A 56,526-nucleotide genomic window follows, 5' to 3' on the forward strand; every position below is an offset into this window, starting at 1 on the left:
GTCCCCAGAAGTTCATCAATAAAGAAATTGTGATGAAAGGATTTGCTTATAATTATGATAAGTATCGAAATTGTCCGAATCAGCCTATGATTGCAACTGCTGAAGCGATCGCTAAATGGGAAAAAATAGGAGTATGGAAAGGTGATCACCAAAAACCTTGGGAATACCGGAAAGCTAAACGGAAACAACGCGATTGAGGAGCGGGACCTTTATGGTCCCCGACGAATGAGCAAATTGATCAATTTCAACGACAATGATCCGAGCGATAGCGAGCAGTCCGGGTGGGTGGGTGGGCGTGAGCGAAGCGAACAAATCGACTAACTATGATGCAAACAAATCAACCCATTGATCTTAAAACCATGATAATTAAACACAATAAAAAAGACTGAGATTAAGACTGAAGACACTGTTAACACGATCTTAAAATTTGATATCAACCACGATTAATAAAGCCAGAGTCCATTTTAAAAAATCTTTATTAAAACCTAAAACCACGCTAATTAACCATAATAAAAAAAGACTGAGAGTAAAACTGATTAAACTGTTAATACACTAATAAAAAATAACAATACTCACTGAGAAATTTTAAAAACAACCTTTATTAAAATATAAAACAATATTAAACAAATAAATTATTAAAAATAGAAAATTGAGGGTAAGGGGAAATGGGGACTAGGGGACGGTGGAACTGGGGGATGGTGGGTGGGACGTTATATAAAATTAAATCCATAAAAAAAGGATACCTTCAACGATATCCTTAATTATTAGGGGAAAATAAGAGAGCGATCTTTATTGGCTAACCCTCCAATTTAATAATTCTCCGTAGGGGGGGTAGATTGAAAAAATCCTTATGGCTGGGGAAAAGCCCCTTTCCAAATATTTCATCTTAAGATCAAAAGGAATTCTATCGAAGCTGATAACTGTCAAATTATCTTCGTAGTTTCCTTGGTATTTTCTCCAAGGGCGAACGGAGTTGACCATATTTCTCATTGTTTATGTCCTGTTTTTCTAGTGGGAAATGAAGCGGGGAGCGATAGCGAATCGCTGCTGCAAGCAGGTCGCCTAAATGACGATCACTATAAAACTAATTAATTTTCTCCACTAACGTCTAATCCCCAACCATCTGTAATCATTCTCCCAAATCGATCATACTCAGGTTCTCCTTTTTTCCAAAGCTGGGGATCTGTATTAGCATCTTCAAGAATTTTATCAGCCCATTCTTCGACTTCAGACTGATTTAAATGCCCTTCTTGAGAGTATTTAACATCCTCAATGAAAAGCTCTGTGATTTTGGCATTTTCGCCATATTCTTCTTCTTGACGACCTTTAGCATTTGTATTTGAAGCTGAACAATCTAGTCCTTTCTTGTTGAAATTAAACATTTTATTCTCCTGCCTATGCAGCTAAGGCATTTAGTAAAAATATGCTGCATCCCTAATAGGGTTTATTCGTAAGGGAAAATAGGCGATCGCTCTATATCTGCAACTAAAGCGATCGCTCTATTTATCAATTAACTAGCCGTAATATTCACGGAAAACATAAACACCAGATGGGTGAGCTTTTACAGAATCATAGCCTTCTATAAATAATTCCCTAGCCACAGAATCCCAGTCAATATGTTGCGACCAGAATTTAAACTGTTTCTCAAATTCTGACCAGTTAAACATATTTTGCATTTCCTCAGACTTTAAAACAAAGTCTGTTTCTGATTCCCAATGTCCACAGTAATAACTACTAAATTCTTCTGCTAATTCTTCAATATCTGGATCATTGACTGGATCTTTTGCATAATTCAACCATGCAGCCATAGCAGCAGAATCACTAGCATTATCTAGAGCTTGGGCTAATTTGCTAACATAATCTAAGCTTTTATTTTCTCCTAATGAGAACTCGTGAAAATTTTCATAGTCATGAATTGCCCACTCTTCACAGGTTTCATCATCTGACATTGGGGACCAAGACAACATCCAGTTAATATCATCTTGTATGTCTTCTGGGTCTTGGGTAGCGTCAATCCATAGCCCGTGTAAATGTCCTGAGTTATAAGCAGATAAACAAGCTACATAGATTTTAGGGGTGTTTTCATCTGTGCATTCTCTTTCATGCTCAGGATATGGTAAACGACTTTTCAAGGGACTGGCTGAAGATTGACTAATTACCGGGCGCTCTACACCTGCTAAACTAATGGCTAAATTTAAGGCATTGTAATCAATGGTTTTGGATACCAATAAATTCTTTAATCGGCTAAATCCATACATTTGATTTTCAATGGCGATCGCATCTTGTTCAGAATCAAATATTAACCCGTACATACACACTGTTTTTAGTTCTTGAGGGAAATGAAGAGAAAAATTATTAAGGGGCAATAGCTATTACTTTTGTTCTGTGCCAACTTTGGGTTTACCCTTCCCTGCCGGGTTTTCCTGCTTCGTAGCTTGTGGCGGCCTTCGCACTTTCAGGTAATAGCAATTGCTTGAGGAGCGATCGCTATAGTTGCAATCGCGGGGGAATTAATTAAAAGGGAACTGCACAGCGATTAAAGAAAACTTGCAAGTCAGATGGATTTAACAAAACTTCCTTACCATCTGTTGTTAAACAACTAATTCTGAGATATTGTTTACCATCAATAACTTCCATCTTTGCGCCATTTACTTCTACGTAGTCATTGATTCCAGGGATAGGAATAAAAATTGATACAGGTGTAATTTGATCCTTCATTTGAGTAAATACCTTGGTCGGGTTTTGTTTACTCCTTTATTATAATAGGTATACTAATTATATGCAAGATATTTTTAACATTTCTTTACAATTTATTATAGGAATACTAATTATAATAAAATCGAAGTACAGAGTAGAAAGGTACGTAAAATGCCTAGACCTGGTGGAAATCCTGATCTATATAAATCTGGCTTTCAAGCAGCCGGAGACGAGCCGATTATTCATACCTTTAACGTGAAACTTGCTGAATCCATGAAGACTAAACTGGATTCAATGGGAAAACGTAAAAGTGAATTTGTCAGAAGAGCGATCGCCAAAGCTTTGGATGAATTGGATAAAAAAAGTGGGGAAACCCCCACAGACAACTAGAACAGAGCCAACTGAACAGGGGAGGCAAAAGCGGGAACAGGAGCGGGAACGCACAACCACCAACCAGCACCGGCACAGGACCAGGAGAAACTAGACCACGCAGGGGGGACAACACCAGAAGGCAACCACACAACCACACGACGACCCAAGCCAAGGGCAAGAGCGGCCGAACCCCACGAACCAGAGCCGCACCCACGAAACGAGCGACCAGGGCGGACACCAGCCGGACAACCGCCGGAGGGAACAACCACCAACAAACCACGGCGGCCAGGAGCAACAGACCGGACACAAGCAGCCGAACGTAACGCAAGCGCACCAACAGCACCGGCACGAGCAAACCGAGGAGCAGCCGCAGAAAAAACCAACAGGGAACGAGAACTACAAAAAACACCACGCACGGCCAAGTCAACACCACCAGCGCACCCCACAGAAACCCGACAACCAGAAGCAGGAACAACCGCACAAGCAGAGGCAAGCGCAGACAAAGCAGCAGGGGAAGGGGAACGAGAACCAGAAAAACCAACCGAACGCACCCCACGCAACAAACCAGCCAACGGAGAACGCAACGCAGAAACAGCAGCAGCAGCAGCAGCAGAAGAACCAGGAAACCGGACACGGAAACGGCCAACACGCACAAACCGAGGGCGCAACGCAACAACCAAAGACCGGGGGGGAAGGCAGGGAACGGAAACCCGGAAACGACGGCCAACACGCCGAACCACACAAAACGAACCAGAACCAAAGAAAGCCGCCGCCGCACGACTAGCAAAGGCACGAGCCACGGACAAAGAACCAAAGGAACAAACACAAACCCAGCCGGAAAAAGCACGAGAGGAGCGACGAACCGAACACACGCCCAAGCCAGGGAACGAGCCAGCAAGAGAAGCAACAACAGCAGAATGAGGAGCAGGAACAGAAGAGGAAACCACGGGAAAAAACCAACTCAGCTATATATATTATAGTAGGTATACCTATTATATGTCAAGGGGCAAAAACGACAAAATCCAATCACAGCAAGCAACACAGCCACTACTGCCATAATCACAAAAAAAGGTGGTCAACACCACCATTATTAATTAAATAATACATATATTACACAAACTACACTTTAACCTTTCTAATACTTAAACTCCATCTTTCATCTTTAACTTTACTAACTCCATGTGAAATTTTATTATTAAACTCAATAATCTCTCCATTACTTAAAATTTCACTTTTTCCCCCATACATAAATTCAACATTACCACCAAATAAATCATCTTTACTTACATTAATTACCACAACCTTGTTATCAAAAATTTCTCTATCTATATGACTTTTTAACTCACAATTAACACTATATTTATACAACAAAATACTATTCCAATCTTCTCCACTCCACAACTCATTACACTTATTTTTCAAACCATTATTAATTTCTAATCCTTCAAATATACTACAATTAAATCCTAGTTCTACCCCAACACCAAACCATAAACATTTTCTGCCACTAACATTTTCTTTTCTATTCCATCTTTCATTTTCTAACATTTTTTCATATTTTTTCACAAACTCCCAAATCTTTACTTGATCCACAAATCCTTTTCTAATTAACATCTTGATTTCTCTAACTCAACTATATATATTATAATAGGTATACCCATTATATGTCAATAGTTAAAAACAATAAAACTTAATCACAATCACATCAAGCCTCATATTTATTACTGTTAAAAAATGACTAATGACTGATGACTGATGACTAATGACTGATGGACATCCAAGATTTTTTATATTATTAGAAATTTCGGATTTATCCTTAATAATAGTAGATTTTTAAATATTTATAATCATAGTGCTTCACTATAATTTTTTCTATTTAAAAATTTACCAATGTTAAAGTTAAATCCGAAATTTAATAATATAAAAAATCTTGCCCCCAATAGTAACCGAGAAATTGGACTGCTGGGTTTTTGGTTTTTTCTATTCGTAAAATGTAACAACATTCTTTAAAAAATTGAAATTTTTATATCCTGCAAATTCTTGCACAAAAGATTGTTTTAAGCAGTGAAACTTAATCTTTAATATTTCATCTCGCCTTTTTATGGCTGCGATCGCTTGCTTCATTGCTTCCCCATCTTTTCCCCCAGGAATATGCAAGCATTTAACCATCCCATTTTTACCAGGAAGACCACCAATTTTAGAATACATTCTATAATATCTAATTCTGCCGGGAAAATTTGGATTATCGTTAGGATCTATTTTACCAATATATCTGGGTTTAAAATCATTGCAGTATCCTTTAATTACAGCTTCTTTGGGTGGTATCCATCCCTGTAATTTTATTTGTTCAATTTTAGTAATAACTTCTTTATAGGTCATGGGTGAATCATATTTATAACCATCTCTAGAAATCATGAATTTATCTTTATCTATTCTAACTAATTCATATCCTAAAGTAGACTCTATAAATCCTTTTAATTCTATATAATTAAAGCTTTTAGTATAAGTTTCCCATCTTGTTTTTTTATTTTTAGAATTAATCCCACCTTGAATATTGGTAGCGATCGCTAATATTTTATTAGTTAAATTCCATGCTTTTAATAATGCTTCTTTTCTTTGTTCAAAATCACTAATAACATTTAACACATAATTCATGGTGACAATATCAGCATTCTTAGGGGAAATTGGGAAGTAATGAGGATCATAGCCAGTGGAATTAAAGTCAAATTGAGATCGCAGTCTCTCCACATCTTGTCCGAACCCACAGCCGTAATCTAAATGACTATAATTTTTCTCTAAAATTCCTAAATTCAATAATTTTCTGATTAATGGTGACAACCGCTTTCTATTAGGTGCTGCTAAATATGATTTATCTATAGATATTTCTCTATGTATAAGTAGGTAAGCAAAAAAAATTAAAGGTGTGTAAAGATAAGTAAATACGGAAAAACATATATTAGGGTGATGTAAATATGGGGTCAAGGTTAAGGATATTCCTGACAAAAGAACAAGATAGAGAGTTGTTTGACCTGAGAACAGCAAAAGTACCACAGAAAGTAAAAGATAGAGCTGAAGTAATCAGATTAAATGCCGATGGTTGGTATGTGGAAAAAATAGCGGCTCACTTTGATTGGGGAGAACAAACAGTAAGACTCGTGTTGAATAAGTGGGAAAAAGAAGGAATAGAAGGACTCCATGAGTTACCAGGTCGAGGGAGAAAGCCAAAATTGATGGAAACTGACATTGAATATTTGGAAAAATGCTTGAAAGAAGAAGCAAGAACTTATAACAGTAAGCAATTAGCAGAAAAACTGGATAAAGAGCGTGGGATAAAAGTAAGTACCAACACAGTCAGACGGGGACTAAAAAAAAAGGGGTGAGATGGAAGCGAATAAGAATAAGTCATCAAGCAAAACAAGATCCAGTGAATCGTGCAAGTAAACAAGCCGATATGGATATGCTAGAACTGGCTGCGGCTAGTGGAGAAATAGACCTAAAGTATTTAGATGAATCAGGATTTTCAGCTTGGAGTGATTCAGGTTATACATACTATCAAAAAGGAGAACAAAAAAAGCTCGAACAAACAAAAAGACGTGGACGCAGAATCAGTATTATTGGGCTATTTCAGCCATTAATTAGCTTTATTTATGGTCTAGTAATTGGAGGAGTTAAGCGCAGTTCTTACATCAAAATGATGGAACAAGAGGCGCAAGAAGCATATGAGAATAAACGAATGAGAGTCATAGTTCAAGATAATGGACCAATACATCGTTGTCGAGAAGTTCAGGCATTATGGACAAAGTGGGAAAACATGGGTTTATATATGTTTTTCCTTCCTAAATATTGCTCGGAAATGAATCCAATTGAATTAGAATGGCAACATCTTAAACGAGATGAAATTGCCGGAAAAATGTTTGAGGATGAATTAGAACTAGCGTATGCAGTTATGGATGGTGTTGAAACCAGAGGTAAAAAAGGAAAACACCGGACAGAACGTACTAAATTTAACAAAGCTAATTAGGTTAACTTTTCTTTACATACCTTTAATTTTTTCTGCTCACCTACTTATCATCAATTTCATTATTAATTATTTCCCCTAAGAATCTTGACATATAATACGTATACCTATTATATTTAAGGAGTAAACAAACCCGACCAAGGTATTACAACAATGACAATATTATACACATCTGACGCTACGATGAAAGCGTTAGCGAAAAAAGTATTTGGCTATGCGGGTAGAACGTTCAAAGTAGTTGGCAGAACACATTACACATTAGCTAACTTTTGGAATGGTGGAAGCAAAGAATTTGCTGTAATGTTTTCTAGAGATGGTCAAAGATTTGATTTAAAGCCAGAAACAACAGATCCTTATCAAGTTGGATCAATTCAAACTTTTGAGATTCCTGTTAATCATTTCATAATTACTCATTCAATCATTCAAGGTCAAGACAAAGGTATTACTTTTTATGTTCATCCTGAAGAGTTACCTAATGATTTACCTGCTAGTGATGAGTTAACCATACAGGCTAAAATTGTTCTCTTCTGCTACAGATGCTATAAATCTAGCTACGCTGGCATCAAAGATTATCGCCAGCACGAAGCAACCCAAATTATCAAACCTTCTGAATACGAAATAGCAAAGCAAGAATTAATCACCAAAGGTTTAATTTCTGCTAGGAACAGCCTAACTACTGGAGGTAAAAACATTGCGGCTGGTTTACCTGACATTTACCAATTAACACAACAATATCAAGCTAAATAATAAAAAGAGCGTTCACGGAGCGATCGCTTTCTTCCCTTCATTTCCCTCAAGAAAAATTTTCACGACATCAAAGGCAATTATGAATTTACCAACTAACGCAGACTTTGCAATTTTGCGCTCGCTATCTATCAGAGAAAATGCTTTTTTTGTATTAATCAAACATGATGATGGTATTTCTTCAACTGGTGTACTAGTAGATATTCCTAAACAAGATGAACATGACGGGGGATGGCAACTATTTGGAGAAATTAAATACAAGTCGGAGCGGACTGCGATTATTGCATACAACAAAATGACCAAATCTACCCCAGTCAAGGTTTATTAACTAAATAAATAGATTAGATTAAAACAACATCTAATCTATTAGCTTTGTCTATCGTGGGGCAATTTAGCAGCGATAATTTAAATCCTACAACAGTTAGACAAGATGAAAAAGAAGAAACTGCGAAAACGCGGTTACTACTAAAACATCTAGCCTAACTGTTGGTCTTTAAATTAACACTACTAAATTGCCAAAATTTCCCCATTTAATAATAAATATTAATCATAAATTTATTGGATTAATTATTAATTATTTTCCCTCAATAATTTATAGTAAAATACTTGATATTAATGAGTATACCTATTATAATAGAAAGTAATAAAACCCGACCAAGGTATTACAACAATGGCTACTCAAAAATTTTCTGCTAAAGCACACACACGAGAAAATTATAATTACTCTAATTTTCACAAATCATTATTGCATGAAAATAATGCTGAAGATTACGCTTTGCGTCATATTTATAGCTTGGAAAATACTAAAGAATTACTGAAAAGATGGGGATGGGCTGAGGAGCAAATTAAAGTAGGTATTGACAATATTACCATTGATGTTTACGAGAGAGTTGTTTACATTCATATACCTGGATTTATTATTAAACGGGGTGAGAAAGTAAAAATTCGTGGTATTTCTCGATTTGTTTCTAAAGCTGATTATGTAGATGTTTTGGTAATGCGCTGCTGGTCAAAAGCTGATCCCTATAAATTAGAATTAGGTACAGAATGGGATGAATTTATTGTTAAGGGAAATACTGATGAATTTTATGAATTAAAGCTTTTACGCTACAATATAACCTGTACTTGTTACGCTTATCGAGGCATTGAAAAAGCATTTGATCAAGATTATAAAGCCAGTAAATATCTTTTAAACCATGCGATCGCCTGTGGACAAATCCCCGATAAACATATATTCGCAGTCTGGAAATATTTGCGAGCAGAAAATCAACATCAGTATGAATACTGTTTCTTAGAGCGCAGAGATAAAGCTATACGTAATCATGAATATGATTATGAAGACTTTGATAGCGAATCGCTGCTGCAAGCAGATCAGAATGCTAGTGAAGAATTCTTAGAAGACATAGCTTTTTACTAAAAATCATGGCCGCAGTCCACAGCCATTAATTGAGGGCAGGTAAACAAAATCCGACCAAGGTATTTAATCCACCTGCTTAACTAAAGGATAGCAAAAATTATGGAGTTTCATGAAATTCTAGCAGAGTTAAAAAAGCCATTCAAACCAACTCAACACCAGGAGCGGCCTTTACCCGGTGGTGGACGTTGGTTTTATATTACTTGGCAGGATATCAGAGAAAGACTTGATGAGGTTTACCCTGAATGGTCTTGCACCTGGACCGAGCCAGTTTTTATAGGTGATTACTGTTTTATTAGTTGCACCATTTCTATTGCTGGTGTATCCCGACAAGCTCCAGGTAATGCACCTATACAATTACTTTCTAGTAATGGCAAAGATATGAGCCGTGGTACACCAATCGAAAGAGCCACTGCTGATGCTTTCAAAAATGCTGCTGAAGCTTTTGGTGTGGCCAGATATCTTGATGATCAAAGATTAACAGCTTCTTTGATGCACAAACAGGGCGATTATCGAGCCTCTAAGTTTGCTAGGGAAAATGAAGAGATAGCATTAGGAGCTAGGGGATCACCAATTAAAAAATCAAAGTCTAAACCAATTAGTGATATTTTTTCACCTGAATCTCCCAGAGAACCCGACGTAATCACCCCAAATCAAGTAAATTTTTCATCTGAATCCCCTAAAGAACCTGATGTAATCACTCTAGATCAGGTAAAGCGATTATGGACAATCGCACGTAAGGAATATCAATTATCTGACGATGATGTGAGACAAGTTTTAGCAAAATTTCAATTAGAATCTACACGCGCTATACCATCTACTCTGTATGATGCTGTCATGCGTGAATTAGGTAACGTCTCACCAGTTAATTTCTAATCCCTTACGAATAATTATCATAATGCGATTGAGCTTTGCTCGCTGCCATCATGTATGCAAACTGCTTGCAGCAGCGCCGAGCTATCGCATATTTCCCCTAAGAATTTTTCAACCGTTGAACGATCGCAGCCAATATGACCCCCATCTCAGCTTTATCCATCAGTGAGATTTGATGAATATTGGCACTCAGGATATTAGCAGCATTTAATTGAGATGGTTTAGCTATAACTTGTAATTCTTCATTACCCAGTAAATACTTAACCAGTTTTGCTTTATCGTCAATTGATAGCTTTAGCACTGCATTCTGAATAAAATTAAATTTTTCAGCGTCTGGAATATTGTCAAACTCTATGCTGTTGTTGCGCTGATTAATAGATAAAAGTATAAGATGCAATGAAAGCTGGCAATTCATTTTCAGCATTGGCATAAGCGTAATTGGCAGATATATATAATTAATATCTTCCAATAGTCAAAAGCATTGAAGCGTAAAAATACTGATATAACACTGAATTAAGCACTGATTTTTTGCCGGGAATTTTGGAAAGCTTGGGAAATAGCAGAAAGTATTTCTACTGTTTCGCTATCCTCCAAAAAAGGAATTAACTTAGCAATATCCTTACCTCGCAACTGTTTAAGGTCAAATATACCTATTACACCAGAATTAGCGATCGCTGAAATTACCTCTTCTTTATCAGTTTCCCCTAAGAATGGGATTATCTCTGCAATATCCTTACCACTTAGGTATTTACTCATTTGCTGAGGTGCAACCTGACGCACACCTAAGCTAGTATAAGCATCATTTTTGATGTCCTCTGGTAAGCAATCCAGAATTTTAAAATAGAGTTCAGCTGCTAAATCTTTTTGCTGACCTTTCAATAATTTGCTAATTGCACTAGCTGGTACTCCACTTTCCGCAGCTATCCGTGATGCGGTTTTACCTTGAGCGATCGCTTTCTTAAGGGAATTTACCAAAATTTCTCTATGTTTCATATTACGTTATAGAAATTCATGCTACTATTTCTTTATAGCAATTTCTTGAGTTTCTGCCAACAGTACCACAGCAGTATTAACTTTTGTAAAAGTGGCGTGTAACTAAGAATTGCCAAAGCTACACACCAACATCTTCTTTTGTCATTATGACACAGATCACAAAAAATCTGTTCCCACTTTCGAGTTATTTTCAACAAGTTTTTTCTGACTCAGTATTTTTGCTAAGGTTCACCTCTTCAAGTCTTGACGTTCTTGCAACTTTTGAAGAGGTAGAGGTTTAATCATGATTCCTAAACCTAAAAAAAACCAACAGGGGAATGTTGTGGGAGACTTCTACCCGCTTCAAAGAGAAGAGTTAATTGCACTTCGTAAAGCAAAATTAATTAACAATACAGCTTTTGTTCATTTAGCTCTTAGATATGAAAATCCTTACTGTGACCGATCTATTTCATTGATTCCCAAAGAATTTGCTTTAAGGTGGCAGATTCCCGAAAGTAGCGTTTACGAAGCCATTGGAAAGCTTAAGTCATGCAATGCGATCACTATAAAGTCCGGTAAATTAACCATTGAGTGGGTTGATTCTCAACAAGACAATAATTCTGACAATCCAGAAAAAATTCTGGAATCCCAGAAAAAATTACAGAATCCCAGAAAAAAATCTGAGAGTTCAGAAAAAATTACGGAATCCCAGAAAAAATTACGGAATCCCAGAAAAAAATCTGAGAGTTCAGAAAATCAACCTCCAGAACCCTTACCAGACAAGACTTCTAAAGTCCCTCATACTATTCAGACTAATTCAGATATTTCAAACACTACAGATCAGGATTGTGGTGTTGAAAATTTTGATTTTCAAGAAGAGGAGCAACCGTCAGGCGTTAACGTTTTATTGGAGTTTGAAGAGCAACTAAAGATTTACCAGATTTACCTAAGCGTCTTTGATCAAGAATCTGGCCTCTTGATTCCTAACCCCAAGGTTGAAAGTATTTACCAAATTATTGAGGGAATGTCACCAGAAAAAGCCGAGTCATCTATTCGGGCTTTCTTGGCATGGCTTTCTACTGCAAAAAATGTCCGGTGCAAATATGCAGCTTTCGCTGCTTCACTTCGTAACCAGTGGGAGATAAACCAATGAGATATTTAACTTTACTTTTCCCAGAGGGATCAAAGCAGTGTCTCTTGTGGGGACGTTACCCGACGATTGAACGTGCTGAACAAAGCTGTAAAGGCTGGCTTGAGCTTGAGCCTAATGGCAGAACCATCACTTTACCTATTCAAGATAATTCGATTTTTGGAAGTTACAAGGGCATTGCTTCAAAAAATAGTGAATTTAATGGGGGGAAATAGATCATGGCTAAAAAACACGCTGCTGTTAAAACTTCTGAACCCGCACCCGCTTTATTTTCTGCTGAACAGTATTCTAGTGGGATAGGGGATATAGAGATTCAATCCTATGATCCTTACTGGGATGAGCTTTTATCCGAATCTAATCAGCAAACTGCTTCTTCTCTAGATAGATTAATTCCTGTTAACACAAAAATAGGTGTATTCATTGTTGAACAGTCTGATATTTGCTTTCACTTAGGAATTATCGTTGATACCAATGAATCAGGATTTTTTGTAGATTGGTTGAATTTTGGTGAATCTTCAGAAGACATCAATTTTCTTTGTGGTACTAATTGTTTTAACAACTGGGAACGTGATCCAGAAGCGATCGCTAAATTATCTATTGCTCCCGAATCCCTCATTAATACATTCCTAGCTGCAAATCCTGACTTTTCCCTTAAGAATGAAGACAGAAGCTTTCAGGTAGGTGATTTTAGTAATGAGATAATTTCCCTTAAGAATGAAGATAGAAGCTTTCAGGTAGGCGATAAGCTACGCTTCACCTATGGCGATCGCGAATCGCTGCTGCAAGCAGATCGCTTATATTCCCAACAATTACAACGTAGTGGAAAAGTTGTAAAAATTGGTAAATCTGGATTTTCTATTGAGTGGCAGGGATGGGTAAAAGTTCCTTACTCATTTTCCCAAATTGAAGAATTACAACTATCAAAAGTAGAGGAATCAATATCATGCTCAAACACGCTGCACTCTTCGCCGGAATCGGAGGGTTTGAACTCGGAATTAAAGCCGCAGGTGCAACAAACATCAGAACTGATATCTTCATTGAAAACAACCCAGAAGCTCAACGAGTCCTCAGTTACCGATTCCCTAAAATTAAACAACATTCAGATATTAGAGACTGGCAACCAGGACCAGGACAATTCAACTTGTTCACAATCGGATTCCCCTGTACAGGTACATCAATCGCTGGTGACGGATCAGGACTTGACCACCCAGAATCAAGTATGTGGTTCTATGCTTTGCGAGCGATCGCCCAAGGAAGACCTGATTTCATTATTGTTGAAAACCCCACAGGACTTATCAGCAAAGGACTTAGAGCAATTCTTGGGGGACTCCGAATGGTTGAATACAGTTACGAAGATCCGCAAATCATATCAGCAGCGGAACTCGGCGCACCCCATGAAAGAGAAAGGCTGTTCATCATTGCCTACACCAACAACATATCCCAAAGGTTCAGGGAAGTGCCGACCGGCTGGCACGAACAGATTAGAGCAGAAGTTGAGGCCGTTTATCAACAAGGGGGACAAGCTACACCCAATGGTGGCGGGGTGGATGATGGGATTCCCAATTGGTTGGGTAGAGTACCCATTGGCGGACACTGGAGAAATACTATCAGTGCAACTCCCGCTTATCCAGCCACAGGACACCACCTCAAAAACAGACGAGAGTGTATTGATTTGTACGGTAGAGCCGTCACTCCCCAACAGGCAGAAATTGTCCTCAAACGAGTTTGTTATCTTGCAGAACTCGCAGGAATTGTTAACACCGACAAACACCGACAATCAAACCACGACACAAGCGGTAACGGAGCAGGGGGAAGTTTCTACAATCTTGACAACCCCGACAATACAAGCAGAAAGGGGACAAGGTGTAAAGAACAGGGGGAAGAATATTTTTACCAATGCCCCATGCCCAATGCCCCATGCCCAATTACCTAATTTTAAAACTGGTGAATACATCCTTAATGGCAGAGTAGGGGAAATTATAGAAGATAGCCCCGGTGAATACTTTACTGTTAAATATAGTTTGACTGACCCCAATGATCTTAGATGCTATTTCTTTGGTCAAGATGACCAACTGATTGAGCAGTTAGTAATTGCACCCCCAGATTTAATAGAACAATTCTTAAGGGAAAATTTGGTCACTGAGCTTTGTCCAAGTGCTGAACTATTAATTGAACCTGAAGTTTCCCCCAAGAAAAAGATAGCATCAGGTAGTCTTGCACCTTATTTAGAAAATAAGAAGCTCAAGGATGGAAGAATAGTTACATATCCCAGAGTTGAAGGGGTAAGGGATAAATTTAACCATCTGCATTGGCGCTGGGGTTATTATTATGAAGTTAAGGTAGATGGTGAATGGAAGAATAGAAGCTTACCTACACCCGCTAAAATAGTTCCACAGGTGAAAATCATGATTGAAAATCATTGTTCTGTGGATGAAATAAAGAATTTTATTCTTCAGTGTAAAAATAAAAAGGCAGATGTTACCAATACTTAACTATAATCCATGCTCCATCACGGAGCTAATTATTTTCTTGGGGGAAATTTTGGAGGGTGATATCAATGCTATTGCTAAATGAGATCGCAACCTTACACCGCACCTTTGCAAATTTTCTTGGGGGAAACTTTAACGAGTAGGAATTGGAGAGCGATCGCCTTGAGGGGCGTAGCCAATCGCGTGACAGTGCTTTTTATGTAATATCGCATTACACCGCACCTTTATAAATTTTCTTAGGGGAAATTGTTATATAGGGCAACTGCTTGCAGCAGTGCTTGGCGATCGCTAGATAATTTAAGATGTTTGAATTTAACTTATAAAGTCTCAATAACAGAATAGATAACAATCAGGAGACCAAAAATGCCAAAAATTGTGATTCATGAGTATGAAAGAACAGCACAGTATTTTAGAGAAGATTTAGGTAATGATATTCAACTGGACATGATGTTAATCCCTGGTGGCACTTTTACGATGGGTTCACCAAAAGAAGAGAAAGATAGCCGTGATAATGAACGTCCACAACATCAAGTGACAATCAAACCATTCTACATGGGGTGTTATCAAATCACTCAAGCACAGTGGAAATTTGTAGCTAAACTCCCACAAGTCAATAAAGAACTAGACCCAGACCCATCTAGATTTAAAGGAGCAAACCGCCCTGTTGAAAGGGTATCTTGGTATGATGCAGTGGAGTTTTGTACAAGGTTGTCAAATCATACAAATAGGGAATACAGGTTGCCGAGTGAAGCAGAATGGGAATATGCCTGTCGAGCAGAAACTATTACACCATTCCACTTTGGAGAGACGATTACCACATATTTAGCTAACTATGATGGTAACTACACCTATGGTCAAGGACCCAAAGGAAAATATCGAGAAGAAACAAGAGAAGTAGGCAGCTTTGGAGTAGCGAATAACTTTGGATTATATGATATGCACGGGAATGTAGACGAATGGTGTTTAGATGATTGGCATGATAATTATACAGATGCACCAACAGATGGGAGTGCGTGGATTGACGGTAATGATAAACTAAGTGACAAGCCAGGACGCGCTGTACTGCGGGGTGGTTCTTGGGTCAACATTCCTAAATACTGCCGTTCCGCGTCTCGCGACTACAACAATAGGGACGAGCGCGACAACATCATCTACACTTTTGGTTTTCGTGTTGTTTGCGTTGTTGGGAGAAATTTCCGGTAGCTCTTTATACTTTTGCACTTTTGCACTTTACACTTGTTCTTTTTCTTAGCGTAGCAAAGCGGAGCGTTAAAATTTTTTTTGCAAAAATGGTCTATAGAAAGTGCAAACGAGTTCATCGGACGGAATAGTTTATTTGTACTATTAAATTCAGTTGTTGTTATACAACAGGTAATTCCCAATCCAAAATCCAAAATGGCATTAGGAGGGTTGAGCAAGTCTTCGGCTTTCACCTACCAAGCTACCCAACCCAGTTTTATTTTCGGATATCGTTACCGACATCACAGGTGTAGGCTGAACTCTTCGGTTGCACTCTTGACAGATTCCCACCTGCCAACTCTCGCGGTAAAGAGTTCTCCCAACAACGCAAACAACACGAAAACCAATATTGTTGTTGATGTTGTCGCGCTCGTCCCTATTGTTGTTGTTGCGAGACGCGGAACGGCAGTTTTTAGGATTGTTGTTCCAAGAACCACCCCGCAGTCGGGTTCGCCTACCCCTTCTCTACTCCCTCAACCAAGTAAGTGAAGTAAATATCTGTTGGCGCAGTTGCCAAGTATCCCCATGATCCAAGTGAGCGAACCAACTTTGTAGAGATTGATTCACCTTTTCCAATTCGATTTTACCTTGAAGATAGTCTGTTTGCAATCGCTTGAGTCTGCGTCTTGCTTGATGTAAATTGCTATTTCGTACCCGAATTGTATCTGCAAATATTCTAAACCCTAAAAAACTTGCACCAATTTTTGTAGCAAATAGTTGACTTTTAATTGGGTGAATTTTCAGCCTTAAGTTAGCTAAATATTCTTCTATAGCTAATCTGGCTTCTGCTAATAACTCTCTCTCATCACTAAATAAAGCAAAGTCATCAACATAGCGGACATATTTACATATTTTTAGCTTGTCTTTAATAAAATGGTCAAGACTATTTAAATAAATATTGGCAAAAAACTGGCTGGTTAAATTTCCAATTGGTAAACCTCGTCTGCGGGTTACAGGAGTCAGTAAATCATCTCCAGGAAAATAATCAATTACTGTTTCTTGTTCGTTACTGTTGTCAATAATAGTCTCAATTAGCCACAGAGTTTCAGCACATTTAATTTTCTGGCGGATTAATTCTTTTAAAATTATATGGTCAATACTGGGAAAATATTTTTTAATATCACATTGCAGGACATAATTGCTGCTTCTAGCAAAGGTAGTAAATTTTTTCAAAGCTCTATGTGTGCCAAAACCAAGTCTGTTAGCATAAGAATCAGCTATAAAAATTCTCTCGAAAATTGGTACTATTACATTGCAAAGAGCATGATGAACAACTCTATCGCGATAGGGTGCTGCTGAAATTAGGCGGCTTTTGGGATTTATTAAGTGAAAGGTGCGGTAAGCCCCTGGCTGATAAGTTTTATCGGTTAACTGTTTCTGTAATCTAATTAATTCTGTTTCTAAATGAAAATTAAAATCTAAAACATTGTCTCGAAATCGTTTCCCTTTTTGTGCCTGACGTGATGCTAAAAGTATGTTTTCAAAAGTAATAATTTGTGGGTAAAGATTACCGTAACGTTTCATTTGTGCCTATAATTCAGATGGGTTTGTTTGTACCTTTTATTTCTTCTGCCTCCTACCCGGTTGGTAAGTGAAGTTGAACCACTGCCTCCTGCCTTTATTATATTAACTTAATGTTCTCTATTTCTTTGTTTTTTAATCCATCCACCTAGTTCTGTACCAATTTCATCTATCAGCTTAATAGCATATTCATATCGTTCAACTGACATTCTGTTAAAGTCTAGCATCATTCGTGTCTGATATCGCAAAATATCTAGTTTTGTATTCAGAGATTCTAATTGAGGAAGTTTATTTTTTGCGTATTTGGCTTGAATTAAACCTTCTAATAAATCATACAGTTGATTAATAATTCTGTCTCCTAATGTGAACTTATGAATTTTTGGTAATCGCTCAATAATTGGCACATACCATTTAATACAGTCATAGGTCTTTTGGATAACTGATAATTCCTTCATTCTTTAACAAACCTTAACATTACATTTTGTCTAAAAAAATTTGAGTTGCCATGAGACGACAAAAAGAGCAATTTGGTGACTCTCCAAAACTAATTTTTTGAAAAAAAAATTTTAACGCTCCGCTTTGCTCCGCTAAGAAAAGTACAAAAGAACAAGTGCAAAGTGCAAAAGAGGAAGAGTATAAAGGGCTACTGAAGAATTCTCCCAACAACGCAAACAACACGAAAACCAAGACCGTTGAAGATGAGGTCGCGCACGTCCCTAAGGTTGTAGTTGCGAGACGCGGAACGGCAGTAGTAAGGAATGTCGTTCCAAGAACCACCCCGCAGTACAGCGCGTCCTGGCTTGTCACTTAGTTTCTCGCCGCTATTAAACCAAGCACTTTCATCTATGGGCGCATCTTTATAATTATCATGCCAGTCATCCAAACACCATTCCCAGACGTTGCCGTGCATATCGTATAAGCCAAAGTTGTTGGCTACTCCAAAACTACCTACTTCTGTTGTTTCCTCTCTATAAACTCCTTTGACCCCATCTCCATAGGTGTAGTTACCATCATAGTTAGCCAAATCCGTTGTAATTGTCTCGCCAAAGTGAAATGGTGTGGTTGTTCCGGCTCGACAAGCATATTCCCATTCTGCTTCACTAGGGAGGCGATAATTTTTACCTGTATATTCAGATAGGCGATCGCAAAACTCCACTGCATCATACCAAGACACCCTTTCAACAGGGCGGTTTGCTCCTTTAAAATTAGACGGATCTTGCTCTAACTCACGGTTCACTTGGGGTAACTGTGCCACAAATCGCCATTGTGCTTGAGTGACTGGATATTTACCCATCAAGAAGGGTTGCACGGTGACAGAATGCTGGGGACTTTCATCACTCTGACGTTCTAATTCCTTTGAAGGAGAACCCATCATAAAAGTGCCACCGGGAATTGTCACCATTTCTAAGGTGAGATTATCACCTAATTTTTCCAGGAAATAATCTGCTTGTTGTGGTTGACGTTTAATGTTTAATTGGGGCTTTCCTATATTAAGGCGTGGTTTTTTAAGTTCTATAGTGGCAACTTGAAAATCAAAGGTGTAGGTTTCTTTGATTTCGATGGTAGCTACTTTAAAGGTTTTAATAGAAGAATTAACTAAACTTTTTGGTATGGTTAAATTATCACCCGCTATCTGATACGAGCTTGTAATTTCTTCTTGCTTGACTGTTTCAGGTTTCCTTAGTAAGTCATTAACTACCTGAGCATATTTTAATAAATCTTGAAACTGCTCTGGTTTAGCTGTTTGTGATTTATTTATCTGTTGTTTAAAATCTTCAGCAATTTTGTATAAGCGGCTGATTTCTGCCTTATTTATTATAGATTCATTAATAGATTTAGCAATTTCTCTAACAGTTTGCTCTGTATCTAAATATAACATTGCTCCCCATTTCTGCGTTTGTATATCTTTATTTCCCAGAAATGGATTAGTTTTAGCTAAATGCTTAACATAATTCAATAATAAACGAGCAATTTCCTTAATTCTTTTCTCGCCAAATCTTTCATCTTGTTCCAACTGCTGTAATAAATAAACTCTGACTGATTCATCCATTACATAAAGTTCATAACCCACGGGACGACACAAATCAGATAACAATAAATCAGCTTCTGCAATCCAGGGTACTCCTTCGCTTTTGAGAAACTGGACTCTAAGATAGTTAACTAATTCTGGAGTTAATACTAAAGGTAAAGCTGCATGATAAGCTAACAAACGATAAGAAGACTCAAAACGACTGACAAATCGCTCTACTTTATTCTGGGCTATGATTTCATCTGTAATTTGAGTCATGTTAATTTTATTGTTACCTTTGTAATGTTGCGATCGCTTGTATTAACCCCTCATTATTCATGGGAAACATTGGTACTAAGTGGGAGATGATTTTAGCACTGGTACTATTCCAGCGTAATTGGGGAACAGGATTAAGCCATGCTATTAAATTAGTATGTTGTTGAATTTCCCAGATTACCTCTGTCGTTGCGGATATTCTTTCTCTACGTCGGTATCCTCTGGCTGCACCCCCATCACTAACAATTAATACTCTAGTTTCACTATCACATTGACTTAAAACTGTTTCTAAAGCAACTTTATTAGTTAAAAACCGATTTTGATAAATGTATTCTGCTGGAAGATTATGAAAATAAGCAACATCAACTTTTTCTATAGAACTTTCATATTGAGCCGTTTCTACTAAATCTTTACTAAAATGATGGAAAGGAGTCATTGAACCTTCCTGATCTACTAAAATCAGCAAGTGAGCATGATTTTTTTCTCGCCGACGATAAACAGGTTGTAAGAAAAACCCTTGTTTGGTGGCTTCTTCTACTGTCATCTTGATATCTAAAATATCCCTAACTCCATCAGCAATAGGACGGCGTAAATACCGCCAGCTATAAACCATAAAACGGCGTGAAATGGGATAATGAGTGTTAAACTCATCATCATTGTCATATTCCTGTATTGCTTGAGGAGTGGTAACAGCTAATGGTGATAAATCCTGAATCGCTGGTTTGCTTGTCACCATAGGAGAGGTTTCAATTGAGGTGCTAGAAGCAACTGTTAATGATGAATCTGAGTTAATTTTGTCATTTTTTACATCTTCTTGGCTTTTTCCAGATTTCTCTTTTGTTATTTCTACAGTTTCTTCAGATTCAACAACAATGGTATCAAATATCAGTTCTAGATGCTCTTGTTGTTCCGCCGATTTACACCATAGCAAGCGTAAAAGTTTTTTAAAGTCTTTTTTATTTTGAGTTCCCCAACCTTCAGCGATCGCATCTAAAGCAGAAAAATATTCCCTGACACTTAGATTAAAACCGTCTTCACGCAAACGGTAAAAAAGGGTTTTTAAGTAAGGTTCTGGTTGAAACATGAGTCACACAATTTTGGATTTTAGATTTTAGATTTTAGATTGACCATAGTAAGTATGTTAATTTTATGTGTTTTGAAGCAGTTTTCTGAAAAATTATTGATGCTACCGTTGGTAAATGTTCATTCTAGGCTGGATTGGGGAAAAGATGTATTTTTTTGCCAATCTTGACGAATTTTAAAAATTAACTCTCGATAAGGAATTAATTTACCTCCCTCTAACTCATCAGCAGGATAAGGGGGTTGAGGATTTTGTTTGCTTTGACAACGGTAAAGTGCATCTATCCAGTCTAAAAATTCACTTGTCCCAGGGATTTTAAATAATCCTTTATCTTCTCTAATTTTCAAAAAGAGTTTAGCTGCTGCTTGTACTAATTCATTAGGAGGATTGAGCTTTTTTTTAGTCTCTTGCTCTTGCTTGTATTTATAATGAAGATCAACAATTTTTTGAAGTTCACCAGGGTTATTTGGAAATTTGACGTAATAATAGATACAGCGCCGTAAAAAAGGAGCAGGTAAATTTCCTTTTTCTTTATTACTGGTAATAATTACAATGGGTTGACAATCAGGATTGGCTGTAATTGTTTCTCCTGTTTCTCTAATTTTAAACTCCCAAGGTTCATCTAAAACAGTTAGTAAATCATTGGGAAAATCAATATCTGCTTTATCAATTTCGTCAATTAATACCACCGCCGGTTTTTCTGAGCGAAAAGCTTTACCAATTGCACCAAAAGTTCGATAATCTTCAGGATTACTGGGATTCCTCTGATTATCTTCTTTAACTCGATTTTGATTGCTTGTGTCTAACTTTTGAGTTTGAACGTCATTCTGATTATCTTCTTTAACTTGATTTTGATTGCTTGTGTCTAACTTTTGAGTTTGAACGTCATGAAGTCTGAGAATGGCATCATATTCATATAAGCCTTCTTGTGCTTTAGTAGTTGAGCGAATATCCCAACGATAAAAGGGTAATCCTAATTCATAAGCAATTGCGATCGCTAATCGAGTTTTTCCACAACCGGCTTCTCCTTCTAATAGCAGGGGACGACGCAAGAAAATGGCTAAATTAACTGCATCAATCAATTCATCAGGTGCAATATAGGGTTCAACCTTTGTGGGTGAATCAGTATGAGGATTAGCAGGACGTTTTTGTGGGTTGTTTTCAAATTGATAAGTCATTTTGATTTTTGATTGAATAATTAACAGGAAGTAGGTGAATGGGTTAAATTATGCCATTGTTGTTCTAAAGCATAGCAAACATCTCTAGGTCTTCCGTCAGTTTCATTATAAATTTTGGTACTTATGCTTTCTCTCCGGCTATTTTTTAAATTGGTAGTTGGATAGGATTTTAGCCATTCATAAATGTCTTGTTTTTCCCAATTATCCAGCAATGGAATTTTTACTAACTTGTCCCGTGTAAAAAAAGCATCATCTTGATTCAAATGACAGGATAATCTTTGACTAATTTCTAAATTAGAAATAATAACAGCGAAAACTTTAATTCCACAGAAGTCTTGAGTTACTTCCTGAATTTTTTTTTGTAAAGGTTGCCAAAAATCTTGAATAAACCAAGGAATCAAAGGGTCAATCTCACTAGCTTCATTAATATCACACTTAATTTCTATAAAGAAAACTGAATTGTTCTGCAAAGAATTACCAAGATTTTCTATAACTAATTTGATATATTCATTTAACGGCATTTTTTGTGATTTAATGTTATTAAAATATTCGCCAATTTTCTCTACTACACCGTCGAAGTTGCCTGAAGTATATGTTGTATAGAATTCACGAAAATTTCCTCGACGGGGTTTTAATTCATTTCTTAGCCTTTTTAAATATAAATCCCCTTGTCTAATTAAATTCTTTTCCATCAAAAATAATACAGTATCTCCTTTGTCATTAAAATGAGATTTAATTTTTGTAAATTTTTTTTCTGCTTCTCGAAAATCTATATAATATATAGATTCATGAAAATCTAGGTATTCATTAAAATTTAATTGTTGCTGATTTTTTGGTGCAGGCTCTTCTAAAGGGGTACTGTTAACAATATTAAGTTTATTTACTACTGTATCAATCCGTGTCTTTAAATCATGAGAGACACGCTTCATTTCCTCCTGTTTGTTAAAAATTCCACTTAATAGCTGATAAGTAATTTCTTTGATTTTTAGGTTATCAGGATTTTTCTCATAAGCTCCCAAAATTAAATCTAATACTTTATCTTTCGTTTCAGCCCATTCAATTAAGTCTAAAATAACCGTTAGGATTTTAGAGTTTTCAGTAGTCACATTTGCTAAATTTTCATCTAGCTTAAATTTTACCATGAGTCGGATATCAGAATAGGTTGGATAGCCATCTAACAATGCATCAAATAATTTTTCTGATTCATCTTTCTTTAACTTCATTCTTTTTTAACTCAATTTACGTTGTTCTAAAGGAACGAGTGGAATAACGGCTGTATAGAGTATCATCAAAATTGAGCCATAAATAGGATAATACCCAGGAATAGATTTAAACGGTTCACCACCAATAGCTATAGCCCAAACTATAAATGCTCCTACAGAAATAATCGCTTGTTTGATGGTTGGCTTCTGTTTTGAATCAGATGGTAATAAGCGAATATAAGCAAAAGTTAAAAACAAACAAAATATAAATATTCCCCATAAAATCCTGCTTTGAGGAATATCATTATTTCCTTCTATCATTGTTTTGATGGTAATCCATACTCCCACGGTTTCTGAGGGAATATATTTCATTACTTTGTCTAAATAACCATCTACATCTGATTGTTGTCCAGATGCTTGTAATTCTGTTTCAATAATACGGCGACTCATATTTTCCCGTGATTAATTAATCAAGTTTAATTTGAATAGATTTTTGAAGTAAATTATCGTAAATGGCGTTTAATAAAATTCCTTCACGGATTGAACCGAAAGATTTAGAGCGTTGAGCATGATGTAACGCTACTAATTCACCATTTTCATTAAAGCATGGTGAACCACTAGAGCCTCCTGACGTTTTATTTATATACTGGACTAATCCACTGTTAGGATAAACTCCTGTAATACCATCACAAGTAATAGAAAGCTTCATTGACTCTCCATTGGGGTGTTGTAAAATATTAATTCCATCGCTTTCAGAAAGGGCAATATTGGAATATTGAGCAGGTTTAATCATTGCATCTTCTGAATTTAAAGCTTGATTAAAAGTGTCTTCAATTTGTAGTAAAACATAGTCTAATTTTTCTACTGGACTAAAAGCAATAATGGGTTTTTCAGCATTTAATCGAAACAATTTTGAGGGGGTTTCTTTTCCATCCTCTAAACTAAAACAACCAAAATGAAGCCTAATATTCTTAGCATTCGCTTCTAGATCATCATCATTGTTGCGTTTAACCACATGATAATTAGTTAAAATATATTTGCTAGTTACCAAAACTCCAGTTGCTGTAATATTTAAATTAGGTAAGTCAACGCGACATACTGATTTAGCTTGTTCAATTATTCTTTGTAAAAAGCCAACATCATACCAATCTGGTTGCTTTTTAAAGAAGTTTTGTAACTCAATTTCGTTTGTCTCTCCATGCCAATCAATATCGGGACCAAAATCTCTAGGATGAACAGCATTAGGGTCTAAGATTGCTTTTTGTTTAAAGCCTTTAAATACTGTTTCATAAAAATTTTTCAACTCTGGATTATGAGGATTTTTTTCATAAGCTCCTATAATTAGAAGTTCTAACTTACCCCTTGATTCAGATGATTCAATGAGATTAAAAACAACAGTTTCTAAATCGCCTCTTCCTGCAAATCTCTCTAAGTTTTCCCCTAGCGTTAATTTAACCATGATTTTGAGCTTGTCATAATCTCGATAAGCATCTAACAAAGCCTCAAAAAGTTTTTCAGTTTCTGAACCTGATAATTTCATTTTTAATTGATGTCACTCTTTTTTATTAATAGTTCCAACTCACTCATTTTTCTTTCTAACTCACCCACCCTTTGATTCAACGGCACATTGTCAGCACAACCAATATACTGAGCGATCGCACTGACAACCACATCAGTTTTCGACGTACCAGTTAGCTCAACATAGTTGTTGAGTTCTTGCAGCAGAGATGGAGGCATTCTGATAGCGATTTGTGGTTTGACCATAGCTGATATTCCGTAACTCTACGGCATACTACCAACTGTATAACAAAGTATTGCTAGTTCTAAACAATTCTTCACTCAAGTAGCGTCTTTCACATAAGCGATGGGTTATGGCTGACGCTAGTATCTTAGCTGAACTGCTTGCAGCAGCGCCGAGCGATTGGCTACACCAGCGCCGAAGGCGATACCTTCGGTAAGCTACTGCGATCGCCCTCCTACCTTTTTCTTGAGGGAAAACTGAAAGACTGGGGAAAAGGTCTTAGGGATAGGTGCAGAATTTTCTTGAGGGAAAACTGAAAGACTGGGGAAAAGGTCTTAGGGACAGGTGCAGAATTTTCTTGAGGGAAATTGTAAATTAGCATCAAAAAACCCCAGTTAAAACCGGGGCTGAAAGAATAGCGTTTGAGGTAACTTATTTTTTAATCAAGATTTGTCTAATCAGAATACTCATGAACTCCCCAGCATTACCTGTGGGTATAAGGTCGCTCCAGTCCCCAACCTCTGCATAGCCAAGCACTTGTAAATTAGGGATTGTACCAATTACTGCTGTGCGTGAGCCAATCAATAAATGTTTTAGGGGTTCTCTGCCAGCAGTGGGTTCTTTGAAGTAGCTGATTTGGTTGGTTTCTACACCTGATAAAAAACTTTGAACTTGTGTCATGATTTATTTACCTGTAAGGGTTAAGGCGAACTGCTTGCAGCAGCACACCCGCGATCGCAGATTCTTCCCGGAACTTGAGCGATCGCGAAGTGTAGCGAAGCTATCGCCTTATTTTTATCTTAACTGTTACCGTGCAATCTCGCAATCTCGCAAAAGCTCCAGTTTAACAACGGAGTGCGAGAATACGAGATATCGAGATAACGGTGTAATGATGGCTAAAAAGATTCCAGAGGGAAAAGCAGAGTTAAGCGTGTATGTAGATAAGGAATTAAAGCTGAGGTTTAAGGTGGCCTGTACTCAGCAGGATAGACCAATGGGTGATGTGGTATCAGAATTAATTGAGGATTGGTTATCAAGGGAGCAACAAAAATCTTGATTCCATTCTTAGAGGAAACCCCAGTGCAGCTTCCTATGGAAAATTCTTAGAGGAAAAGTTAATGTTGGGGTGTGGGCATCGTTCAATATGCAGCCCGGATCATGATTGTCCTTTTTTGGCAGGGATTCCCAGATAACAGTCGTAATATAATGAATGAAAATAGAATATTTAGTAGGGAAATAGTATGAATAGTGAAACTTTTAAAAATAAATTCTATTTTATTTATCAACAACCTTAATAAATCCCTAATGTCGGTAAATTCCTCACATCAAAACCGATAAAAATGTTATAGTGAATTGATAATAGTAAAATATTAAAATCCAGTTTCAACAGTTATTATGGGATACCCAAAACACTGGAAAGAATTAGCTAAATCCATCAAAGAAAACTCAGGTTGGCGTTGTCAAAAATGCGATCGCGTCTGCTTACGTCCTGGTGAAAAACCCAATACCACTAAACCCCGTGCATATAATCTACAAGTACACCATTGGAATCGCAACCCCGCCGACAACAGGCCAGAGAATCTAGTAGCTTTATGTCCAAAATGTCATCTCAGTTATCATCGCGGTGGTAAGGGTAATATTTCGGTGGGGCAGTTGAGCTTGTTTGATGTTTCCAGGTTTGAGAATTGTTAATTTTGGTCTAAGGTTTTCCATAAAAAGTAAAATAATATACTGATAGCCTTAGAAAATTATTCAGGTTTAACTATGCTGCACGGATATAAAATTATAGATGCTGATTCCCATGTGATTGAGCCTTCACAGGTATGGGCTAAGTACCTGCCTCCTGAATTTAAGCATTATGCACCCTCAGCAGACATGAAAATTCAAGGGGAAGACATTGCACAAAAGATATCTCCACAAATGCGAGACGCTGGCAATCAGCAGATGATGGAGGCTCACCGCAATGCTTATTTTCAACGTTATGATCCAGAATCTCATCTACAATCAATGGTGCAGATGGGAATAGATATCGCCTTTATTTATCCAACTAATGGTTTATGGCTTTTTGCTATTGATACCATGCCACCAGAAGTAGTGGGAGCGTTTACCCAGGCTTATAATACTTGGTTATATGAGGAATTTTGTAGTTATGCTCCAGACAAATTGAAAGGAGTAGGTGCAATTAATCTTCATGCACCAGAGCAAATGGTGTCAGAATTACATCGTATAGCTGATTTTGGCTGGAAAGCTGTGGTTTTACGTCCTAATCCTATTAAAAGACGAATTTTGAGCGATTTTGCTTATGAACCATTTTGGACAGCCTGTGAAGAGTTGGAGATAGCAGTAGCCATACATGAAGGAACACATAGCCGTTTGCCAACTACAGGTGCGGATAGATTTAATACTCATTTTGCCCTGCACGCTTGTTCGCATCCGATGGAACAAATGATGGCATTGTTAGCATTAATTGAAGGAGGAGTATTAGAACGTCATCCTCAATTGAAAGTAGGGTTTTTAGAGTCTGGTTGTGGTTGGCTACCTTATTGGTTGTGGCGCATGGATGAAGAATATAAAAACTTACATCGGGAGGTTAAAAACCATGTAAAAATGCCTCCATCAGAGTATTTTCGTCGTCAATGTTTTGTGTCAGTAGAACCTTCTGAACCTTATTTACCTCAAATAATTGACTATATCGGTTCTGATAACTTGATTTTTGGTTCTAATTACCCTCAGATGGGTCATAAACCAGACATCGTGAAAACGCTTTTAGAGCTTGAGGTACAGTTATCTCAAGAAACTGTACAAAAGATTGTGTGGGATAATCCCAGTCGTTTTTACGGTTTGGCTTAAATCAACTCCATAAACCTAAGTTGCTAGTACAGAGTTAGCAGCATTAAAACAATAAAATACTTGATATTAAATCTTCAGTAGTTCACACTGGGGATTTTTTGTGTGAAAGCAGTCATGACACCGCACTCTAGATTTTCTTGGGGGAAACTGCGACTAGGCGATCGCATGACAGTGCTGAATGCGATTGGGTGCAACAATAGGCGATACCTATGCCTTCGCTCCCGTGAGGGATACGCCGTAGGCATCGCTTTCCTACCCTTTTCTTAGAGGAAAACCAAGCAAACTCGGTAAACTCCACTAGCAGCCACACCCATTGTCAATATTATTTTTATATAGTACACTTGCACTATATTCACAGAAAATGGTAATCACAGTCCCCTGGTGTAAAACTATTGGGGATTTTTTGTGTAAAAGCAGTCATGACACCGCACTCTAGATTTTCTTAGGGGAAACTAGGAAAGCTGGGGAAAAAGATATTGGGGACACCGTGCAGAATTTTCTTGAGGGAAATTTTTATAGAAATTGACCAAAGCGATCGCCCTCTTTGATTTTTGTCAGGGAAACGCCGTAGGCATTGCCAAAAGATAAAAACTACAGGGGAAATACGGTATTGAGGAAAAGAGTGAAAAAAATTCTTAGGGGAAACTACAATATTACTTATGAGAATATAACTTGCGAGAAGCAACCTTCAGATAAGTAAATGAGTGAGTCTACCGATATAGGTGAAATAAGTGCAGCTTCCCTAGCGTTGACTGCTCCTATTCCTATCACTGAACACCCTGCCTCTGTTTATCTTTCCTCCCTTTCCCCCGGTTCACGTCCAGCAATGAAACAGGCTCTTGATGCGATCGCCAAAATCCTCACAGGTAACACTTGTGATGCCCTGACTCTTGATTGGGCTGCATTGCGTTATAAGCACACAGCAGTATTACGCAGTATACTAATGGAGAAGTACGCACCAGCGACAGCTAATAAAATGCTGAGTGCGTTAAGGAGGGTTTTGAAAGAAGCTTTACGTTTGGAATGGATGGACGCTAGGGACTTTGAGCGGGCGGTGGATATCGCTAATATCAAAGTTTCCAAGGAATTACAGGGGCGTTGTTTATCAGAGGCTGAAATTAATGCCCTGATGCAAGTATGTTTTGCAGATCCCACTCCCATTGGTTACAGGGATGCGGCATTAATAGCAATTTTGCGGGGTGCAGGTTTACGGCGGGGGGAATTGGTCAAGTTATTGCTGAGTGATTTTCATGCTGGGAGTGTTAAAATCCGCAGTGGTAAAGGTGGTAAAGATAGAACTGTTTACCTACCAGATGGGGCGCTGTCAATTATCGAAGATTGGTTAGAAATTAGAGGGCGGGAAGCTGGGGCTTTAATCTGTCATATTAATAAAGCCGGGGCGGTGACTTTGAGGCAATTAACACCCCAATCTGTGCTATTTATTTTGCAGAAAAGAGGAGCAGAAGCTGGTGTAGAAAATTTCTCTGCTCACGATTTTAGAAGAACTTTTATCTCTGAGTTATTAGATTCTACTGATATTGTCACTGTGCAGAAATTAGCCGGTCATGCTTCACCAGAACTCACTTCTAGATATGACCGTCGGGGTGAGGAAGTTAAGCGTCAAGCGGTGCAGTCTATTAGTGTTCCCAAGCGGAAGTGATAATATTTTATTAGTAGTTAGTTTTTAGAAGTAAAAAAAATGGCTAAAGGGTTTGGTGTAAAGCCAGAAAAACAATTAGGATACATCTTACAGTTAATGCCAGAAGTCAAAGCTTATGCTGTGAGATCCAATTATAATGACTTTCATGAAAAAACTGGAGAGGAATTTATTGGGGTAACAAGTATGCTAAAGGAGGCTCAAGTCTGGAAGAAAAAGGAGCAAGCTAAACAGTCAATTGAAAAATATTCTGACTTTCTACTGGAAAAGGTAGAAGCTGGTTCACAAGTGCGCGTAGATATTAAACAACTTAAACGTTCCAGTGACGGTAAACTCATTGATGAGTTAGTTGAATCATTATTCATAGTTATAGACAACTCTTAAATTAATATTATTTACTATTGCTTAACAGGATAATACAACCCATCTTTTACCTGAAATTTCCACCCCAAACCACTGGGGTCACGATTCCTAGACCAACTGATAAATTCCTGCTCGCTCTTGGTTTCCCGTTCTGTAGTTAAACTTTGTTGTGTCACCCCTAACCGCATGGCTAAATTCTCCGGTGCAAAGGACGTAATTTCTACTGCTTGCTGATATTGGTATGGATACGCTGAACGCCGTGGTCTAGAATTACCACCACTGTATCTACCAGAAGCTACAGCCCGTTCAATCTTTTCTAAGTGTCTAGCTAAAGTTTCTAACTTACTGGCCAGCAGTTCATCTTGTTTACAGAGATGAGTAGAGAGTGATTCTAGTTTATTTTCTACCTGCTGTATCTCGGTAACTGGTAATTCCACACTGCTATCAAACTGTGAAATCAATTCTTGTAATGCTTGCAGTAACTCTGTTGTGTGTCCTTTACGGTGGATTTTTGATAGTTGCCGTACTACTGGAATTAGTGCAGTCGGCACACGGATCATTTGGCTGGGTGGGGTGCTGTTATTCATGGCGATATCGTTAATGATATCAATTTTACATGAAAATTTCCCCTAAGAATTTGGTTTGGAGTTGCAGGGGTGGCGATCGCTATGCAAAGGCTATGCAAACCTGAACGCTTATTATTTAGTTTTGTCATGAAGATAATGAGTTGGCAGACATTAATAAAAATAAAGTAATCTTGCGTAGGACTATATTTATTTGTAATTATTGATTCATAAAAGCTTTAATTATACAAGGTATAGGACAATGACAGAAAAATCTGAGATCAATCCTTATGTAGAGATACCAGAGGAAACAAATGTTGTGGTAAAAAATCAGAATAGTTTAGAAATAGATAAAGATTTTCTTTTGGAGAAATACAAACTAAGACTTGATTTTTATAAATTTATTTTAGGCACAGTAGTTTTAGGAGTCTTTTCAACCATAGTAACAACTATTATACAATGGAAAGAAATTAAACTTAAACAACAAGATATTGAACAAAAACATTTCAGTCAATTCAAAGATGATGTAATGACTAAAAAATTGATTGAAAGGATAAGATTTGCTCAATATTTTTCTTTACTTGCTCCCCCTGACTCAAAAAAAGCTTGGGAAGAATATCACAAAGTTTTACTCAAAGATTTTGATAACAGAAAAGCAAGTTTAGGCAGTATTGAGAAAAATCTTGAGATTATTGCAGAGAGAGGTAATGATGCTAGTTATACAATCCTAATAAATCAACTTCAAAAATCAAAAGAAGAAATTGAAAGTGATTTAGGCTTAATTCCCAATATTCTGAATACCCCTTATGATATTTGGATTGAAAAAGTCAGAAAAAAAGAACCAATTGTTGAAGGGGGAACTTTTCTTTGGGCGCAAGCTATTGTTATGAAAGATGGAACAGTAAAACCTCCTACAACTACTCAAGTAAGGGAAAATATTGAAAAAATGGCTTTAGAACTTCAAAAAATTCAGAATCAGCTAAATTCTCAAATTGAAATTGTTAGATGGTATTATCCAGTACCGATTAATAGACGAATAGGAGGTAATCCAGATTCTCATACTACAGGACAGGGTGTGGATATCAAAGTGAAAGGTTATACAGCAAAGCAGTTAGCAGCTAAATTAAAAGATTGGCCTTATGGTATGGGTACTCATCCTAATAGCTTTCCTGATGTTTTACATTTAGATATGAAGGAGGGAAAAAGAAGATTTGGTGATATTTTTAATTCACAATCCGATAACCCTTAATTAACTATCCCTTTCTTCATGTTTTCTAAGCTCACTGCTAATTGCGATCGCAGCACCCGCCGTAGGTATCGCTCAATTCCCCACTAATAAATTTCCCCTAAGAATCAAATACTGTCATCCTTCCAGTTGCAAATATCACAATCCCAGTGAACCCGTGAGACATAATCTCTATTGAAAAAAGCGCCACATTGGGGACAAGTGCCTGTAAATAATGGATGAGTTTCTAACAGTTCTAATTGATGTTCTGTTGTTAACTGCGGTGGTTGTAAAATCAATTCACCATTGTAATAAGTTGCCCCTTCCGGTTGCCATAATTCTTCTGCGTTGGGGTCTTCCCTAAAATCCAGGCAACTATCACCTGTCACACCATGAGGATGTACCGCACAGACAAGATGGGGATTGTGTGAGTAAAATAAACAACGGTTACATTCTGAAATTTTAGGCATAATATGAATTTTTATATTTATACAAGTATGCTTTGATTAAACTAGACAACTAAAATGCAATATGTTTACTTATTAGCATAAATGATCTGATCCTCAAAGAATTGTCTTTGGTAGTCGTGCTGCTTAGAGAATCGAAAATTTAAATGAATTTTTCCAGTTAATTAGCATTTGTGTCCAAAAATAATAAGGTTAACTGGAGTAGCAAAAAATGAAGTTATATTACATTCCCACCACTAGAGCAGTACGTCCGCGCTGGTTATTAGAAGAAATGGCAATACCCTATGAAATGGTGCGGGTGACTATGGCAATGACAAAAGAGCCGGAATATAAACAACTGCACCCACATGGTAAAGTACCAGTTTTAGTAGATGGGGAAGCAACAATTTTTGAATCTGCGGCTATATGTGCTTACCTTGCAGATAAATATTTAGATAAAGGTTTTGCACCAGCACCCGATAGTCCTCATCGTGCCTATTACTATCAATGGTTGTTTTATGCTACCGCCACTTTAGAAGCACCTGTTGAGCATTTTATGTTTAATATTTTACCAAATCTACCAGAAAAACTATTGCCTGGGTTTATTAGGTCAGAAACATCTAAACAAGAATCTTATCAATGGTTTCAGCGAGTGTCCGAACCTGTAAAAGAAGCACTACATGGTAAACATTTTTTAGTTGGCAATAGTTTGACTGCTGCTGATGTGGTGGTGGGTGGTATTTTACTGTGGGCTAAAAAACTAGGAATGATGCAACCAGATGACTCTTTAACTGAATATATTGATAATTTAATGCAGCGTCCAGCTTTTAATCGTGCAGATGAAAACTATTATGCTCAAGTTCCTGTTCATTCTGAGTAAATAATATTTAAAATTACCTCAGTTATAGCGATCGCTATTTCTTTAAAGTTTAGCTTATGTCTACCACCAGTATCATCCATCCTTTACATTATCTGATTGTCAAGCGCGAAGGGACAACATGGTATTTTAAACCAGGGGACAGTGTTTTTTATAATCCCAAGAATGTACCAGTTAACTTAGCATTAGAGGAAAGATTACACCGTTTTGGGTTAAGTCCCCAGAAAATAATGATTGAACTATTCCGAATTAATGGCGGAAAACCTGGATTTTATTTGGTAAACCTCAGAGATAAACAATACTATTACTGTGGTGCTGAGTTACAAGATGTTAATGATTGTCTGCACGGTCTTGGTATTGGGTATGCTGATTAAACACTAAAATCATCATGTCTACTACAGTTCATTTAGTTGTTGGGATTGAAAATGTCACTTTATTAGTATTTTACACAGAATCCCATTGCTGGCAGTTCCGCTTAATTAGTGCTGGTGGTGAGGTATTTGGTGAACGTAAACTTTACTACACCCCAGAAGCCGCAGAAAAAGCAGGAAGAGAATGGATTTATCAGGGTCATTGATTCTTAGGGGATGGGGTGCGATCCGTAGGAATCGCCTGAAAAGATTTGGTTGATTTTTTAACTGCTAATCAACTTTACATAGTAGGATATGGGTTAATAATAAGCAAGTTCTGAATATGTATCAACAACTCAATAAACTAAGTGCTTTGGCGGTTATAGTTACAATAATATTATCAATACCACAGGTAAGTATTGCTGCACCGAAAGGGTTTAAGACTCCCAGCGGTAACATTTTCTGTGAGTTAATGGAAGGTGAAGATATTAATACCAACAGTTTGCGCTGTGAGATTGCTAGTTCACTCAAACCTAAGCCTCCTCAACCCTACTCTGGATATTGCGGATTTGACTGGGGACGTGGTTTGATGTTACCTGCAACAAGTAGACCGGAAATTCTTTGCATTAGTGATACCATTGCTGACCCTAATAAATCTGTCCTTGGTTATGGTCAAACTTGGAATCATGGCGGCTTTAAGTGTGTTTCCCAAAAAAACGGACTAACTTGTACTAATAATACTGGGATTGGGTTCTTTCTGAGTCGGGAAAAATGGCGGGTATTGGGATTATCACAACCCTAGTTTAATTGTTTCATTCTGCGATATTCAACAGCAGCAACAGTTAGAGCGATCGCTTCACTTGCCGTAGGCATTGCCTCAAGTTAAACACTGAATTTAATTGAGGTAAGAAGTTTGTAGTTCTTGCAGAATGGTGTTGTGTATTTGTTGTGCTTCTTCAGTTGATTTCTCCTGCACTTCAAAAAATTGATTAACCTGGTCTTGGATTTCCGGCGGTAGGGTTCTAAACTTTTCTGGATTCCCAACGAGCAGCCGTTGACCGGGATATGGTGTAAAGTCTGTAAATATTTCTAGACCCTGAGTGATCAACACAGCTGATAATAGACCTCTTGCAGAATTCATTTTATGTTACAATAGGGGTTTGCCTTAATTTTATCCAAAAGTTAGAATTAAACGCCCATCTTTAAATTTGCGATCGCAACAACACCCAAACACACATAAAACCTAAAACCTTCAATTGTACCACAGAAACAATTGTGCAAGAGGTCTAATTTACCAATGGGATATGGTTTATTGTTGTCGGCACTGACATTAATTTCTGAACATAAATAAGCGCAAAACCAGGCAATAGTATCAATGTCTAAGGCCAGGATTACGCGATCGCAAAGTTGATGATTAAATTCTAGGGAATTATTATCAAAGATATTATCCAGTGCTTCAGGATATTTTTGCTGACAATACCTGATAGCTGACTCTGATAATATATCTAACTTTGTTCTCTGGGATTTTCCGAATCCTTTGCTCATGGCTGCACCTCTGCTATTAGTTGAATTTTATCAGAATGTTTTTATTAGTTTTTTCTTAGGGGATGGGGGGGTGATGAATAGATACTGGTTGAGTTGATACCTAATGAATAGATAACCTATGCGATCGCTAAGACTATAAGCAGTTCGCTAAATCAATTACCCTGTGACAATGAAACCCCGGAATTTATGGAGTCAGTCGCGCAAGGGTAAAGTTTCCCCTAAGAATTTTGGAATAGGGGTCTTCTAATGTGGCGTTATTTTTCCCTCAAGAATCCCCAAATATAAAATGTTTATGAAGAAGCAATCCAGTATATTCACCGGGTTATGGAACTAAGCACAAAGAGTAAGAGAATCATTGAAACCTGCTATGTTTGGTGTTTTTGGTGGTTTGATATGAAAATGCAGTGTTTGACTAAACTGTTGTGATTCCCTAACTTTCATTGTCAATGCTGGGGTATTTACTGAAGTTTTATAACATTAGTTCTCTATTTAGCAAAGAAACTAAACAAAAAATAATACAGGAAAGTCTTTACAACTGCTTTTAGATGGAATTATTATGTTAATTGATATATCACTTGCTACATCAGGCAATAAACCAGATGTTAAAAGTCAAACCATCCGAAGTTGGGGGGCTGATTCGGGAACTGCGGCTATTAACTGGACTTACACAGGAACAATTTGCAGCTAGTTTAGGTGTCACTTATGGCACTATTAACCGTTGGGAAAATGGGCGATCGCAGCCTTCACCCATTGCTATGAAACTTGTTAAGCAGAAGCTGGAGGAGATGGGGGAACAGGGGAAGGATTTAAGACAGAAGTATTTTAATTAAAGGTGTCAAAATGCCAGAGCGTTTATTGCAGTTGAATGATTTATCAACTTATATTCGTAGTCCTGAGAAAATTGCAGCCCTGTTTCAAAAACTGGGTTATAACGCTGCTATTCAACCTTTAAATATTGAAGATTTACACCTCCCAGCCCGTAGCACTGAGGCTATTTATGATTCATACCTAATTGCTGACCACGATAACGGCGGTTTGCAAGTATTACTATTTCAACTACATCCTGATGAATGGAGTTCTAGTAATGCCGTTAGTAGTCGCATGAGAGCGATCGCTAATGTTATCTGTCAACGTGAAACTGAATTTTTATTATTAGCAACTAACAAGGATTTTAACCAATTAATGTTGGTGAATCCTCGTAAAAATTATGATACTAACCTTAACTTAAAAACTAGCATTCGTAAGTTATTAATTGATGCTATTAATCCTACTAATTATGACCGTGACCGATTAGAAGCAATAGCTGTTAGGGGTTTATCGTCACCGGAATTATATAAAGCCCACTGTGAAGCGTTTGATGTTGAGAAGTTAACCAAGTCTTTCTATAGAGGTTACAAGCAGATATTTGACAAGGTACAGCAAGCTGTCAAGGAAAATAATGATTATCCTTACTTTGCTGATGCTGATAGGTTACATCAGTTTTCACAGCGTCTGATGGGACGCATTATGTTTTTATATTTCCTCCAGAAGAAAGGATTTTTAGCTAGTGATTATCGGTTTTTGGCTAATCGTTACAGAGCATTGAAAACTGAACCTGATGAAACAGATTATTATGCAAAAGTATTAGAACCGTTATTTTTTGAAACTCTGAATAAAGACCGTCCTAATTTAGCGCATCGTTGGGGTGAGGGACAAATACCTTATCTCAATGGTGGTTTATTTGATAGAGATTATGGTGAGGGAATTAAGGACGCTGCTGGTAGAGAAACACCGGAAATAATTACTTTACCTAATTCTTTATTTGACCCTGGAGAACCAGAGAGTATTTTAGGGTTTTTCAATGGCTATAACTTCACGATTGCTGAAAATGTGGCAGGTGATGAAGATGTAGCAGTTGACCCGGAAATGTTGGGTAAAGTTTTTGAGAATATGTTGGCCGCAGAGGAAAGGGGACAGTCAGGAACGTTTTACACCCCACGCGGTATAGTGCAGTTTATGTGTACTGAGGTGTTATCTCGGTATTTGGCAGATGCTACGGGTATGAGTTTGGAGGCTATCAGGGAACTAATTGAACTTGACCCTGATTCCCCAGATAGTCAGTTAAAGCAATTACTAACCAAGGAACAAACTAAGCAATTAAAACAGGCATTAAATGAGGTGAAAGTCCTTGACCCGGCTGTGGGTTCTGGTGCATTTCCTCTAGGAATGATGCAGGTGATTTTGGCTGTATATCAAGTTATCGCTCGTCGCGAGGGTGTACCCATCCAGCGCGGTAGTTTGGCAATGAGTAAGCTAAAACGCAAAATCATTGCTAACAATCTCTATGGTGTGGACATCAAACCAGAGTCCATAGAAATTGCCAAGTTAAGGATGTGGTTATCGTTGGTGGTGGATATTCCTGATATTGAGGATGTAGAACCACTGCCAAACCTTGATTATAAGTTAATGTGCGGTGATTCTCTGATTTCTACTATCAATGGTGAAAGGTTAATACCTGATCCCACCAAAGAACAGCAGTTGATGTTAGCAGTAACACCGATTCAACAAGCTATTCAACCACTGCTAGAACTGCAACGCCGTTATTTTGATGCCCAAACTGAAGAAAGATATCAGTTGCGATCGCAGATTTTACAAGCTGAAGCTAATGTGTTTCGCACTGCTGTAAATGACCGTCGCCAATATTGGGAAGGTAAACAGCAAGAAGTTGAATACAAGGTTAAATCTCTTAAAAAGGTTACTAAGGCATTAGAGAAGGAACAAGCTGATATTGCTACTAAGTTGGCAGAATTAAATAAGTTTGCTGCTGATGTGGAAAGTGGAGAGCGATCGCTTAATTTCTTCCAATACCATCTGCATTTTAATGATGTGTTCAAGGATAAGGGCGGTTTTGATGTGGTGATTGGTAATCCGCCTTATGTGAGGATGGAACAGATTAAAGACTTAAAGCCAGCCTTAGAACAGGAATATGAATGTTATACGGGTAGGGCTGATTTATATGTTTATTTCTATGAGCAAGGATTTAGATTGCTGAAACAAAAAGGGCTATTAAGTTATATATCCTCTAACAAGTGGCTTAATGCTAATTACGGTACTAATCTTCGTAAACATTTAGCAAATAATTATCAAATTCATAGTATTACTGATTTTGGCGAGTTACCTGTTTTTGATGCTGCTACTTTCCCTATGATATTTATTGCTTTAAATAATACTATTAAAAAGCAATCTATATTATTTACTCAGGTGAAATCTTTAGAAGCACCTTATCCTGATATTTCTACTATTCTTAAAAAACAAGGTCATATCTTACCTGATACTGCTATTCAAGAAGACAAATGGACATTAAATTATCAACAATCAGCTAATATTATTAGTTTACTTGAATTAAAATTTGCTTCCTTAGATAAATATGTCAATGGTCAAATATATTACGGAATAAAAACTGGGTTTAATAAAGCATTTATTATTGATGAAACTACCAGAGAACAGCTAATAATAAAGTCTCCAGACTGTAAAGATATGATTAAAAAGATAATATTTGGAGATGATGTTAGAAAATGGCATATAAATTATCAAAACAAATATTTAATTTATTTGTATCACGGTATAGATACATCAAAAATTAGTGCTGTTATTAACTATTTAAAAACATATAAAGAAAGACTGGAGCAGCGAGCTACCAAGCAGAATTGGTACGAATTACAACAACCCCAATTTAAGTATTCAGCTTATTTTTATCAGCCCAAAATAGTATTTCCTGATATAGCTAAGGAAGCAAGATTTACTTTCGATAAAAATGGATTTTATCTTGAAACAACAGTTTTTACAATCATAGGTAACAATTTATATCTTTTGGGAGTTTTAAACTCTAAAATTGTTTGGAATTACTTATGTCAGAATGCGGCTGTTTTAGGTGATTCTCAAAAAGGAGGACGGTTAAGATTAAAACGCCAATATGTCTCACAAATCCCCATCCCCACCGCCCCCGAAGCAGACCGCCTAGCGATAGAAACCCTAGTTCAAAAGTGCCTTGATGCTAAAGGAGTTGGTGTAGAGAAATGGGAGGCGGAAATTGATGATAGGGTTGCTCATTTGTATGGGTTGACTGCTGAGGAAATGAAGATTATTAAAGGAGTATAGCTTATGCAATATATAGAACATCAAGTTGGTGAATTAATTGTTAGTCAGCGTAAGGATGATGGTTATATTAACGCAACAAAGTTAACTAGAGCTTATGAGTTACAAACTCTAATAAAGAGAAATCCAAATAGTTGGTTTGAAAAAGATAGAACTCATGAATTTTTAAACTTACTACACAACAAGACAGGAATTGAGATTTATGACCTAGTTCAAAAAAAGGGAGAAGGTAAAGATAGAGAGATTTGGATTCATCCCAACCTTGCTATATCTTTTGCGATGTGGCTATCACCTGAATTTGAAATGATGGTTTCTGAGTGGGTACAGCAGTGGCTTTTAAAAGGTCAAACTCCCACTAATTCAGAACCACTAATTTTACATCCTTATCAGCGTGCTTGGTATGAACGTTTAAAATTATTTGAGCAAAATACTAAATTACCCAAAGGAACGTGGTGTGTTTTTGAGGAAATAGCTAAATTAATGAGAAACTTAGAAGCCAAAAAAATAGTTTTACATGATAAAGCAACCATTGATATTTCAGTAGGTTCAGCATGGTGTTATTGGCTAAAAGAAGAAAAAAAATATGATACTTCTACTTTAAAAAAATATCCTCACTGGTATCCAGATAGTAGAGGTGAACAACCTGCTAATGTTTATCCTTATGAATTACTAGGAACATTTCATCAATGGTTAGAAGAAACTTATATTCCTGATAAGTTCCCCGCGTATGTTAGAAAATACGTTAGTCCAGAAGAATGTAAGTTAATTTCAGAAGCTATTGGTTGTGAAGTTAAACCAATTAATAGAAGACTTAAACCCAGTAGCTAAACATAAATGGTGGTAAATATGAATTTACAACAAACCCAAGTCCAAATTTATCAACTAAAACAACAAATGGCTTTAATCCTAGATAACCCCAAATCAGTGAAGCTACAAGTCAAAAATATCAGCTTAATTCAAAAACAGCTACGAGCAATTAAAAAAGAGGTAAATTTAGCTATTCGAGAAATTAATCAAGAAGCTACACAAACGACCCCTGATAGTATCATCTCTGTTGGTTTGGATTTATTTGGTAAACGCAAATTAGCAGGTCAATTAAGACAAAGTACCAGAAGGGCTATTCAGTCAGAGAAAATTAGCGTGAGACAACCTTATATGGATGTTAAAGATTATATTGATCAGGTGCTTTTAGAAGGGGATAAATTGAAGCTGCAAGCAGAACAGTATTTGTCTTTATATTCATAATGAAATAATTTTTTAGGCTTAATAGATATGGAAGCTCAACAAACAAGAAACTGTCCTCAATGTCAAAAAGAAATAGTTAGCCTTAACTCTGGAAAATTAATTTGTCGTTCCTGTGGATGGACAAGTGCAAAAAGCAACCCAGTAGTTGCTAAAAGTACAAACCAAAGTCAAGAAAATGAACAGCAACCTAAAAAATTAATAGCTCAGGTTAACACTGAAGAAACCAACAACTCTGAATTTAGACCTAAAAATAATGGCTTATATTCTAATCGGAGTCTTTCATCAGCAGGAAAGTTATTTTTTTCTGTTGGTTTATTGATTATGATGGGTGGCTTTATTAAATTTGAAACTACTGTTTGTGAGAGCAGTGAATATTCATTTTCTTCAAGATGCACTCATAATATAGGCTTACTTAATGACAAATCTAATTTCATTAATATAGGTGGTTTTTTATTTTTAGGTGGTTGTGTATTAATGGCTACTAATAAATGAGCTAATTTTTATATTCTGAAATTTACAATGCAATTATTTAATATCCAAGGAGGTGAGCAATTTAATGAAAACTCTTAGCTGGCAAGATTTAGAAAATATCAAAACCCCCGAATCTATCTCAGGTTTATTTGGCAAACTTGGTTACAATACCTGCTGTGAACCTGCTGATGCTAACGACTTAGGACTTTCCCAAACTAATCAAGAAATCATTGACACAGTTTATCTAATTGCTAAACAGGGAGATTCTGATTTACAGGTATTTTTCTTTCAACTTAACCCCGCTTGCTGGGCTAATGAAAACAATGCGATCGCACATCTAAAATCCATTGCTCAAAGTTTATGTAAACGTCCTGGGTACTTCCTGATTGTAGGCATGGTAAATTACCAGAAATTATTATTGTTAAGTCCTTTCAAGAGTTTTAACGCTCAAATGGAATTAGAGATTGGCACTCGTCAAATTCTCATTGACTTAAAATCTATCAGTTTATATGATTTAAGTTTACTCCGAAGGATAGCAGCGCATAACCTAGACCCCAAAAGTTTATATCAAACACAGCATAAAGTTTTATTAAATGCTCAAAAATTAGGTATTGGCAAAGAAGAGAAAAAAGCTAATAGAAACAGAGATACCGTTAGGGATTACCTAGTTGCTATTGGTAAAACCAAGTTATTAAAACCAGAAGATGAAATACTTTTATCACGTAAAATTATCAGGTTAAATGAACTAGAAGAATCTTACATTATTCTTTGTGAACTTCTGAATAGAGTGCCTACAAATAGTGAATGGGCAGACATAAATAATCTCAGCATTTCCAGATTATATGATGAATTAGCGGTAGGTTATGCTGCTAAAAATAAATTAGTAGAATCAAATCTCAGATTAGTTGTATCAATTGCCAAAAGATATCAGGATAGAGGTTTAGATTTATTAGACTTAATTCAAGAAGGCAACTTAGGCTTAATTAAAGCAGCAGAAAAGTTTGACCCAACTAAAGGTAATTGCTTCTCAACCTATGCAACTTGGTGGATTAAACAAGCAATTAGAAGAGATATATGTAACTCTTCACGCTTGATTCGGATTCCGGTTCATTTTTGGGGTAGATTACATGAAATTAAAAAAGCAGAACGAGCATTAGTTAAACAAGGAGTATCTAACTTCACTGTCAATGATATAGCTAATTATTTAGAAAAACCTATAGAAGAAATTTTATTTACCATAAAAACTTTCTACAATCCAATTTCCTGGAATGCTCTTATAGCTAATTCCGAAGATATGAGTTTAGAAGATATTATTTCTGACTCTCAAGAATCTATAGAGACAGAGCTTATTAATTCAATGACAGTAGAGGAATTGTTAGCTCATCTCAGCCCTAAAGAAGCAGATATACTTAAACAACGCCACGGTATTGAAGATGGAAATCCTAAGTCACTACAAGAAATTGGTAATCAATATAATCTAACACGAGAACGAGTGAGACAAATTGAAGACAAGGCTATTAAAAAAATCAGAAACCAGTATTATAAATATGAGTTTCAACCTGAACCAAAAATTTTAAATCCTGAACCCAAAGTCCATTATCAGCAACAATCAGTGAAAAATTTATTGAATGATGATGACTGTAAAAATAAAATTAAAGTTTTTAGACGTTGCCCTGGCTTTAGTAACACAAAAATAATTTGTGCAATTTGGAATGTTACTGAAGATTGTCCAGGCTTTGCAGAAGCCCAAAATCAGTTTTATAAAATCATAGAAACGCTTTAATTTATCAGCAAACAATTATTATTTTGAATTATGCTACCAGACTACATAGACAACTCCCACCACACCCTACAAAATGTCCTTGAAACCATCATCAAGGATGAAAGACAGCTTACCCTTGATATCGCCACCGGATTCTTCCGCATTGAGGCATGGGTAAGATTAGAAACTGCAATGAACCAACTCACAGGTTTTCGTTTACTGCTGGGACGTGACCCCACCATTAGACCAGGGGAGAGCGATCGCATTGACCTAATCCGTTACTTCAAAAAAGAACTCTACAAAGAAATAGATGAAAAACCCCTACTTTCTGAATACCAACAACAAATAGAACGATTGATAGCCTACTTACAAAGGGATGATGTACAGGTCAGGTTATTTGGTGAACATGGAGAAAAACAATTTCTTCACGCCAAAGCCTATATTTTTGATAATTACAGTATCGTCGGTTCATCCAACTTCACCCCAGCCGGTTTAGAAGGTAATACCGAGCTAAACATAATCAACAAAATTGGGGCGATCGCTCAAGACCTCAGACATAACTGGTTTGAAAACTTCTGGAAAGACCCTAGCGTTGACCTTGACTACAAAGCCAAATTAATTGATGCCCTGAATGCTTCCAAATTTGGCAGTAAGGCATATACACCCTATCAGATATTTCTCAAGGTATTATACGAACTATTTAAGGATGATACTATCATTGGTCAAGGTAGTACATTATTAGAACTAGCAAGTTTCCAACAAGAAGGATTTGAAAGAGCAGTCAAACTAATTGAAAAACACCGGGGTTGCATGATTGCAGATGCAGTGGGACTTGGTAAAACATTTATTGGATTGAGGTTAATAGAACATTATCTAATAAAACTGAGAAAACCAGGCGGTTCTGTTCCCCGTGCCTTAGTCATTTGTCCTGCACAACTGCGGGATTTAGTATGGCATAAAAAACTAGATGACTTTGGTATCAAAGCTGATATAGTTTCTCATGAAGAAATCAGCCGTGATCACTTTGATATTTCTAGATATAATCGTCATGACATCGTGGTAGTTGATGAATCCCATAATTTTAGGAATAGTGCCACTAATCGCTATCGTAATTTATTAAAATTAGTTAATAGTGGTAAACGTAGTAAACGCATAGCTTTGTTAACTGCTACACCGATTAATACTAGCATTTATGACCTTTATCATCAGATTTTATTATTGACCCGTGGTAGTGAAACCTATTATCGAGAATGGGAAATTTCCAATCTCAAAACCTATTTTAAAGCATTGTCTAAAGGTGGTATTGAGATTACAGAACTGTTGATGCAAACAATGGTCAGACGCAGCAGACAAGATGTAATCAGAAGACAAGCCGCAGGTGAAGAAATTCGCATTAATGGCAAACTAATTAAATTCCCCAAACGCCAATTAGAAAATTTTACCTATAGCTTTGAAAGTAACTTTGCTGGTTTATATGCTAACATCGGTAATCAAATTGATAACTTAACTTTATCACCCTATAATCTTAAACTCTTCAAAAAGAAAAAACAAAAAGATGATGAGTATCAAATTAAACGAAGCGATGCTTTAGTAGCTCTACAAAAATCATTATATCTCAAAAGATTTGAAAGTTCATTGATTGCATTTAAACGTAGTATCACAAACCAAAGAAATTTTCAGTCTAAATTCTATGAAATCCTTACACAAAAAGGTAAACTATTAGATAGTAAAAACTTCCGTAACCTACTTTTAGTAATTGAAGATGAAGACGAGAATACAACAGTTAATGATATTATTGAATCCCTAGAAGAAATTGATATTACTAGCTACGATATCAACCAACTAGAACATCAAATTAAAGTTGACTTGGCAATTTTAAATAATATCATTGATGTTTTGAATAAAATTGAAAACTCAGCAGCCGATCATGTAGACTATGACCGGAAACTAATAGCATTTAAGGAACTACTGAAAAACCAACTATCAGGACAGAAAATATTAGTATTTAGCTACTTCAAAGATACAGCTAATTACTTACATCAAGAACTTAAAAAAGACATAGCATGGTTATCAGCAATGGCAGTTGATGGACATGAACCAGTGATTAAACTTTTAACTGGTGACAGTCCTGGTAAATTACGAGAAGAAACAGTCAAGCATTTTTCACCTAAAGCCAATGCTCAAGACACTGAAGAATTAGCCACACTGCTAGAAAATCAAATTGATATTCTCATCTGTACAGACGTGCTTTCAGAAGGTCAAAACCTCCAAGATGCCGGGGTGTTAGTAAACTATGATTTACATTGGAATCCAGTCAGAATGATTCAGAGGGCAGGACGGATTGACCGTTTAGGCACTGATTATGAAGAACTGTTTATTTACAACTGCTTCCCAGAACAGGGTTTAGAGGATTTACTAAATTTAGTCGGAAGATTACAAGAACGTATTGCTAATATTGACCGTGAGGTAGGTTTAGACGGTAGTGTACTAGGTGAAATAATTTCTGAAAAATCCCTAGAAGAATTATATCGTCTGAAGATGGCTGAAACCGACGCTGAGAAACAGGCCATTTTGGAAGAATTGGAATTAGTTAGTGATTTGGTGTCATTGGATGAAATGAGATTACCGTTACTGGAGTTTTTACAACAGGCCAGTAAAGAACTAATTGAAGATATACCCTTTGGGATTCACAGCACCTCAACTAAAAACATTACTCACCCTGATATTAATGATGGTGGTATATTCTTTGCTTTCCGTACTGGGGATAAAAACTTTTGGCACTTTTACCCACGCATTCAAGGGGTTATTTCTTTAGACCCCAGTAGACTAATTAGCGATAAACGCACTATCTTTAACTGGCTCAAATGCCAAGAATCAGACTTTCCTAATCCAGATGAGCTATTACCAGTTCCCTTTGATAACAGAATCTTTGGGGTTTTAGATAGGGCAGTTAATAATCTGTTGACATCGCTTCAAAAACAACAGACTGCTAAAGGTTTCAAACCAGCAATGACTAAGTTATTGCAAAGTATTTATCATGCTATCACCAATCCTGACAGCATTCCTGATGTTATTCAAAGTGAACCAATTGAGGAGGAGGTAAAACAGCAGGTATTAAAAGTTATCACCACAGTTAATTATAGGAGCTATGAACGAGATGTTAGAAAGATTTGGGAGAGTTTTAAATCTCATAAGGATATTAGTTTACTCATTTCTGAGTTAGATAACTATTTTGTGGAGAGTGACCAATATGAGGAACTGACAGATGACCAAGACATAAGACCCGCCGAAATCATTGAACAAAAAGACATTAAGTTGATTTGCTATCAGTGGTTTAAACCCGATTCTTAGGGGATGGGTTAGGCTGCGATCGCTCAGACTATTATCCCAGTTTATTTAACAATTTGTAACAGAGGTAAGACCCATGCCATTAATTCAACAAATACTAATCACATCGTTGTTTACACCATTAATATATGTTCTGATGTTCTGTGCTTTCATACCTGGATTAAAGCTAGGTTTGATATTAAGAGAATGGTCTTTAGGTTTAGCAGTTATTTGTTACCTAGTTGCTAATTCCACACCACCCCATGATATACCTAGCATCATCTTAAATGCTTGTGCCTTGAGTGCAATGTTTGGCTTGTTGGTTATGTATATCCCCTACTGGTTTAAAGATTGGGGTCGCTTTGGGAGAGAGTTAAAGCTATTACTACAAATTTAGAAATATGGCGGTTTCCGTTCTTGAGGGAAATTAAGGAAGCAATATTACTATAGGCGATCGCCCCCCGTCCCATCTCACCAAATTCTTGAGGGAAAAAAGTAATGGCATATTGGTTATTTCAGAGTAACCCCAAATATTACCGAATCATGGACGGCATTAGAGACTTTGAGCAGATGTCATGGTTAGTCACACGCTATGCCAAAGACATAGTTTCTGGTGATGGGGTGCTGATTTGGGTATCTGGTGTAGAAGCTGGAATCTATGCGATCAGAAATACTATATTTTAATTAAGTTTAACGAGAATAATTAGTTTTGGTGCTGCTGGGTAATTAGCGATTCAATCTAAAAATAAAGGGTGTCATTAATTATGTCTGATCTTCAAAAAAGTGGAATTAAAGATTTGGTGAAGCTAAGTATAGCCTTCATGCTTAGTATTGGTTTGTTAGGGCTATTAGGCATCAGCTTTTTTAAGTTTATTTTTCCTGGGAACATTTATTCTACTCCAAAAATAAGCTCCTTAACTTTAGGAATTTTAAGCAAACCCAGTAATTATGAAGAATTAAATAATTATCTAAACAGCCAATTTGGTAATAAAGTCCAAATAATTATTGATGGTGATGAAAACCTTTCTTACGAAGAAGCCATAAAAAGAATGATTAATAAGGAGTGGGATGTTGCTTTTACCTTATCACCAATACTTTCTGTAGCTGCTAAAAATAACGATTATCGTTTTGTAGCGCGAATGTTTCCAGATTTGCCTCCGTATTACCAAGCTACATTATTTACAAAAGCTAATAGTCCTATTAAATCCATTAGTGATTTAAAACCAACACATACTATAGCTATGGGTGATTTTAATTCAGCATCTAGTTTTTATGTGGCTTCTTATGATTTATATGGTAAAAGCCTGAAAGTAAATATGGGTCATAAGTCATCCAAAATCAAAGAATTAGTCAAAACCGGACAAGCTGATGTAGGTGCTGCGGCTGATTCAGCAGTTAAGAATGACAAGGATTTAAGAATTATTCATATAAGTAAACAAATTCCTGGTGCTAACGTTTATTTATCTCCTAGACTCTCTGAATCTGACCGTCAAATAATTACAACCGTTTTACTCAATGCACCAGAGGATATTAAAAAACAAGCTAATTATGGCAGTGGAGACGAATATGATTACTCACAGTTAATAAAGATTTCTCAAAGAACTGAAGAAATTTTAGGATGTGCCAATTTCCAACAAAACCCTGTTGATTTTTACTGTAAGACTAATCCTAGTAGTCAAAAATATAATACCTCTAATAATACCTCAACTATATCAGGTCAAATTAATGGATGGAGTCGTAAAAGTGCTGAAATAGAATCTTTTAAATTAGCGGGAGAAGATAAGAATAATTATTTAATAGTTATACCGCGCAAAATTTTAAATCAAGTTCCCGGTGCTTCTAATCCAATTGCTTTACAAAGGAAACAAGTCAAAATTTTTGATGTTGTACCGCAAAAAAAAGGAGCAATACTTGAATTACAGATTACGAACCCTAATCAATTAACTGTATTAGAACAAAATTAGCAATACTTACGTTTATAATGCGATTGGTACACCAGTGCCATAGGCGATCGCAGAAAAAATCCTCAAACCAAATCTAAATTAAAAACACCATAACCACCAATGCCTAAACTACCATTTACCGTTACTGCATTAGTACCCGTGCTACTACTTTCACAATTGCAGCAAGATACAGCAGAAATTACCACTAAACAACTAAATCAACAGGGGATGTTAGCAGTTAATTGGGTGCAACAATCTGGAGAATACAGAGCTTTAACTTATCAGGCATTCAATCTAGCTAAACTGACTTTTGATACAGCTAAATCAAAAAACATTTCGCGTCCTGCCATTATCGTTGATATTGACGAGACAGTTCTTGATAATAGTGCCTATCAAGCAGGGTTATTAGATAGTAATAAAGGTTATGAAACTACTACATGGAATCAATGGATTAAAGCAGAAAAAGCTAAAGCTGTACCAGGAGCAGTAGAATTTGTTAATTATGTCAATAAAAATGGGGGTAAAGTATTCTTTGTTTCTAATCGTAATGCCAAGAGTGTCAAGACTTCTAAACTCAATGATTTGGAAACATCGACTATCAATAACTTAAAAGCAGTGGGGTTTACAGAAGCTAATGAAAATACAGTATTACTCAAAGGGGAGTTTAGCAAAATTATTAATAGTAAAGAAGATAATTCTAAACAATGGCGAATAGACGCTGTTAAAAATGGCAGTGCAGATAAAATCAAATATACAATAGTTGCCTTGATTGGGGATAACCTCAATGATTTTGATGAAACAGCAGGTAATAGTAATCAGCAACGGCGTGACTTTGTGGACAAGAAACGTAATTTTTACGGTATGTTTAATGTTAACAAAGGAACAATTCAACCTGCTTATATTGCTATGCCTAATCCTATGTATGGCAACTGGGAAATAGGAATGTATAACCCCAAAGCATTTAATAAACAAAGTGGTTTGGAGATGACACCAGCAGAAAGAAACCAACAACGTCGGGAGTCTTTAAATCGCTGGGAGGCTAAGTAATTTTAGTTAGTTATTCATTATTTATGAGATTGCATAGAAAATGAGAATCAAACAATTAATATCTCCATTCCTAATACTGATATTAATGATAATAACTACCAGTTGTAATCAAAAAGAATATGATTGTCATGTTTATCTTATGGATTGCGAACGCGAACCTAATTAATATTATGAAAGGCAAACTAACAGTAGAAGCGATCGCCCACATTTAGCACCCCCAAATTCTTAAAGGAAACCATGAAAAACATCTTAGTAAAGACCACAACATTAGCAGTGATTACAGTATTATCCTTGAGTTGGCAGAACCAAGCATTAGCACAACAAACCCAAGGAGAAAAGTTAGTAAATTCCATACAGTCTGTAGCACAAGTCAAACGTCAACTCAAAGAACTTTTTACAAACTTAAATCAATGTGGTACAGGTGGTTGTTTTAATGGTATATCCACCGATATCTGTGAATTAGTTGGGGCATTGGATGTCAAGGTAGACGGTAAAATTGTAGGTACGATGTCTGGTGCTGGTGACACAAAACTCCCTATTTCAGCATCAGATTTAAAATTGATGAAAAAAATCTTCAGTCAGTGCAAACCCACTAATTATCAATATTGGAACTGGGAATATGTACTGCACGTTGGCTATGATCCCACACCCCAAATAGACAAAGAAATCCGCGCTGCTTTGGGCGCACCTAAACCACGATAATTCAGGTTCTTAGAGGAAATTAAATTATGCGTTCGCTCTTACTAAATTATTGAGGGAAATTTAGCGATCGCCCCAACATCATCAACATCATATTTATTTTATGAACCAGACACCAGAAAGCCTACAACAAATTGAAAATAACTTTCATGAACTAATGAGACAACGCGCCAGGGATTTAATTGATAGTCAAAACTTGGAACTCCCCAAACTAGAATTTAACATGAATCAAGAAAAACAATGGTTTCCAATTCCAGGGATGTACGGTGGTTTTAGTTATTGGTGGGAACAAGAAACTCTGATTACTGAGAGTTGGTGCAGAATCGTCGGCGGTTCTGGTCAAAGACACAAAATCACTACACAAGGCATTGAGTTATTGGAAGAGGGGTTTGTATAGCAGTTTATAAAAGAGTGATCGCCCCCGTCACCACCTCCCCTAATTCTTGAGGGAAAACCTACCAAGATGATAAAACATGAGTGAACCCCAAAAACCGCTAACCAAATTTAATCCATCGGGAGAAGAACAAAATCTAAATGCCAGTGCCATTGTAGTTCAAAGTTCTAGCTTAAAGTATTTTATTGAATTGAGAACTACAGCACTAATTGATTATATGTTAAAAATATATACAACCAGTAATTCTGCTTATACTAGAAAAAGTATTAGTGATTGGTTAAGCATCAGAAATAAATCAGGATTCTATAAAGAATTATCGCCCAATTTACATTTAGCTTACGCTGATCAAAGAGACGGACACGCTACACAACATTGGTGGAAATTGTTTTTCAATGACGATTATAAACCAAGTATATTAAGTCATATAAAAATTGAACTTAACTTGGTTAAAAGTCAAAATTCACCAGATGATAGTAACTCACAATTTCAATGGGGAGGGTTAAATTTTAGGTCAAAAACAGAAGTAAGAATAGCTCACGCCTTACACAGTCAACGGATTTTATTCTTTGCTAATAGTCGGGCTTATATGGATTTAACTGACTTACCTATTTCTAATAGTGATAATCAATCTAAGGAAAGAGTAGAAATTGATTTTTTGGTATTCTACAAACAAAAGTGTATGATTCTAGAAGTTGATGGAGTACATCATCAGCAATCAGCACAAATAACCAGGGACTACCGCAGGGATAGGGTTTTACTGCGTGATGGTATTCGGACTGTCAGATTTGATGCTAGTGAGTGCTATAACCGTCCTATGGATGTTGTTACCGAATTTCTCAATCTGTTTTAGGGTTTATGATTTACTATTTAGCGATCGCATCTTACAGGTGTTCTTGAGGGAAACCAAGTGATATACAGTTGAGGTTCAACATATCAATTACCATACAAAGCAGATATAATAACTATTTAGACAAACATAATATTAATAATTATAGAGATGAAATTTATTTTTGTTTACGTCACTTGTAAAGACCGTGCTGAAGCCCTTAAAGTAGGTAAAGCCGTAGTAGAAGCCCGTCTTGCTGCCTGTGCAAATATCATTGACGGCATGGACAGTATTTATTGGTGGAAAGGTGAATTACAGGTAGAAAAAGAAGCTGTTTTAATAATGAAATCCCGCAGTGATTTATTTGCAGAACTCAAGGAGAAAGTAAAATCAGTGCATTCTTATGAAGTGCCTTGTATAGTGGCTTTACCAATTGAACAAGGAAATCAGGATTACCTGAATTGGCTAATGGCAGAAACCAAGACTACAGATATCAACAAATAACTAATATTTAGGTTCATTGTTTTACCTCGTTCTTGAGGGAAACTATGATAGTGGCGAGTTGCGATCGCCTATTCAAAATAACACCATCATCATTAATTATGACCATTGAATCCAACAAACAAGTTGTATTGAGTTACGTTGAAGCATTTAACCGATGTGATTTAGAAACACTAAAGGGTTTATTTACACCAGATGCCTTAGTGTATGGTGTTTTGGGATGGGGGGAATTAGATAAAGTCATACCTATTTGGCAAGAGCTTCATCAGGCATTTGGCATCAAATTGACTGTAGAAGAAATCATAGCAGAAGGTGATACCGTCGCCGTGCGTTATACAGAAAGCGGCGTATTCATTGGGGACTTTAGAGGCCATAAATCAACAGGTAAGCAATACGAGCTAGTTGCTATGGAGTGGTTTACACTGCAAGATGGTAAAATTCATCGTCGCTGGGGTGCGCGTGATTCTGCATCTCAAGCTCGTCAAATCGGTATGCCACTTGCATAATTAGCAGTAAAAATAGTCCCCAATTCTTGAGGGAAACTATGATATAGGACTCCTATATTAGTAAAAATAGTGTCTTTTGTAAGAATCACTGATATCATTACTATATGGTATTACACAACACACCTGTTTAAGAGTGATTATGGAATATTTACATTTTGAAATATTTACAGATCGTCTATTAATAAAAGCGATTTCACTCAAATATAAAGAAGAAATTTTTCGGGAATTCACCCCAAAAATTGCTACTTATTTATATGCTGCTCCAGCTAAAGAAATTGAGGGTACTGAATTTTTCATTAATCAATCTTTACTAGAAATGCAAAAAGGAGAGAATTTAATAGTTGTAATTCTCAAGAAAGATTCCCAGGAATTTTTAGGATGTAGTGGGATAAATGATCTACAAACTCCACATCCACAAACTGGTATTTGGTTAAAAAAAATAGCACATGGTCAAGGTTATGGAACAGAAGTAATTAAAGCTTTAAAAGAATGGGCAGAACAAAATTTAGATTATGAATATTTAAGATACCCTGTAGCTCGAGAAAATACAGCAAGTAGGAGAATTCCCGAAAAACTAGGTGGTCAAATAAACCGAGAATATAGTTACACTAATTTGAGTGGTAGGGTGTTAAATATTATCGAATATATAATGCCCAAACCCATAATTGATAAGGGTGTAGGGCTGTAGGAATATCAGGGTTTAGAGGAAAAGCTTCCCTTTCTAATTTGGACTTACGGCAAATTTATGATTCCAAACAGTCAGTTTCAAACAAAATTAGCTGACGCAAGAATGAGGGTTACAGTGTTATTGACGGCAAACTTATGGGTAAAGTCACAGAATGGGAATTATTTATGCAAGTGTGGGAAGAAGCGTAAGATTTCCTCTATGTGGTGATTTTACACTGGAAATTAATTAATTTTTCTTAATGTTACTAAATATACTTTTAGGTATTGGTTTCTATGAAATAATCTATACCTAAATCAAATTTATCTGTTAAAAGTTACCACAAATGTAGAACGAAAGAATAAAGATTTTACTCATCTTCTGTCATCTTAGAAACTGAGGTTTTGTGCTATTTGTTGCTCACGGCACTGTCCATAGATTTACGCCAATTAGGAAAATAAAGAGGTGCAAAAATGACTGGCAGTAAAAAAATTGAAATTCGCAAATTAGATTCAATGAGGGTGGGCATGGTTTCATTTTACTCTTTAGCTAGTAGTAATCAAACTGCCTTGGTTCATGTTTCTGGTAACTTTATAGATGATATGTTTGTCCACAGACATCAAACAGATCAGTTATTAGTGGTGAAGGGACAAATTGTAATAACTACTTTACAAAATCGTGAATATCAATATACATTTTTGAGTGAAAAAGAACCAACAATTATTACCATTCCTCCAGGGGTATTGCATGGTGCAATCAATCTTAGTCAAGAACCTTGTATAGTTGTCAATGCTGTTTTACAGCACGGGCAAAGCGATGAAAAAGATTATCGTCCGGTGAAACCTCCTTTACCTTATGATATAGATTGGGCAAAACAATTATTTAGAGAACATAGTTTTTCTAATTGATTTATAGTATCAACAATTGCTCTGTTAATCCCCAATACCATTTTTTCCCACTAGAATCATTGCCAAGGTTGTCCTCACAAATCCCACACCTCTTTATTGAATAGCGATAGCTTTGGTCAGTGGAGCGATCGCCCGAATTCCTGAGTCAAACAAATCTTGAATTTTTATAGATGCACACCGGTTGTAAAAAATGCGGGTTTAGCTAAGAATTATAAGAATTAGGCTAACCAGCAAGAAGAAAATCAGTTATAACTTATTGAGAAGATGCAGCAGGGTCAACTTCTTCACCAAACCACAGAACAGCATAACCCCCATAAATACCTATACCCAAAGCTTGCCAGGGTCTATTTTGCCACATACCTTGATTAAGGATAACTGCATTATGGGCGCTGCTGGTTTTCCAAGACTCTAAAGCGGAATTTGCACTAGCTTTGTATCCTCCTGAACCACCATGAGCATTTTCGTAACCATTACCAGGGTAGGGAGTTCCAAAACGCTGGGGAGCTTTCCACATACAATCATAGGTTGCTCGGTTAGAGGCATTATAAGGACAATTACTCCAACCGTGTGTTAGTGTTTTAATATTCTTTTGTAAGTCTTGCACATGACGATTGGCCACCAAAGTTAAAGATGAAGAAAAGGGAATTGCAGGTAGACCATTTTGGGCGCGATACTGATTGACTAAATTGTATAAACGCTGTTCTTCAGAATCTAGACCATCTCCAACACAGGATCTAGAAGTGACAATTTGCTGACCATTACATTCTTGCTGATTATTAGCAGTAACAGTATTATTACTATTAGTAGGCTGTGAATTTGGTGGAGTTTGGGAACTGGAAACTCTGAACTGTGAATTTCCACGTCTAGTCACTGCTTCATTTAGTATTCTGCCTGTTTGTGAGTCACGAACACGCCAAGGATGAGTTATATAAGTCCGTTGTCTGTAAGATTGTCCTGGACGGAGAGTATAATACTTAACTTCCTCACATTGGTAATTCACCCAATAAATATCAACTTGACGATTAGTGTCATTAATAAATGTTATCCTGGCTTGTCTGTTTCCCTCTTTGGAACACTGAGAGGTATTTTGAGCTAGGGTCTTAGCTGGAGTAGCTGCAATCGTCGTAGATGATAATTTGGGATTTAATGCTGTATTAGTATTAAAACATATCACAGATACAACAGTACCAAAACCAACCGCTCTACAGATAAATGAACGCATTTTATTCATAAATTACTTCACACTTCAATAGATAACCTGATATTCAGGATACACTTACATGAAGTGTTTGATGATAAATATTACATTGCTAATTGCTTATAAAAAGTATAGAATAATATAAGTATTATAGAAAATTATCGTCTCAGACACTTTGAGGCAATTGAGTAAGTGTTTAATAATTTTTGAGCATTTTAGTTAGCGATGCCTACGGCGAGCGTAATCGCGATCGCACCCCGTCAACATCACACCTCATTCTTGAGGGAAACTATGATAGGAGCGATAGCGAAGCGCTCCGCAGGAATCGCCCATAAACCACACCTACCAAATTCTTAGGGGAAACCCATGATCCACGACCTCAACATGGCAGACACGGAATATGCCGAATTAGTAGCACAGGGTTATAATCCTCACCTTGAATTAGAGTTAATTGAATTGGGTGAAACTCAACAACAGGCCAGGAAGTTATCGCGTATTGTGGGACTGGTGCAGCAAAAACCCCCTGAAACCGATGAAGATTGGGAACAATTTATGCAGGTGTGGGAAGATTAAGAGTAAATTTACCCCAAGAGAATTTCTATGATACCCAGACTAACAAACAACAAACTAGGAAACAAAACTAAAATCGTTGGTAACTAAATTTAAGTTAGTAACATTTTCAACAAACCCAATAAGTTCGGTGGTATTTCTCAAGAAAATTGCTGTTCCTTCTTTATTTCCAAGGGAATAATTTGTGTCTAATTCATACAAGCGACGATTGCCATAAAGTTGGATTTTGTCTTCTGTGTTAAAATCCCTGATAATAGCGTAGTCTTCTAATCTATTACCTCTATAAAATACATTTTGCTCATTTCCTAACACAAAAGTATCTTGACCTACACCCCCATTTAAAATGTCAATTTCTCCTTTTCCGGGCTTATTGGTAAAAGGATTAACTCCCACTAAGATATCATTACCTCTGCCACCATAAATATCATCGTTACCTTCTAAACCAACAATGTAATCATCACCAGCACGTCCATTAATTTTATCCCAACCTGAAGTACCAAACAAAGAATCATTAATATTTGTACCCCTAATAGGATTCAGGTCAAAGGAAATATTATAGGTAATGTTTTGTGATACTTCTTCAGCAGATTTAAATTCTTCTTCTAAATCTTCCAAATTTAAATTATCGGGTATATCTAAATTCCTAAGATTGAAAGTACCACCAAATTCAAAAGTATGGGATTCTGGAGATAACGCAGCTAATTTGATTGTTGCATGAAAACCATCAGCATAGGCATTTCTTACAATTTGACTGTCCAAACCCAGAATATTATCATTGGGGAGATTATAGAAAAACTTCTGAGATTGTTGTCTATATCTTTCTAATCCTTGTATTTCAACATCATCAATAAATAAAGAAAGATTACCACCATTTCTTTCTAGTGCTGTATCTGCTACGGCTTGAGTAAGTCCTTTAATCTGTCGGTCACTAAACCCCGGTAATTGAACATTATCCCACTGATTATTAATCAATGGTATGAAAAAATATTCATATCCCTGATTTGGTGCAAGTTTAACATTGCGGATGATTTCATCACTGGGAATATCTACTGATTCCCCAAATTTACCTACAGCATAGAATACCGGAGGTATTTGATTTGTTTGGGCTTTTCCCCCTTGACGATCATTATTTTCATCAAAAAAGAAAGGATTATCTGGTGTTGGAATATTATAAACATATTGCCACCATTTAACAGATAATTCTGTTTGGGACATTTTATTAACCCGCTCTTGTGGTCTCAATACACTAGAAGTAACTAAATCATTATTCATCTTGATTTTATCCTTTAAATGGCGTTCATATTCCTGCCTCTAATCATATTGTTGGTTATAAAGTCAAGTTTAATTTGTTGCGTCAAAATGACATAATTAAATCAATAATTAACTAATCAATATTTGATTTAGTATTAAAAGTGTAATAATTAATGTTATGACAGTATTTTCAACACCACAGTAATCTAATAATAACATGGTTGTTGGT

The 56,526-nt window shown here is 36.6% G+C and carries 67 protein-coding genes; 42 read left to right on the forward strand and 25 right to left on the reverse strand.

Annotated elements, in window-relative coordinates; all coding sequences use genetic code 11:
• Positions 1-197: thermonuclease family protein (locus VB694_RS19660; protein ID WP_323362019.1), on the forward strand; the 197-nt coding region annotated here is incomplete at its 5' end.
• Positions 198-1,088: 891 nt separating this feature from the next.
• On the opposite strand, the gene VB694_RS19665 is transcribed toward VB694_RS19660, so the two are convergent.
• From VB694_RS19665 to VB694_RS19675, 3 genes are all read right to left on the reverse strand, one after another.
• A complete protein-coding gene (locus VB694_RS19665; RefSeq protein WP_323362020.1) occupies positions 1,089-1,382 on the reverse strand; it encodes a hypothetical protein in 294 nt (97 codons plus the stop codon).
• A 132-nt stretch (positions 1,383-1,514) separates the two neighbouring features.
• Complete coding sequence (locus VB694_RS19670) at positions 1,515-2,312, reverse strand: antirestriction protein ArdA (protein ID WP_323362021.1); 798 nt, start codon at positions 2,310-2,312, stop codon at positions 1,515-1,517.
• Between the two features lie 202 nt (positions 2,313-2,514).
• Entirely contained in the window at positions 2,515-2,718 is a 204-nt protein-coding gene (locus VB694_RS19675; RefSeq protein ID WP_323362022.1) for a hypothetical protein, read from the reverse strand.
• 150 nt (positions 2,719-2,868) lie between these two features.
• Between VB694_RS19675 and VB694_RS19680 the strand changes: the two genes are divergently transcribed.
• Complete coding sequence (locus tag VB694_RS19680; RefSeq protein WP_323362023.1) at positions 2,869-3,087, forward strand: hypothetical protein; 219 nt, start codon at positions 2,869-2,871, stop codon at positions 3,085-3,087.
• Here the strand turns inward: VB694_RS19680 and VB694_RS19685 are convergent.
• The 3 genes from VB694_RS19685 to VB694_RS19695 all read right to left on the reverse strand — a co-directional run bounded on the left by VB694_RS19685 (position 3,084) and on the right by VB694_RS19695 (position 6,051).
• Complete coding sequence (locus VB694_RS19685) at positions 3,084-4,016, reverse strand: hypothetical protein (protein ID WP_323362024.1); 933 nt, start codon at positions 4,014-4,016, stop codon at positions 3,084-3,086. The genes VB694_RS19680 and VB694_RS19685 overlap by 4 nt on opposite strands.
• Before the next feature lie 172 nt (positions 4,017-4,188).
• Positions 4,189-4,683, reverse strand: a complete 495-nt coding sequence (locus tag VB694_RS19690) for a hypothetical protein (protein ID WP_323362025.1) — start codon at positions 4,681-4,683, stop codon at positions 4,189-4,191.
• Positions 4,684-5,049: 366 nt separating this feature from the next.
• The gene (locus VB694_RS19695; RefSeq protein ID WP_323362026.1) at positions 5,050-6,051 is read right to left on the reverse strand and encodes a hypothetical protein; all 1,002 of its coding nucleotides are present in this window, start codon (positions 6,049-6,051) and stop codon (positions 5,050-5,052) included.
• Between VB694_RS19695 and VB694_RS19700 the strand changes: the two genes are divergently transcribed.
• The 5 genes from VB694_RS19700 (at position 6,042) to VB694_RS19720 (ending at position 10,121) form a co-directional block, all read left to right on the forward strand.
• A protein-coding gene (locus tag VB694_RS19700; RefSeq protein ID WP_323362027.1) for an IS630 family transposase occupies positions 6,042-7,090 on the forward strand; the annotation gives its coding sequence in 2 pieces (ribosomal slippage) (positions 6,042-6,434 and positions 6,437-7,090; 1,047 coding nt in all). The two genes, VB694_RS19695 and VB694_RS19700, sit on opposite strands and share 10 nt — an antisense overlap.
• A gap of 150 nt (positions 7,091-7,240) precedes the next feature.
• A complete protein-coding gene (locus VB694_RS19705; protein ID WP_323362028.1) occupies positions 7,241-7,834 on the forward strand; it encodes a hypothetical protein in 594 nt (197 codons plus the stop codon).
• A gap of 79 nt (positions 7,835-7,913) precedes the next feature.
• Complete coding sequence (locus VB694_RS19710; RefSeq protein WP_323362029.1) at positions 7,914-8,159, forward strand: hypothetical protein; 246 nt, start codon at positions 7,914-7,916, stop codon at positions 8,157-8,159.
• A gap of 342 nt (positions 8,160-8,501) precedes the next feature.
• A complete protein-coding gene (locus VB694_RS19715) occupies positions 8,502-9,248 on the forward strand; it encodes a hypothetical protein (protein WP_323362030.1) in 747 nt (248 codons plus the stop codon).
• A gap of 99 nt (positions 9,249-9,347) precedes the next feature.
• Positions 9,348-10,121, forward strand: a complete 774-nt coding sequence (locus tag VB694_RS19720) for a hypothetical protein (RefSeq protein ID WP_323362031.1) — start codon at positions 9,348-9,350, stop codon at positions 10,119-10,121.
• A gap of 97 nt (positions 10,122-10,218) precedes the next feature.
• Here VB694_RS19720 and VB694_RS19725 read toward each other — a convergent pair whose 3' ends face one another.
• Together VB694_RS19725 and VB694_RS19730 are read right to left on the reverse strand one after the other, a co-directional pair.
• Entirely contained in the window at positions 10,219-10,548 is a 330-nt protein-coding gene (locus VB694_RS19725; RefSeq protein ID WP_323362032.1) for a hypothetical protein, read from the reverse strand.
• Between the two features lie 83 nt (positions 10,549-10,631).
• On the reverse strand, positions 10,632-11,111 hold the full coding sequence (locus VB694_RS19730) for a hypothetical protein (protein ID WP_323362033.1): 480 nt from the start codon (positions 11,109-11,111) through the stop codon (positions 10,632-10,634).
• A gap of 283 nt (positions 11,112-11,394) precedes the next feature.
• Between VB694_RS19730 and VB694_RS19735 the strand changes: the two genes are divergently transcribed.
• Positions 11,395-12,243, forward strand: coding sequence for a hypothetical protein (locus VB694_RS19735; protein ID WP_323362034.1), 849 nt, complete (start codon positions 11,395-11,397; stop codon positions 12,241-12,243).
• Positions 12,240-12,455 (forward strand): hypothetical protein, encoded by a 216-nt coding sequence (locus VB694_RS19740; RefSeq protein ID WP_323362035.1) that lies wholly within the window; start codon positions 12,240-12,242, stop codon positions 12,453-12,455. The genes VB694_RS19735 and VB694_RS19740 overlap by 4 nt, the downstream gene beginning before the upstream one ends.
• A gap of 230 nt (positions 12,456-12,685) precedes the next feature.
• On the opposite strand, the gene VB694_RS19745 is transcribed toward VB694_RS19740, so the two are convergent.
• Positions 12,686-12,856, reverse strand: coding sequence for a hypothetical protein (locus VB694_RS19745; RefSeq protein WP_323362036.1), 171 nt, complete (start codon positions 12,854-12,856; stop codon positions 12,686-12,688).
• Positions 12,857-13,183: 327 nt separating this feature from the next.
• On the opposite strand from VB694_RS19745, the gene VB694_RS19750 reads away from it, so the two are divergent.
• From VB694_RS19750 to VB694_RS19765, 4 genes are all read left to right on the forward strand, one after another.
• On the forward strand, positions 13,184-14,173 hold the full coding sequence (locus VB694_RS19750) for a DNA cytosine methyltransferase (RefSeq protein ID WP_323362037.1): 990 nt from the start codon (positions 13,184-13,186) through the stop codon (positions 14,171-14,173).
• Entirely contained in the window at positions 14,151-14,732 is a 582-nt protein-coding gene (locus tag VB694_RS19755) for a hypothetical protein (RefSeq protein ID WP_323362038.1), read from the forward strand. Before VB694_RS19750 ends, VB694_RS19755 begins: the two co-directional genes overlap by 23 nt.
• Positions 14,733-14,810: 78 nt before the next feature.
• Positions 14,811-14,933 (forward strand): hypothetical protein, encoded by a 123-nt coding sequence (locus tag VB694_RS19760; RefSeq protein WP_323362039.1) that lies wholly within the window; start codon positions 14,811-14,813, stop codon positions 14,931-14,933.
• Positions 14,934-15,092: 159 nt separating this feature from the next.
• Positions 15,093-15,932 carry a formylglycine-generating enzyme family protein gene (locus VB694_RS19765; protein ID WP_323362040.1) on the forward strand — a complete coding sequence of 280 codons (840 nt, stop codon included), beginning with the start codon at positions 15,093-15,095 and terminating at the stop codon, positions 15,930-15,932.
• 501 nt (positions 15,933-16,433) lie between these two features.
• On the opposite strand, the gene VB694_RS19770 is transcribed toward VB694_RS19765, so the two are convergent.
• The 10 genes from VB694_RS19770 to VB694_RS19815 all read right to left on the reverse strand — a co-directional run bounded on the left by VB694_RS19770 (position 16,434) and on the right by VB694_RS19815 (position 25,656).
• A complete protein-coding gene (locus VB694_RS19770) occupies positions 16,434-17,492 on the reverse strand; it encodes an RNA-directed DNA polymerase (protein ID WP_323362041.1) in 1,059 nt (352 codons plus the stop codon).
• A 107-nt stretch (positions 17,493-17,599) separates the two neighbouring features.
• Entirely contained in the window at positions 17,600-17,944 is a 345-nt protein-coding gene (gene avd, locus VB694_RS19775; RefSeq protein WP_323362042.1) for a diversity-generating retroelement protein Avd, read from the reverse strand.
• A 188-nt stretch (positions 17,945-18,132) separates the two neighbouring features.
• Positions 18,133-19,776 (reverse strand): formylglycine-generating enzyme family protein, encoded by a 1,644-nt coding sequence (locus VB694_RS19780; RefSeq protein ID WP_323362043.1) that lies wholly within the window; start codon positions 19,774-19,776, stop codon positions 18,133-18,135.
• A gap of 13 nt (positions 19,777-19,789) precedes the next feature.
• Positions 19,790-20,857, reverse strand: a complete 1,068-nt coding sequence (locus tag VB694_RS19785) for a VWA containing CoxE family protein (RefSeq protein ID WP_323362044.1) — start codon at positions 20,855-20,857, stop codon at positions 19,790-19,792.
• A 119-nt stretch (positions 20,858-20,976) separates the two neighbouring features.
• Positions 20,977-22,032 carry a MoxR family ATPase gene (locus VB694_RS19790; protein WP_323362045.1) on the reverse strand — a complete coding sequence of 352 codons (1,056 nt, stop codon included), beginning with the start codon at positions 22,030-22,032 and terminating at the stop codon, positions 20,977-20,979.
• A 20-nt stretch (positions 22,033-22,052) separates the two neighbouring features.
• The gene (locus VB694_RS19795) at positions 22,053-23,255 is read right to left on the reverse strand and encodes an effector-associated domain EAD1-containing protein (protein ID WP_323362046.1); all 1,203 of its coding nucleotides are present in this window, start codon (positions 23,253-23,255) and stop codon (positions 22,053-22,055) included.
• Between the two features lie 6 nt (positions 23,256-23,261).
• Positions 23,262-23,684, reverse strand: a complete 423-nt coding sequence (locus VB694_RS19800; protein WP_323362047.1) for a hypothetical protein — start codon at positions 23,682-23,684, stop codon at positions 23,262-23,264.
• Between the two features lie 16 nt (positions 23,685-23,700).
• Positions 23,701-24,774 carry a trypsin-like peptidase domain-containing protein gene (locus tag VB694_RS19805; protein WP_323362048.1) on the reverse strand — a complete coding sequence of 358 codons (1,074 nt, stop codon included), beginning with the start codon at positions 24,772-24,774 and terminating at the stop codon, positions 23,701-23,703.
• A gap of 2 nt (positions 24,775-24,776) precedes the next feature.
• Positions 24,777-24,998, reverse strand: coding sequence for a DNA-binding domain-containing protein (locus VB694_RS19810; protein WP_323362049.1), 222 nt, complete (start codon positions 24,996-24,998; stop codon positions 24,777-24,779).
• Between the two features lie 409 nt (positions 24,999-25,407).
• Positions 25,408-25,656 (reverse strand): hypothetical protein, encoded by a 249-nt coding sequence (locus VB694_RS19815; protein WP_323362050.1) that lies wholly within the window; start codon positions 25,654-25,656, stop codon positions 25,408-25,410.
• Between the two features lie 34 nt (positions 25,657-25,690).
• Between VB694_RS19815 and VB694_RS19820 the strand changes: the two genes are divergently transcribed.
• From VB694_RS19820 to VB694_RS19840, 5 genes are all read left to right on the forward strand, one after another.
• Positions 25,691-26,032: a plasmid partition protein ParG gene (locus VB694_RS19820; RefSeq protein WP_323362051.1), complete on the forward strand. Its 342-nt coding sequence runs from the start codon at positions 25,691-25,693 to the stop codon at positions 26,030-26,032.
• A 338-nt stretch (positions 26,033-26,370) separates the two neighbouring features.
• Positions 26,371-26,667 (forward strand): HNH endonuclease signature motif containing protein, encoded by a 297-nt coding sequence (locus tag VB694_RS19825; RefSeq protein ID WP_323362052.1) that lies wholly within the window; start codon positions 26,371-26,373, stop codon positions 26,665-26,667.
• Between the two features lie 72 nt (positions 26,668-26,739).
• Complete coding sequence (locus VB694_RS19830; RefSeq protein ID WP_323362053.1) at positions 26,740-27,825, forward strand: amidohydrolase family protein; 1,086 nt, start codon at positions 26,740-26,742, stop codon at positions 27,823-27,825.
• A 700-nt stretch (positions 27,826-28,525) separates the two neighbouring features.
• The gene (locus tag VB694_RS19835) at positions 28,526-29,485 is read left to right on the forward strand and encodes a tyrosine-type recombinase/integrase (protein ID WP_323362054.1); all 960 of its coding nucleotides are present in this window, start codon (positions 28,526-28,528) and stop codon (positions 29,483-29,485) included.
• Positions 29,486-29,524: 39 nt separating this feature from the next.
• Positions 29,525-29,866 (forward strand): hypothetical protein, encoded by a 342-nt coding sequence (locus VB694_RS19840; protein WP_323362055.1) that lies wholly within the window; start codon positions 29,525-29,527, stop codon positions 29,864-29,866.
• Between the two features lie 14 nt (positions 29,867-29,880).
• Here the strand turns inward: VB694_RS19840 and VB694_RS19845 are convergent, their stop codons facing one another.
• Positions 29,881-30,432: a hypothetical protein gene (locus VB694_RS19845; RefSeq protein ID WP_323362056.1), complete on the reverse strand. Its 552-nt coding sequence runs from the start codon at positions 30,430-30,432 to the stop codon at positions 29,881-29,883.
• A gap of 238 nt (positions 30,433-30,670) precedes the next feature.
• Between VB694_RS19845 and VB694_RS19850 the strand changes: the two genes are divergently transcribed.
• Positions 30,671-31,657 (forward strand): D-Ala-D-Ala carboxypeptidase family metallohydrolase, encoded by a 987-nt coding sequence (locus VB694_RS19850; protein ID WP_323362057.1) that lies wholly within the window; start codon positions 30,671-30,673, stop codon positions 31,655-31,657.
• A 104-nt stretch (positions 31,658-31,761) separates the two neighbouring features.
• Here VB694_RS19850 and VB694_RS19855 read toward each other — a convergent pair whose 3' ends face one another.
• On the reverse strand, positions 31,762-32,103 hold the full coding sequence (locus VB694_RS19855) for a hypothetical protein (RefSeq protein WP_323362058.1): 342 nt from the start codon (positions 32,101-32,103) through the stop codon (positions 31,762-31,764).
• A 208-nt stretch (positions 32,104-32,311) separates the two neighbouring features.
• On the opposite strand from VB694_RS19855, the gene VB694_RS19860 reads away from it, so the two are divergent.
• From VB694_RS19860 to VB694_RS19875, 4 genes are all read left to right on the forward strand, one after another.
• The gene (locus tag VB694_RS19860; RefSeq protein WP_323362059.1) at positions 32,312-32,959 is read left to right on the forward strand and encodes a glutathione S-transferase family protein; all 648 of its coding nucleotides are present in this window, start codon (positions 32,312-32,314) and stop codon (positions 32,957-32,959) included.
• Between the two features lie 56 nt (positions 32,960-33,015).
• Entirely contained in the window at positions 33,016-33,330 is a 315-nt protein-coding gene (locus VB694_RS19865; protein ID WP_323362060.1) for a hypothetical protein, read from the forward strand.
• 14 nt (positions 33,331-33,344) lie between these two features.
• Positions 33,345-33,533, forward strand: a complete 189-nt coding sequence (locus VB694_RS19870) for a hypothetical protein (protein ID WP_323362061.1) — start codon at positions 33,345-33,347, stop codon at positions 33,531-33,533.
• A 116-nt stretch (positions 33,534-33,649) separates the two neighbouring features.
• On the forward strand, positions 33,650-34,108 hold the full coding sequence (locus VB694_RS19875; RefSeq protein ID WP_323362062.1) for a DUF6636 domain-containing protein: 459 nt from the start codon (positions 33,650-33,652) through the stop codon (positions 34,106-34,108).
• A gap of 93 nt (positions 34,109-34,201) precedes the next feature.
• On the opposite strand, the gene VB694_RS19880 is transcribed toward VB694_RS19875, so the two are convergent.
• Together VB694_RS19880 and VB694_RS19885 are read right to left on the reverse strand one after the other, a co-directional pair.
• Positions 34,202-34,447 (reverse strand): hypothetical protein, encoded by a 246-nt coding sequence (locus VB694_RS19880; RefSeq protein WP_323362063.1) that lies wholly within the window; start codon positions 34,445-34,447, stop codon positions 34,202-34,204.
• A 47-nt stretch (positions 34,448-34,494) separates the two neighbouring features.
• A complete protein-coding gene (locus VB694_RS19885; RefSeq protein ID WP_323362064.1) occupies positions 34,495-34,851 on the reverse strand; it encodes a hypothetical protein in 357 nt (118 codons plus the stop codon).
• 599 nt (positions 34,852-35,450) lie between these two features.
• Here VB694_RS19885 and VB694_RS19890 point away from each other — a divergent pair.
• From VB694_RS19890 to VB694_RS19975, 18 genes are all read left to right on the forward strand, one after another.
• Positions 35,451-35,681: a helix-turn-helix transcriptional regulator gene (locus tag VB694_RS19890; RefSeq protein WP_323362065.1), complete on the forward strand. Its 231-nt coding sequence runs from the start codon at positions 35,451-35,453 to the stop codon at positions 35,679-35,681.
• A gap of 10 nt (positions 35,682-35,691) precedes the next feature.
• Positions 35,692-38,988: an Eco57I restriction-modification methylase domain-containing protein gene (locus VB694_RS19895; RefSeq protein WP_323362066.1), complete on the forward strand. Its 3,297-nt coding sequence runs from the start codon at positions 35,692-35,694 to the stop codon at positions 38,986-38,988.
• A gap of 3 nt (positions 38,989-38,991) precedes the next feature.
• Positions 38,992-39,813: a KilA-N domain-containing protein gene (locus tag VB694_RS19900; protein ID WP_323362067.1), complete on the forward strand. Its 822-nt coding sequence runs from the start codon at positions 38,992-38,994 to the stop codon at positions 39,811-39,813.
• 18 nt (positions 39,814-39,831) lie between these two features.
• Positions 39,832-40,230 carry a hypothetical protein gene (locus VB694_RS19905; protein WP_323362068.1) on the forward strand — a complete coding sequence of 133 codons (399 nt, stop codon included), beginning with the start codon at positions 39,832-39,834 and terminating at the stop codon, positions 40,228-40,230.
• A 27-nt stretch (positions 40,231-40,257) separates the two neighbouring features.
• Positions 40,258-40,722 (forward strand): hypothetical protein, encoded by a 465-nt coding sequence (locus tag VB694_RS19910; RefSeq protein ID WP_323362069.1) that lies wholly within the window; start codon positions 40,258-40,260, stop codon positions 40,720-40,722.
• A 64-nt stretch (positions 40,723-40,786) separates the two neighbouring features.
• Positions 40,787-42,484, forward strand: coding sequence for a sigma-70 family RNA polymerase sigma factor (locus VB694_RS19915; RefSeq protein ID WP_323362070.1), 1,698 nt, complete (start codon positions 40,787-40,789; stop codon positions 42,482-42,484).
• 30 nt (positions 42,485-42,514) lie between these two features.
• Positions 42,515-45,814, forward strand: a complete 3,300-nt coding sequence (locus VB694_RS19920) for an SNF2-related protein (RefSeq protein ID WP_323362071.1) — start codon at positions 42,515-42,517, stop codon at positions 45,812-45,814.
• A gap of 73 nt (positions 45,815-45,887) precedes the next feature.
• Positions 45,888-46,187: a hypothetical protein gene (locus VB694_RS19925; RefSeq protein ID WP_323362072.1), complete on the forward strand. Its 300-nt coding sequence runs from the start codon at positions 45,888-45,890 to the stop codon at positions 46,185-46,187.
• A gap of 101 nt (positions 46,188-46,288) precedes the next feature.
• Positions 46,289-46,474, forward strand: a complete 186-nt coding sequence (locus tag VB694_RS19930; protein ID WP_323362073.1) for an EVE domain-containing protein — start codon at positions 46,289-46,291, stop codon at positions 46,472-46,474.
• Positions 46,475-46,554: 80 nt separating this feature from the next.
• Positions 46,555-47,754 carry a phosphate/phosphite/phosphonate ABC transporter substrate-binding protein gene (locus tag VB694_RS19935; protein WP_323362074.1) on the forward strand — a complete coding sequence of 400 codons (1,200 nt, stop codon included), beginning with the start codon at positions 46,555-46,557 and terminating at the stop codon, positions 47,752-47,754.
• A gap of 99 nt (positions 47,755-47,853) precedes the next feature.
• A complete protein-coding gene (locus VB694_RS19940) occupies positions 47,854-48,780 on the forward strand; it encodes a 5'-nucleotidase, lipoprotein e(P4) family (protein WP_323362075.1) in 927 nt (308 codons plus the stop codon).
• Between the two features lie 237 nt (positions 48,781-49,017).
• A complete protein-coding gene (locus VB694_RS19945; protein WP_323362076.1) occupies positions 49,018-49,482 on the forward strand; it encodes a hypothetical protein in 465 nt (154 codons plus the stop codon).
• Between the two features lie 100 nt (positions 49,483-49,582).
• Positions 49,583-49,876 carry a hypothetical protein gene (locus VB694_RS19950; RefSeq protein WP_323362077.1) on the forward strand — a complete coding sequence of 98 codons (294 nt, stop codon included), beginning with the start codon at positions 49,583-49,585 and terminating at the stop codon, positions 49,874-49,876.
• A 76-nt stretch (positions 49,877-49,952) separates the two neighbouring features.
• Positions 49,953-50,723 (forward strand): DUF559 domain-containing protein, encoded by a 771-nt coding sequence (locus tag VB694_RS19955; protein WP_323362078.1) that lies wholly within the window; start codon positions 49,953-49,955, stop codon positions 50,721-50,723.
• Between the two features lie 147 nt (positions 50,724-50,870).
• Entirely contained in the window at positions 50,871-51,203 is a 333-nt protein-coding gene (gene cutA / locus VB694_RS19960) for a divalent-cation tolerance protein CutA (protein ID WP_323362079.1), read from the forward strand.
• Positions 51,204-51,247: 44 nt separating this feature from the next.
• Positions 51,248-51,706 (forward strand): ester cyclase, encoded by a 459-nt coding sequence (locus VB694_RS19965; protein WP_323362080.1) that lies wholly within the window; start codon positions 51,248-51,250, stop codon positions 51,704-51,706.
• A 139-nt stretch (positions 51,707-51,845) separates the two neighbouring features.
• Positions 51,846-52,394, forward strand: a complete 549-nt coding sequence (locus VB694_RS19970; RefSeq protein ID WP_323362081.1) for a GNAT family N-acetyltransferase — start codon at positions 51,846-51,848, stop codon at positions 52,392-52,394.
• A gap of 449 nt (positions 52,395-52,843) precedes the next feature.
• Complete coding sequence (locus tag VB694_RS19975; protein ID WP_323362082.1) at positions 52,844-53,278, forward strand: cupin; 435 nt, start codon at positions 52,844-52,846, stop codon at positions 53,276-53,278.
• A gap of 253 nt (positions 53,279-53,531) precedes the next feature.
• Here the strand turns inward: VB694_RS19975 and VB694_RS19980 are convergent, their stop codons facing one another.
• Positions 53,532-54,509, reverse strand: coding sequence for a CAP domain-containing protein (locus VB694_RS19980; protein ID WP_323362083.1), 978 nt, complete (start codon positions 54,507-54,509; stop codon positions 53,532-53,534).
• A 333-nt stretch (positions 54,510-54,842) separates the two neighbouring features.
• Here VB694_RS19980 and VB694_RS19985 point away from each other — a divergent pair, with 333 nt between their 5' ends.
• Positions 54,843-55,049, forward strand: a complete 207-nt coding sequence (locus VB694_RS19985) for a hypothetical protein (RefSeq protein WP_323362084.1) — start codon at positions 54,843-54,845, stop codon at positions 55,047-55,049.
• 54 nt (positions 55,050-55,103) lie between these two features.
• On the opposite strand, the gene VB694_RS19990 is transcribed toward VB694_RS19985, so the two are convergent.
• Entirely contained in the window at positions 55,104-56,261 is a 1,158-nt protein-coding gene (locus tag VB694_RS19990; protein ID WP_323362085.1) for a hypothetical protein, read from the reverse strand.
• Positions 56,262-56,526: the final 265 nt, after the last annotated feature.

Source organism: Anabaena sp. UHCC 0451, from assembly GCF_034931405.1.
Classification (GTDB): domain Bacteria; phylum Cyanobacteriota; class Cyanobacteriia; order Cyanobacteriales; family Nostocaceae; genus RDYJ01.

Bases quoted from the DNA above. Each gene is read 5' to 3' on its own strand.
- VB694_RS19990 (WP_323362085.1), bottom strand. From the start codon at position 56,261: ATGTCCCAAACAGAATTATCTGTTAAATGGTGGCAATATGTTTATAAT.
- VB694_RS19680 (WP_323362023.1), top strand. From the start codon at position 2,869: ATGCCTAGACCTGGTGGAAATCCTGATCTATATAAATCTGGCTTTCAA.
- VB694_RS19955 (WP_323362078.1), top strand. From the start codon at position 49,953: ATGAGTGAACCCCAAAAACCGCTAACCAAATTTAATCCATCGGGAGAA.
- VB694_RS19750 (WP_323362037.1), top strand. From the start codon at position 13,184: ATGCTCAAACACGCTGCACTCTTCGCCGGAATCGGAGGGTTTGAACTC.
- VB694_RS19940 (WP_323362075.1), top strand. From the start codon at position 47,854: ATGCCTAAACTACCATTTACCGTTACTGCATTAGTACCCGTGCTACTA.
- VB694_RS19785 (WP_323362044.1), bottom strand. From the start codon at position 20,857: ATGTTTCAACCAGAACCTTACTTAAAAACCCTTTTTTACCGTTTGCGT.
- VB694_RS19805 (WP_323362048.1), bottom strand. From the start codon at position 24,774: ATGAAATTATCAGGTTCAGAAACTGAAAAACTTTTTGAGGCTTTGTTA.
- VB694_RS19925 (WP_323362072.1), top strand. From the start codon at position 45,888: ATGCCATTAATTCAACAAATACTAATCACATCGTTGTTTACACCATTA.
- VB694_RS19715 (WP_323362030.1), top strand. From the start codon at position 8,502: ATGGCTACTCAAAAATTTTCTGCTAAAGCACACACACGAGAAAATTAT.
- VB694_RS19865 (WP_323362060.1), top strand. From the start codon at position 33,016: ATGTCTACCACCAGTATCATCCATCCTTTACATTATCTGATTGTCAAG.
- avd (WP_323362042.1), bottom strand. From the start codon at position 17,944: ATGAAGGAATTATCAGTTATCCAAAAGACCTATGACTGTATTAAATGG.
- VB694_RS19725 (WP_323362032.1), bottom strand. From the start codon at position 10,548: ATGCCAATGCTGAAAATGAATTGCCAGCTTTCATTGCATCTTATACTT.
- VB694_RS19915 (WP_323362070.1), top strand. From the start codon at position 40,787: ATGAAAACTCTTAGCTGGCAAGATTTAGAAAATATCAAAACCCCCGAA.
- VB694_RS19970 (WP_323362081.1), top strand. From the start codon at position 51,846: ATGGAATATTTACATTTTGAAATATTTACAGATCGTCTATTAATAAAA.
- VB694_RS19980 (WP_323362083.1), bottom strand. From the start codon at position 54,509: ATGAATAAAATGCGTTCATTTATCTGTAGAGCGGTTGGTTTTGGTACT.
- VB694_RS19965 (WP_323362080.1), top strand. From the start codon at position 51,248: ATGATAGTGGCGAGTTGCGATCGCCTATTCAAAATAACACCATCATCA.
- VB694_RS19875 (WP_323362062.1), top strand. From the start codon at position 33,650: ATGTATCAACAACTCAATAAACTAAGTGCTTTGGCGGTTATAGTTACA.
- VB694_RS19665 (WP_323362020.1), bottom strand. From the start codon at position 1,382: ATGTTTAATTTCAACAAGAAAGGACTAGATTGTTCAGCTTCAAATACA.
- VB694_RS19870 (WP_323362061.1), top strand. From the start codon at position 33,345: ATGTCTACTACAGTTCATTTAGTTGTTGGGATTGAAAATGTCACTTTA.
- VB694_RS19885 (WP_323362064.1), bottom strand. From the start codon at position 34,851: ATGAGCAAAGGATTCGGAAAATCCCAGAGAACAAAGTTAGATATATTA.
- VB694_RS19710 (WP_323362029.1), top strand. From the start codon at position 7,914: ATGAATTTACCAACTAACGCAGACTTTGCAATTTTGCGCTCGCTATCT.
- VB694_RS19935 (WP_323362074.1), top strand. From the start codon at position 46,555: ATGTCTGATCTTCAAAAAAGTGGAATTAAAGATTTGGTGAAGCTAAGT.
- VB694_RS19670 (WP_323362021.1), bottom strand. From the start codon at position 2,312: ATGTACGGGTTAATATTTGATTCTGAACAAGATGCGATCGCCATTGAA.
- VB694_RS19985 (WP_323362084.1), top strand. From the start codon at position 54,843: ATGATCCACGACCTCAACATGGCAGACACGGAATATGCCGAATTAGTA.
- VB694_RS19900 (WP_323362067.1), top strand. From the start codon at position 38,992: ATGCAATATATAGAACATCAAGTTGGTGAATTAATTGTTAGTCAGCGT.
- VB694_RS19675 (WP_323362022.1), bottom strand. From the start codon at position 2,718: ATGAAGGATCAAATTACACCTGTATCAATTTTTATTCCTATCCCTGGA.
- VB694_RS19905 (WP_323362068.1), top strand. From the start codon at position 39,832: ATGAATTTACAACAAACCCAAGTCCAAATTTATCAACTAAAACAACAA.
- VB694_RS19850 (WP_323362057.1), top strand. From the start codon at position 30,671: ATGACAGAAAAATCTGAGATCAATCCTTATGTAGAGATACCAGAGGAA.
- VB694_RS19835 (WP_323362054.1), top strand. From the start codon at position 28,526: ATGAGTGAGTCTACCGATATAGGTGAAATAAGTGCAGCTTCCCTAGCG.
- VB694_RS19830 (WP_323362053.1), top strand. From the start codon at position 26,740: ATGCTGCACGGATATAAAATTATAGATGCTGATTCCCATGTGATTGAG.
- VB694_RS19840 (WP_323362055.1), top strand. From the start codon at position 29,525: ATGGCTAAAGGGTTTGGTGTAAAGCCAGAAAAACAATTAGGATACATC.
- VB694_RS19765 (WP_323362040.1), top strand. From the start codon at position 15,093: ATGCCAAAAATTGTGATTCATGAGTATGAAAGAACAGCACAGTATTTT.
- VB694_RS19690 (WP_323362025.1), bottom strand. From the start codon at position 4,683: ATGTTAATTAGAAAAGGATTTGTGGATCAAGTAAAGATTTGGGAGTTT.
- VB694_RS19735 (WP_323362034.1), top strand. From the start codon at position 11,395: ATGATTCCTAAACCTAAAAAAAACCAACAGGGGAATGTTGTGGGAGAC.
- VB694_RS19745 (WP_323362036.1), bottom strand. From the start codon at position 12,856: ATGAGGGATTCGGGAGCAATAGATAATTTAGCGATCGCTTCTGGATCA.
- VB694_RS19945 (WP_323362076.1), top strand. From the start codon at position 49,018: ATGAAAAACATCTTAGTAAAGACCACAACATTAGCAGTGATTACAGTA.
- VB694_RS19790 (WP_323362045.1), bottom strand. From the start codon at position 22,032: ATGACTTATCAATTTGAAAACAACCCACAAAAACGTCCTGCTAATCCT.
- VB694_RS19705 (WP_323362028.1), top strand. From the start codon at position 7,241: ATGACAATATTATACACATCTGACGCTACGATGAAAGCGTTAGCGAAA.
- VB694_RS19760 (WP_323362039.1), top strand. From the start codon at position 14,811: ATGAGATCGCAACCTTACACCGCACCTTTGCAAATTTTCTTGGGGGAA.
- VB694_RS19755 (WP_323362038.1), top strand. From the start codon at position 14,151: ATGCCCCATGCCCAATTACCTAATTTTAAAACTGGTGAATACATCCTT.
- VB694_RS19770 (WP_323362041.1), bottom strand. From the start codon at position 17,492: ATGAAACGTTACGGTAATCTTTACCCACAAATTATTACTTTTGAAAAC.
- VB694_RS19810 (WP_323362049.1), bottom strand. From the start codon at position 24,998: ATGGTCAAACCACAAATCGCTATCAGAATGCCTCCATCTCTGCTGCAA.
- VB694_RS19920 (WP_323362071.1), top strand. From the start codon at position 42,515: ATGCTACCAGACTACATAGACAACTCCCACCACACCCTACAAAATGTC.
- VB694_RS19930 (WP_323362073.1), top strand. From the start codon at position 46,289: ATGGCATATTGGTTATTTCAGAGTAACCCCAAATATTACCGAATCATG.
- VB694_RS19910 (WP_323362069.1), top strand. From the start codon at position 40,258: ATGGAAGCTCAACAAACAAGAAACTGTCCTCAATGTCAAAAAGAAATA.
- VB694_RS19740 (WP_323362035.1), top strand. From the start codon at position 12,240: ATGAGATATTTAACTTTACTTTTCCCAGAGGGATCAAAGCAGTGTCTC.
- VB694_RS19890 (WP_323362065.1), top strand. From the start codon at position 35,451: ATGTTAAAAGTCAAACCATCCGAAGTTGGGGGGCTGATTCGGGAACTG.
- VB694_RS19845 (WP_323362056.1), bottom strand. From the start codon at position 30,432: ATGAATAACAGCACCCCACCCAGCCAAATGATCCGTGTGCCGACTGCA.
- VB694_RS19860 (WP_323362059.1), top strand. From the start codon at position 32,312: ATGAAGTTATATTACATTCCCACCACTAGAGCAGTACGTCCGCGCTGG.
- VB694_RS19780 (WP_323362043.1), bottom strand. From the start codon at position 19,776: ATGACTCAAATTACAGATGAAATCATAGCCCAGAATAAAGTAGAGCGA.
- VB694_RS19975 (WP_323362082.1), top strand. From the start codon at position 52,844: ATGACTGGCAGTAAAAAAATTGAAATTCGCAAATTAGATTCAATGAGG.
- VB694_RS19950 (WP_323362077.1), top strand. From the start codon at position 49,583: ATGAACCAGACACCAGAAAGCCTACAACAAATTGAAAATAACTTTCAT.
- cutA (WP_323362079.1), top strand. From the start codon at position 50,871: ATGAAATTTATTTTTGTTTACGTCACTTGTAAAGACCGTGCTGAAGCC.
- VB694_RS19720 (WP_323362031.1), top strand. From the start codon at position 9,348: ATGGAGTTTCATGAAATTCTAGCAGAGTTAAAAAAGCCATTCAAACCA.
- VB694_RS19815 (WP_323362050.1), bottom strand. From the start codon at position 25,656: ATGACACAAGTTCAAAGTTTTTTATCAGGTGTAGAAACCAACCAAATC.
- VB694_RS19880 (WP_323362063.1), bottom strand. From the start codon at position 34,447: ATGAATTCTGCAAGAGGTCTATTATCAGCTGTGTTGATCACTCAGGGT.
- VB694_RS19795 (WP_323362046.1), bottom strand. From the start codon at position 23,255: ATGAAGTTAAAGAAAGATGAATCAGAAAAATTATTTGATGCATTGTTA.
- VB694_RS19855 (WP_323362058.1), bottom strand. From the start codon at position 32,103: ATGCCTAAAATTTCAGAATGTAACCGTTGTTTATTTTACTCACACAAT.
- VB694_RS19895 (WP_323362066.1), top strand. From the start codon at position 35,692: ATGCCAGAGCGTTTATTGCAGTTGAATGATTTATCAACTTATATTCGT.
- VB694_RS19825 (WP_323362052.1), top strand. From the start codon at position 26,371: ATGGGATACCCAAAACACTGGAAAGAATTAGCTAAATCCATCAAAGAA.
- VB694_RS19800 (WP_323362047.1), bottom strand. From the start codon at position 23,684: ATGAGTCGCCGTATTATTGAAACAGAATTACAAGCATCTGGACAACAA.
- VB694_RS19730 (WP_323362033.1), bottom strand. From the start codon at position 11,111: ATGAAACATAGAGAAATTTTGGTAAATTCCCTTAAGAAAGCGATCGCT.